The following is a 40,925-nucleotide window of genomic DNA, read 5'->3' as shown; positions in this document are numbered from 1 at the left end:
TCCGCGATGTATCCCCGAGTAACCGCCGTCCTCGTCGCGCGCAACGGCGCAGCGTATCTGGAACGCACCCTCGCGGCGCTCCGAGCACAGACCCGTCAGCCCGACGCGACCGTCTTCGTCGACGGGGGCTCGAAGGACGCGACGGGCGAGCTGCTCGCCGGGTGGGGCCCGTCCCAGCTGGTCCAGGTCTCCGAGAACCTGCCCTTCGGCCAGGCGGTCGCGCGCGCGGTGCGCGTGATGCAGCCTCCGCGGGGCGAGGACGAGTGGCTCTGGCTGCTCGCGCAGGACTCCGCTCCCGAGCCCGGGGCGCTCGCCGCGCTGCTCGGCGCCGTCGAGGTCGCCCCCTCCGTCGCGGTCGCCGGCCCGAAGGTCATGGACTGGACCCGGTCCGGCTACATCCGCAGCTACGGCGAATCGATCACGAACTACGGCACCACGGTCCACCTCGTCGAGGACGAGCTCGACCAGGGGCAGCACGACGCCACTCCCGACGTCCTCGCGGTCGCCGCGGGCGGCATGCTCGTGCGCCACTCCCTGTGGGAGGAGCTCGGCGGGTTCGACCCCGGTCTGCCCGTGGTCGACGACGCCCTCGACTTCTCGATCCGCACCCGCCTGGCCGGGCACCGCGTCAGCCGGGTGCCGGACGCGCGGGTCACGACCGCCCGCATCGGCCTGCAGCGCCCCGACGGCCGTCGCATCGACGGAGGGGAGCGCCGCCGCGCGAGGCAGCACCGCACCGCGCAGCTGCACCGCCGCCTCGCGTACGCGCCCGTGGCGCTGCTCGTCCTGCACTGGCTCTCGCTCGTGCCGCTCGCCGTCGGGCGCGCGGTCGTCCGCCTGCTCCGCAAGCAGCCGGGACTCGTCGGCGGCGAGCTGCTCGCCGCGGTCGTCGTCGCCTTCGGCGCCACGAAGGTGCTGCGGGCGCGGAAGATCCTGCGCTCCTCGAAGAACGTGGGCTGGAAGGCGATCGCGCCGCTGCGGATCCCGCTGGACACCGTCCGCCAGCTGCGCTCCGTGCGGCACGACGCCGTCCGGGTCCAGGCGAGCCGCGAGCGGCACCCCCTGCACTTCTTCCAGAGCGGAGGGATCTGGGTCGTTCTCGCGGCAGCGCTCGCGGGTCTCATCATCTACACGCCCCTGATCGCGGCACCCGCCCTGAGCGGGGGCGGCCTGCTGACCCTCTCGCCCACGGTCGCCGAGCTGTGGCGCAACGCGGCCTACGGATGGCGCGACCTCGGCTCCGGCTTCATCGGAGCGGCCGATCCCTTCGCCGCCGTGCTCGCGGTGCTGGGGTCGATCACCTTCTGGTCGCCGAGCTACGCGATGGTGCTGCTCTACCTGACGGCGCTCCCGCTCGCCGCGATGGGCGCCTGGCTGATGGTCGCGCGGATCACGCCGCGACCCCTCGCCCGGGCGTTCGGCGCCATCGCGTGGATCCTGGCCCCCGCGTTCTACGCGGCGCAGGCCGACGGGCGGCCGGGCCCGATCCTGGTGCACGTGCTGCTGCCGTGGCTGTTCTTCGCCGGCTTCGGCGCGTACCGCTCGTGGTCCGCCTCCGCCACCGCGTCGCTCCTCGCCGCCGCCGTCGTCGCCTGCGCTCCGATCCTGTCGCTGCCGCTGCTGGTGGTGTGGCTCGTCATCCTCGCGACCTCCGGACGCCGCCTCGGCCGCTTCGCCGGCCTGCCGATCCCCGCGTTCGCCCTGCTGTTCCCCCTGGTCGTCGCCCATGCGCCCCGCGGGAACTGGTTGGCCGTCCTCGCCGACCCGGGAGTGCCTCTGCCCTCCGTCCGGGCGGACTTCTTCTCGCTCCTCGCGGGCGTCCCGGCGGGGCTGCCGGGCGACTGGACCGGCTTCCTCTCGGACCGGCTCGGCATCGCCGAGGCGGCCGCTCCGCTCGCGACCCTCGTGCTCGTGCTCCCGCTGATCGTCGCCGCCCTCGGATCCCTCCTGCTGCCGAACAACCTCCCCGCCCTGGGTGGGGTGGGAGTCGCGGCCGCCGGCCTGCTCACCGCCTCCCTCGCCCAGGGGATCCAGGTCGCGACCGCCGGCTCCGAGTCGGTGGCCGTGTGGAGCGGTACCGGGCTCAGCCTCTACTGGCTCGGCCTGGTGATCGGCTTCTCGCTGTCGCTCGGTGCTCTGCCCTCGCTGCGCCTGGTGACCGCCCTCGTCGTCACGGTCACCGCCGCTCTCGCGGTCGGTCCCTTCGCGCTGGCGTTCCCCGCCTCCGACGGCTCGTCCATCGCGAGCACCTCCGATCGATCGCTCCCCGCGTACGTCGCGGCCGAGGCGCAGAACGACCCGCGCGTCGGCACGATCGTTCTGGTGCCGCAGGACGACGGCGGGATCCTCGCCCGTCTCGAGCGCGGCGCGGGAGCGACGCTGGACCAGCAGTCGACCCTCGCCGCGACCGGTGCCGAGAGGACCGACGAGATCGACGAGCTCGCCGGGAACCTCGTGTCGCGCTCCGGCTACGACGTCGAGGGGGCGCTCGACGAGCTCGGCGTCCGCTTCGTGGTGCTCACCGACGCCGACGACGCGCAGGCGGGCGACGCGGCGTCGGCCGTGCAGGCCCGTGCCGCGGTCTCGCTCGACGGCAACCCCGCGTTCTCGGCCGTCGGCGACACGAACTACGGCCTCCTCTGGAGCGCCGTCGACCCCGACGACCAGCGCGTGGAGGCCGCTCCCGAGGACGTGGTCGGCCCCTTCGGCATCGCCTACACGACCGCTCTGCTGCTCGTGTTCCTCGTCGCGGTCCTGCTGGCCGTCCCCACGGGGATGTCGCTCGAACGCGCTCGGTCGGGTGCCGCCGTCGCGGGCATGGACGACGAGCCGGGCGAGGCCACCGGCCAGTTCGACGACGGGACCGACGATGTCTGATCCCCGCGACCAGGAGAAGAAGATGCCCGCGGTCCCCCCGCCCCCGGTCGATCCGACGCGCGCCGAGCGGAGAGCCGCGCGTGCACTCTCGAAGGAGCGGAGCGCGGCGGCCGGCACGGACTCCGTCGCCACCGTCCCGCCGAAGCCTCCGCGCGACCGGCGCGCCTCCGCCGCCCGTCGCCGCCGCAACGCGATGCGGACCGCGGTCGGCGCGGTCGGTGTCGTGCTCGCCGCCACCGCTGTCGTCCTGCCCCAGCTGCTCCCGCTCCCCGCGGCGACCCGGGCCGCGGAGGGCGTCTCCGTCACCCCCGTCGCCGCCGACAGCGCTCTCGTCTGCGGGGGAGACCTCCTCGACGCGACCGATCCGGAGGAGCTCCGCGCCCTCGAGGGATCGCGCTCGGCCGTCTGGCCGGACGGCGTCGCGACCGACTCCGCCGTCCTCGACGAGCCGGACGTGGCCGCGCCTGGCAGCGGGATCGCGCGCCTGGTCGTGCCCGCCGGCGCCGACCCGACGCCGGGAGGCGCGACGACGCAGTCGATCGCGACCGAGACCGTCTCCGGTCTGAGCGCGCTGGGGTGCGCCGAGCCCTCGGCCGACAGCTGGATCGTCGGCGGCTCGACGGACGTCGGCTCGACCTCCGTCCTCGTCCTCGCCAATGCGAGCGAGGTGGCGGCCACCGTCGACCTCTCGCTCTACGGCGAGAACGGGCCGATCGCCGCCACCGGATCCACGGGCATCGTCGTGCCGCCCGGGACCGTCCGCGCACTGCCCCTCGCGGGGCTCGCGCCCGACGTCGTGCAGCCGGTCGTGCGGATGACCGCGCGCGGCGGCGAGATCGCGGCGAGCCTCCAGAGCACCGCCATCGCCGGCCTCACCCCCGTGGGCGTCGAGGCGACCGCTCCGTCGGCGGCCCCGTCGACCCTGACCGTCGTCTCCGGCTACCGGATCTCGACCCCTCCCGCCGAGACGTCCAGCGACGACGGCACGGGCGGCGCCGGCAGCCCCGTGCTGAGGATCCTGGCGCCCGGCGAGGCCGACAGCACCGTCTCGATCGAGGTCGCGAACGAGGACCCGAGCGGCGCGGGGACGTCGACGCAGGTCGTCGTGCCGGCCGGCCGGGTCGGCGAGGTCCCGCTGTCGGGACTCGCCGAGGGCTCCTACCGCATCACGCTCACCTCGGACGAGCCCGTCGTCGCGGCGGGACGCACGACGTCGACCGGCTCCGCCGGCACCGACTACGCCTGGTTCGCCTCCGGCACGTCCACCTCGACGCCCTTCGGCGTGGCCGGCACGGGCGAGCCCGGGGCCCGCCTGCACCTCGCGAACGGCAGCGACACGACCGCCTCCGTGGTGCTCGACTCCGCCTCGGGCTCGCGCACCGTGGAGATCGGCCCCTTCGCCTCCGCGACCGTCGACCCCGGGGTCGACCCGCTCGTGGTCACGAGCGATCAGCCGGTGCAGGCGTCGGTGTCGATCGCGAGCGACGGGCGCCTCGCGGCCTACCCGATCGTCCCGCCCGGTCCGCTCTCGTCGCCGATCACGGTCTACTCGCACTGAGCGGCGGCGCCCCGGGCGTCAGAGGTGGCGGAAGCGGTCCGGGGAGATGTCCCACGGGTCGCGGCCGAGGAGCTCGGCGACCGCGCGGAACACGTGGCTCTCGATGAGCATCCGCTCGTGGAACTCGTCGCGACGGTGCAGCTTGGCGAGGCGCTGGATCGGCACCCGGTAGAGCGTGATGCGGCGCTCGGCGTGGTCCACCCGCCAGCGGGCGATGCCCGTGGCCCGCAGCCGCGCAGGATCGACGTCCGGAGTCGCCGCGACGTCGACGCGGATGCCCGCCAGCTCGTCGGGCCAGGCGCCGCGGAGGTAGTCGATGGCGGATCCGACCGTCATCTCGAAGAAGTCGGTGCGGGTCTGCAGCAGGGGCAGGTGGGGCCCGGTGACGGGGCCGCGGATGCCGCGACCGTGCCTGTCCCTCGAGCCGCCCCGCACCGATGCCGCCTGACGAGCGGTGTAGCGACGAGCACGGGGCATGCCCCCAGCCTATTGCTACTGTGGGCGCGATGACCGGACGGCAGTGCTCGCGGACGGGCTGCCGGGCTCCGGCCGCCGTCACTCTGACCTACGACTACCGCGACTCGGTCGTCGCCGTCGGCCCGCTGAGCGCCGCGCCCGACCCGCACGGCTACGACCTCTGCGAGGCGCACGACGCCCGACTCTCGGTCCCGCAGGGCTGGACGACGATCCGCTACCGGGAGCCGTCCGCCGAGGAGTGACCCGAGCGGTCGGGGAAACCGCGCGGCGCGCCGGCCAGGACCGGCGCGAGCCGGTCGAGGCGGTCGGCGGCGAGCCGCAGGGCGCGCTCCTCGCGCACCCGGCGCAGCGCCGAGACGGCCAGGAGGAAGTCCTCCGCCGGCGCGGAGGGCACCGGGGACACCGAGGCCGACACCTCGTGCGCGAGCGACGCGGCCAGCTGCGAGCGGGAGGGCTCGGTCATCCCGGTCCGGTTCCGCAGGAACTGCGCGAGCCGGCGGGCCAGAGCATCGGGGAGCCGCGCGACATCGGCGGTGGCCGCCCAGCCGAGCAGCGGCTCCGGCACCTCGGCGCGGAGCTCCACGACCGACGGGACCCGCTCGAGCTGACTGTGAGTCCCGGCGAGGACGTCGCCGAGCCGTCGGGAGCGGCGGGACAGCAGCCCGACGACGGCGGCGAGCCCGCCGGCCGTCATCACGATCTCGAGGACCGCGGTCATCCCGCGCACCAGCGCGTGACGGAAGGAGATCGCTCCACCGTCGTCCCGGACGACCCGGGCTCCGACCGCGAGCTTCCCGAGCGAGCGTCCGCGCGTCGCCGTCTCGACGGCGACCGGGACGAGCACGAGGGAGGTGACGAGAGCGGCGATGCCGACGGCCGCCGCGGCGGACGGGTCGAGGCCGTCCCCTCCGGCGAGGACGGAGACCAGGTAGAACAGCGCGAGGGCCAGGAGGATCTCGGCGACGAGGTCGATGACCGCCCCGCAGGCCCGGAGGACGAAGGAGGTCACGGGGACCTCGAGGGCGATCGCCTCACCCGTGATCAGGCCGTCGTCCTCGCCCTCGTCCAGCCGATCGATGCCCATGGCTATCATCTAAACAGATGGACATCGACGCTCTCTCGGCCGCGCGCGACGCGCAGTGGCGCCGCCTGGACGAGCTCTCGCGCAAGCGCCGGCTCACCGGCGACGAGGCGGACGAGCTCGTCGAGCGCTACCAGTCGGCGTCCGCCGATCTGGCCGCGATCGCCTCGACGGCGGGATCGACCGCCGTCGGCGCCCGGCTCGCCGTCTCGCTCTCGCGGGCGCGCGGCCGGCTCACCGGCACCGGGGAGGAGCCGCTCGCGGCGATCGCGCGATTCGCGGTCGTGACGCTGCCCGCCGCGCTGCACCGCCTCCGCTGGCTCACGCTCGCCGTCGCCCTGGCCACCGCGCTCGTGGCGACGCTGTTCGCGGTGTGGATCCTGGGGGACGCCCGCCTGCTCGCCTCGCTCGGCGACGACGAGCAGCTGCGGCGTTTCGCCCAGGAGGACTTCGTCGACTACTACTCCGAGAACCCGGCCGCGTCCTTCGCCGGCCAGGTCTGGACCAACAACGCCTGGATCGCGGCGCAGTGCGTCGCCTTCGGCATCGTCGGCGTCTACGTGCCGTACATCCTTCTGCAGAACGCGCAGAACCTCGGCACCTCGATCGCCGTGATGTTCCACTACGGCGAGGGCGACACGTTCTTCCTCTACATCGCCCCGCACGGCCAGCTCGAGCTGACGGCCGTGTTCGTGGCGGCCGCGGCGGGACTGCGGATCTTCTGGGCCTGGATCGCGCCGGGAGCGCGCACCCGCGGCCAGGCGCTCGCGGAGGACGCCCGGAGTCTGTTCACCGTGGCGCTCGGGCTCGTGTTCGTGCTGTTCGTCGCCGGGATCATCGAGGGCTTCGTCACGCCGGCGCCGTGGCCGTGGTTCGTGAAGATCGGGATCGGGTCGGTGGCGCTGCTCGCGTTCCTCGCCTACATGATCGTGCTCGGCGGCCGGGCCGCCCGGGCGGGGGAGACCGGCGACCTCGACCGCTTCGCGCGCGGCTCCCGCAGCATCGCCGACGCCTGATCAGAGCCGGCCGGCCGCCTTCAGGGCGATGTAGCGGTCGGCGAGGGCCGGCGGCAGCTTCTCGGGCGTCGCGAGGACGACGTCGCCGCCGAGCCGGCGCACGGCCGCCGCCAGCCGGTCCGCGTCGCCGAGCGAGCGCTCCGCGGCTGCCGCGGTGTAGACGGCCGCGCGGTCGCTCCGGTCGGCCGCCATCTCGACGAGCTCGGGATCCAGCGAGCACGCCACGACGACCGTGTGCGTGCGGGTCAGCTGGGGGAGCACCGCCAGCAGCCCCTCCGAGGCGCCGACCGAGTCGAGGGCGGTGAGGAGGACGACCAGGGAGCGCTGCGGGACGAGGGCCCGCACCTGCGCAGGCACGGCCGACCAGTCGGTCTCGACGAGCTGCGGCTGCACCGGAGCGAGGGCGTCGACGACCCGGCCGAGGACCTCGCTCCCGGAGGCGCTGTGGACGCGGGCGCGTCGGGCGCGGTCGAAGGCGAGCACGTCGATCCGGTCGCCCGCGCTCGCCGCGAGGGCCGAGAGCAGCAGAGCCGCCTCGATCGCCGTGTCCAGCCGGGGCTCGTCCGCGATGCGGGCGGCGGAGGTGCGCCCGGTGTCGAGGACGACGACCACGCGCCGGTCCCGTTCCGGGCGCCAGGTGCGGACGACGGGCTCACGGCGCCGCGCCGTCGCCCGCCAGTCGAGCGAGCGCACGTCGTCGCCGCGGACGTACTCCCGGAGGCTGTCGAACTCGGTGCCCTGCCCTCGGATCATGACGCTCGTGCGGCCCTCCAGCTCGCGCAGCCGGGCGAGCCGGGAGGGCAGGTGCCGGCGGGAGCGGAACGGCGGGAGCACCCGCACCGTCGCGGGAGCCGACCGCGTCGCCTGCCGCCCGGCGAGCCCCAGGGGTCCGTCCGACCGGATCGTCACGTGGAGGGCGTGCCGCTCGCCGCGCCGACGCGGCTCCAGCACCGTCCTGACGGCTCGGCGCTCTCCGGAGGGGAGGTCCAGTGCCGTGCGGGTGCGCAGCGCCCCCGCCGACGGCTCCCACGCGTCGCGGACGACTCCGCGGACGCGGCGGCGCCCGGTGCTCGTGATCAGCAGTTCCGCCTCCGCGCGCTCGCCGAGACGGACGCGGTCCGGCACGACGCGCTCGAGGCGGACGGCGCGTGGCGAGCCGGCGACCGCCAGGTCGACGCCGACGAGGACGGCCCAGACGAGCAGCCAGAGCGCGAGCACGGCGAAGGCGACCTGCGCCCGCCCGCCGAGCAGGACGACGGGGACGAGGCCGACGAGGAGGACGAGGACGGAGCGTCCGGAGAGGTGCACGGATCAGACCGGGACGCGGACCTGCTGCAGGACGCCGCCGAGGACGGCCTCCGTCCGGACGCCCTCGAGCTCCGCCTCCGGCTGGAGCTGGAGGCGGTGCCGCAGGACGGGCAGGACCATGGCCTGCACGTGGTCTGGAGTGATCGAGCCGTAGCCGTTCAGCCAGGCCCACGCCCGCGAGGCGGCCAGCAGGGCCGTCGAGCCGCGGGGGCTCGCGCCGAGCTTCACGCTCGGGCTCTCGCGCGTGGCGCGGGCGATGTCGACGATGTAGCCGAGGACGTCGGCTCCGGCTCCGACCCGGCGGACGGAGTCCTGAGCGGCCCGGAGCCGCCCCGCGTCGAGCACCGGGTGCACCCCCGCCGCCTGGAGATCGCGCGGATCGAAGCCGGCCGCGTGGCGCGACAGCACCTCGACCTCGATGTCGCGCGGCGGGATCTCGAGCACGAGCTTGAGGAGGAAGCGGTCCAGCTGCGCCTCCGGGAGCGCGTAGGTGCCCTCGTACTCCACCGGGTTCTGCGTGGCGGCCACGAGGAACGGATCGGGGAGGGCGAGGGTGCGCCCGTCGACGCTGACCTGCCGCTCCTCCATCGCCTCGAGCAGCGCCGCCTGGGTCTTCGGCGGGGTGCGGTTGATCTCGTCCGCGAGCAGCAGGTTCGTGAAGACCGGGCCCTCCCGGAAGGAGAAGCCGGAGGTGGACGCGTCGTAGACGAGCGAGCCGGTGATGTCGCCGGGCATGAGGTCCGGGGTGAACTGCACGCGGCGGGTGTCGAGCCCGAGCGAGAGCGACAGGGCGCGCACGAGGAGAGTTTTCGCGACTCCGGGGACGCCCTCGAGCAGGACGTGCCCGCCGGCGAGGAGGGCGATGAGGAGGCCGGAGACCGCGCCGTCCTGCCCGACGACGGCGCGGCCGACCTCGGTGCGGACGCGGTCGAGCTCTGCGCGCAGCCCGTCCTCGGCGATCGGCGGGAGGGGGGAGTCGGTCATCGGAGCGTGCCTTCCTGTCGTCGGACGGGGTGCGGAGTCGGGGCGAGGGCGGCGCGGACGGCGCTCTCGAGGCGGAGGAGGTCGTCGGATGCGCGCACGAGCGACGCGTCGTCGGCGGGCTCGTCCTCGACGAGGAGCCGGCGCAGGGCGATCGGGTCGCCGCCGAGCAGTCCGGCCGTGCCGCTCACGATCTCGTCGACCCCGGCGGCGGTGGACAGACCGAGCATCGAGGCGAGGCGGCGGAGCGTGCCGATGCGCAGCGCGTCGAGGGCCCGGACGCGGGTGCTCCCTCGCGCGTAGAGGCGCGCGCGGCCGCGGGCGGTCTCGCTCGCGTGCACGACGACGGGCAGCGGCTCGACGGCGAGCGGACCGAAGCGGCGGCCGCGCCAGACGGCCGAGGCCACTCCGACGGCCAGCAGCAGGAGGATCGCGGGCGTGACCCAGCCGGGAGCGAGATCGGCCGGATCGACGGCGCCCTCGCCGCGCAGGTCGTCGAACCCGACGCGGTACCAGACGAGGCGCTCCTCGCCGCCGAGCAGATTCAGGGCGAGGGCGGCGCGCCCCTGCTCGTCGATCGTCCCGTTGCGGAGCACGTCGGCGTCGCCGAGGACCGCGACGTCCGCGCCTGCGGGGCTCGTGCCCGTGACGAGTGCGAAGGCGTCGTCCCCGGTGGGGAAGCAGCCCGTCGCCCCGCCCTCGACGATGCGGTAGGCCCGACCGCCCGCAGGGATCGCTCCCGCGCGTGCGGCGGCCCGGACGGCGCAGTCGGCGTCGAGCGACCCCTCCGCGAGCGGGACGCCCGCGGACGCCACCCCGGGGAGCAGGGCGTCGAGCGCGGTGGCGGTCGGGCGGACGAGCACGATCGAGCCGAAGGCGTCCTCGAGGTCGGCGTACTGCTGCTCGTCGAGCACGGCGTCGGCGTCGTCGACCAGGAGCACCGCGCCGGAGTCCGCGGCCCCGAGCGCCGTGTCGAGGTCGTCGGCGCGCTCGACGGGGACGTCCTCCTCGCGCAGGACCTGCGCGACGGCGCGGGACCCGTCCGGGGCGGCGCTGTCGACGTCGAGGTCGGGCGCGAGCGCCGGCGCCCCCGTGGCGACGGTCAGCAGCACGGTGCCCACGGCGACGAGCGCGAGGAGCGCCGCCCACACGCGCCCACGGCGCAGCAGCGCCCCGAGGGTCGGGGTGGAGACGGCATCGGTCGCCGCCGTCATCGGGAGGCCCCGGTGAGCGGATCCGCGGAGAGCGGGAGCGTCGGGTCCGCGACCGCGAGTGCGTCGTCGAGTGCGCGGACGCGGGAGTACTCCTCGGGTCCGCCCGGTCGGTCGAGGTACCGCACTGCGTCGAAGTCGTCGGCGGTGCGCCCGAGATCGGCGGCCGATCCGGGGAACACGGCCTGGGCGCGGCGGGCGAAGCCGTGCGCGGTCGTGCCCGGGGAGGCGCGGACCAGCGTCCGCTCGTCGAGGGAGCGGACCAGCGCGCGGAACCGCTCGATCACGGCCTCGCTCCAGTCCCCGCGCGCCGCGGCGGCCTCGGCGAGCGCCCGGAGGTCGGCCGACGAGCGCCCGTCGTCCGCGGCCAGCACCGACCCGCGGAGCGCGCTGCGGCGGCGCAGGCTCGGCCGACCCGCGATCAGCAGCGCGGTGACGACGAGCGCGACGACGACGAGGACCCCGATCACCGCGGCGATCGGGACGGCCGGGCCGTCCGTCGGCACGGTGAGGGACGAGAACCAGTCGCGGACGGCCTGCACCGCCCGGTCGAACCAGCTCGGCTCCGCCGCCCGGTAGCGCGGGTCGGCGAGCTCCTCGAGCAGGAGGCGCCGGGCCTCCTCGGCGTCGGGGTCCAGTGCGGTCGCGGGGGGCAGGGCGCGGATCACCGCGGCGTCCGCTCCGGCGCCGGGAACGGATCGGGGGAGTCCAGGCCCGCCGCGCGGTCCTCGACGTGCCGCAGGAGGACGAGGTCGAAGCCCTCGCGGCGCATCCGGCGGTCGAGGTAGGCGAGTCCGGTGACGGCGGCCTGCAGGACCGTGCCGACCGCGCCGATCACGAGTCCGACGGCCAGCGAGAGCAGGGTGACGACCAGCGAGGCGGCGATCTGCGCCTCCGGATCGGTCGGCGCGATCAGAGCACCGCCGATCGGCACGAGCAGGCTCAGGGGAGTGGCGACGACCTGTCCCGCGACCTGCACGATGACGAGCATCAGGGCCAGGGCGCCGAAGGTGCGCCAGAACCCGCCGGCGACCAGCGCCCACGAGCGCGCCACGGCACGGCGGAGCGTCTGGCGCTCGACGACCAGGAGGCTCGGCACGAGGGCGAGCTTCGTCCCGATCCAGGCGCCCAGCGCCGTCGCCGATGCCGCTGCGACGAGCAGCACGAGGACGCCGCCGACGATCGCGCCCGCACCCGCGTCCTGCGCGCCCACGACGAAGAGGGGGACCGCGACGGCCACGGCGACGAGGACGAGCAGGGAGAGCCCGATGCCCTGGAGGACCGTCCAGCCTACCAGCGCCCAGAAGCGACCGCGGAGCCGGGCGAGGAGCTGCCTGAGCGTCGGCCTCTCTCCGAGCACCGCCCGCGAGACCTCGAGCACCACGAGGCCCTGCACCAGGGCGCCGGTGGCGAGCGAGACGCCCAGGGGGATGAGGGCGGCGAGGATCACGATCGCGATCGAGCCCGCACCCACGGCGTCGCGGTCGGCCGCTTCCGCCTGGTCGATGCGGCCGAGGGCGAGGACGGCGACGATTCCGTAGATCACGAGGGCGAGCACCGAGCCGACCCCCTGGATCAGCAGGGCCGGTCCGAGGGTCGTCCGGGGGCTGCGGCGCAGCACCTGGAACGGAGCGCCGAGCAGCGTGCCGAAGCCGAGGGGGCGCAGCGGTACCAGACCGGGGCGCGGGGGCGGCGTCCACCCGCTCGCAGCGACCGTGGGCGCGCTGGAGTGCCAGGGGCTCGAGGGCGACCAGGCGCTCGGGGCGACGGGAGCGGGAGGGCGCGGCGCGTCGGCTCCGACGGGCGGGCGGTCCTGCGCGCCCGCCTCGTCCGAGGGCCCGGAGGGCGGCGGCCAGTGAGCTGCGTCGGTCATCGCTCCCATGCTGGCACAGGCGTGTCCGAGGCTCCTCTCCCGCGTCCCGCCGAACGTCGAGCGGACTCGGTTAGCCTGGAGCACATCCGCGCGCGCCCAGGGGGGCCGGCGCGGGAGGAACGAGGAAGACAGGCTCATGAGCGCGCGCATTCTGGTGGTCGACGACGACGCGGCCCTCGCCGAGATGATCGGCATCGTCCTGCGGGCCGAGGACTACGACGTCTCGTTCTGCGCCGACGGCTCGGGTGCTCTCGAGGCCTTCCGCAGGTCCCGCCCCGATCTCCTCCTGCTCGACCTGATGCTTCCCGGGATGGACGGCATCGAGGTGTGCCGCGAGGTGCGCGCCGAGTCGGGCGTCCCCATCATCATGCTCACGGCGAAGTCCGACACCTCCGACGTCGTGCAGGGGCTCGAGTCGGGCGCCGACGACTACATGGTGAAGCCCTTCGATCCCAAGGAGCTCGTCGCGCGGATCAAGACCCGGCTGCGCCCCGCGCAGGTCGCCGCCAACGCCGTGCTGCAGGTCGGCGACCTCAGCCTCGACGTCGCCGGGCACGAGGTGCGCCGCGGCGACACCCGCATCGGCCTCACCCCGCTCGAGTTCGACCTGCTCCTCGCGCTCGCCTCGAAGCCGCAGCAGGTGTTCACGCGGGAGATGCTGCTCGAGCAGGTCTGGGGCTACCACTACAAGGCCGACACCCGGTTGGTGAACGTCCACGTCCAGCGCTTGCGCGCCAAGGTCGAGAAGGACCCGGACGACCCCCGCATCGTGATGACCGTGCGCGGCGTGGGCTACCGCGCGGGCGCCGTCGTCCCCGGCTGACCGTGTCGTCCGCGCGCCGCTTCCCCACGGCCGGCGTCCGGCGCTGGCCCGGTCGGGTGCTCCGCGTCTGGCGGCGCTCGCTGCAGTTCCGCGCCGTCGCCATCACCGTGCTGCTCAGCGGGATCGCGATCGGATCGACCGGCGCGTACCTCTCGTACAGCATCAGCGACAACCTCTTCCAGTCGCGACTCACGCAGGTCACCGGCGACACCTCGCGGGCGACCCGCGCGGCGCAGGGCTACCTCGACGCGGCCACCGTCTCCACCCGTCAGGACATGGAGGAGGTGATGAGCTCGGTCCGCACCGCCATCCGCGACGCGTCCTCCTCCGCTCTCATCGCGATCGTCCGCTCTCCCGACCAGGAGGCGTCCTCGCTCGCCCCGCAGGACATCTACAACCGCGAGCTGCAGGACGGCATCATCAGCGACGAGCTCCGCCAGCGCGTGCAGGCGGGGTCGGAGGGGCAGTACTGGCAGTCGGTGACCCTCGACGCCGACGGCGACGAGCAGCCCGGCATCCTCGTCGGCTCGACTCTCGAGCTGCCGAGCTCCGCCGGGCGGTACGAGCTCTACATCGGCTACTCGCTGGCCGACGCCGAGCGCACGCTCCAGTTCGTCCAGCAGGTGCTGAACGTCGCCGGGCTCCTGCTGATCCTGCTCATCGGAGCCGTCAGCTGGGTCGTCGTGCGCATCGTCGTGGCCCCGGTGCGCGTCGCCGCCGAGACCAGCCAGCGCCTGGCCGCGGGGGACGTCGACGTGCGGATCCCGGAGAAGGGCGAGGACGTGATCGCGACGCTCGCCCGCTCCTTCAACGGCATGGCCGACAGCCTGCAGGAGCAGATCAGCGAGCTCGCGACCCTCAGCCGCGTGCAGCAGCGCTTCGTCTCGGACGTCTCGCACGAGCTGCGCACCCCGCTGACCACGATGAAGCTCGCGGGCGACGTCCTCTACGACCAGCGCGAGGGCTTCCCGCCCGTCGCCGAGCGCACGGTCGAGCTGCTGCACGGGCAGATCGCCCGCTTCGAGAGCCTGCTCGCCGATCTGCTCGAGATCTCCCGGCACGACGCCGGATCGGCGGAGCTCGAGCTGGAGCCGGTGAACCTGGTCCGCCTCGCCGGCGACGAGATCGACGGGATGCGCGGGATCGCGGAGGCGAACGGGTCGGTGCTCACCCTCTCCGCGCCCGGCGGCTACTTCGACGCCGACATGGACGCGCGCCGCATCCGCCGCATCGTCCGCAACCTCCTCGGCAACGCCATCGAGCACGGCGACGGCCGCGAGATCGTGGTCACCGTCGACAGCAACGCGACGGCCGTGGCGCTCGCCGTCCGCGATTACGGGCACGGCATGAGCTCGGAGGAGGTGGTGCGCGTCTTCGACCGCTTCTGGCGCGCCGATCCCTCCCGCAAGCGCACGCTCGGCGGCACCGGGCTGGGCATGTCGATCGCCCAGGAGGACACCGCCCTGCACCACGGCTGGCTGCAGGTGTGGTCGATGCCGGACCGCGGTGCGTGCTTCCGCTTGACCATCCCCCGGCGCCGGGGCGAGCGCATCGAGTCCTCGCCGCTCCCGCTGCCTCCCGTCGACGCGGGGGAGCAGGCCTTCACCGGCCCGATCGTCATGCCGCCCCTGCCCGAGGCCGTCTCGTGAGCCGGCGCGCCCTGCACGCGCTCGCAGGAACGGCGGCGGTCCTGCTCGCGCTGGTCGGCTGCGCCGGCATCCCGCGCGACGGCGACGTGGGCGTCGGGCGCGCCGACTCCGCGCCGCAGGACCTGCAGTACGACTTCCTGCCCTCCGGTCCGGCCGAGGGCGCGTCCCAGCGCGAGATCCTCACCGGCTTCATCGACGCCGCCTCCAGTCCGCAGAGCAACTACAAGATCGCGCGCGAGTTCCTGTCGGCCGGAGCCGACTGGACTCCGAGCGAGCACGTCACCGTCGACGAGGGGCAGCGCTCGCCGACGCAGCAGTCCTCCTCGACCCTCACCCTCTCGATCACTCCGGTGGCCGAGATCGACGCGACCGGCGTGTACACCGAGGTCGCCTCCACGACCGCGCTGAGTCTCGACTACGGCTTCGTGCAGGAGGACGGGGAGTGGCGGATCAGCTCGCCGCCGAGCGGTGTCGTGATCGACCGCACCACGTTCGAGCAGGTCTTCTCGACCCACGCGCTCTACTTCTTCGACCCCTCCTACACCTACCTCGTGCCCGACCTGCGCTGGTTCGCCTCGCGGGCCGACAGCTCGACCAGCACCACGATCGTCACCGAGCTGCTCCGCGGCCCCACGCCCTGGCTGAGCGATTCCGGCGCGGTCGTGTCCGCCTTCCCGACCGGCACCTCCCTCGCCGCCGAGACCGTGCCGGTCGAGGCGCAGCAGGCCGTCGTCGACCTGAACCCGGCGGCGCTCGAGGCCGACGAGCGCCAGTGGCGGCTCATGCGCCTGCAACTCAGCCGCAGCCTCGGCTCCGTCTCGAACGTCACCGGAGTGGCGCTCTCGGTCGAGCAGAACCCGATCGAGGTGCCCGCCGAGGTGAGCGGGCTGCCGATCAGCCCCCGGGTCGACACGCGCCCCCTCGTGCTCACCGACGACGCGTTCGGCTTCCTCGGATCGGCGGGCCTCACCGAGACCGCCGTCTCGGATCGGGTGCGCGCACTGTCGCCGTCGGCCGTCGCGCTGGGGGAGCAGCGGGGTGCCGACTCCGAGGCCGCCGCGGCGGTGCTCTCCGCGGCCGGGGTCTCGCTCGTGGCCCCCGAGCAGCCGGACGTCCTGCTGGACGCCCGCGCGGGGCTGACGGCGCCCGCCATCGACCCGTTCGGCTACGTGTGGTCCGTGCCCTCGGCCGCGCCGAACCAGCTGGTGGCCTACGCCCCCGACGGCGCCGGCTCCTTCCAGGTGGCGACGGCCTGGTCCGAGGTCGAGACCCTCGCCTCGCTGTCGGTGTCGCGCGACGGCAGCCGGATGCTCGCCCTCGTCCAGGACGGGCAGCAGGCCTCCATTCTCGTCGCGGGCATCACGCGGTCGGCGAACGGGGATCCCGTGGCGGTCGGCGAGCCCGTCGTCCTCTCCTCGACGCTCGGCACCGCGGTCACCGCGGGCTGGACGGACGAGCTCGACGTCGTGTCGGTGGTGCGCGCGTCCACGGGCGAGGACGCCGTCACGCTGCACCAGCTCGGCGGCGGATCGACGCCGCTGGGCACCACGACCGGTGCGCGCCAGATCGCCGCGGGCAACGCGACCACGCAGATCCGCATCCTGGCCGAGGGCGGCGAGCTGCGGCAGCAGCGCGGATCCGCCTGGCAGACGATCGCGACCGACGTCCGCCTCCTGGCGACGCAGACCGGCATGGGGTCCTGAGCGCTCCTCCCCAGGACGTTCCACGACGGAGCGGACCCGGTGGCGCGTGGCGTCCGTCGCCGAGGCGGCATCCTCGGCGGATGCTCCGCTCCCGGCTCCTCGACGCGCTGGCCGTCGTGCTCCCCGTCGACTGCCCTGCATGCGGTCGGGCGGCGACGACAGCCCCCTGCCCCGAGTGCGCCCTCGCCCTCGCCCGGCTGCCGATGCCGCCTCCGCGACTGATCGGTCCCGCGGGGCGGCCGCTCGCGGTCTTCGCGGGAGTGCCGTACGAGGGCACCGCTCGCCGCCTGGTCGTCGCGCTGAAGGAGGAGGGGCGCACCGACGCGGCGCACCCGCTCGCCGCCCGCCTGCGTCCGGCGCTCGCCCTCGCGCTGGCCGGCCGGCCGGCGCCGCTCGTCGCTCCGCCGGGATCGCACGGCCGCCGCGTGAAGCGCGGCTACGACCCGGTCGACCTGCTGGTGCGCGCCTGCGGCGGACGCGCTGCGCATCCGGTCCGCCGCGTCCGCCGGTCCGTGGACCAGGTCGGGCTCGACCGGATCGAGCGCAGAGGCAACCTCGACGGCGCGTTCCGGGCGGGGCGGTCCCTCGTCGGCGAGGAGGTGGTCCTCGTCGACGACGTGGTCACCTCCGGCGCGACGCTGCTCGAGATCCGGCGCGCGGTCGAGGCCGCGGGCGGAACCGTACGCGCCGCTGCGGCACTGGCGGCGACGCCACTGCGCTCGGGCGTCCGATCCGCAGACGACTCCCGGCGACTCCGAGGCGCGGTCCGGTGAACTTCCGGTGACACTTCGGTGACCGGGGTCTACGCTCGGGTGCACGGCGTGAACGGTCCGCCCGGAGAAAGGCGGCACGCCGTACTCGACTGGGAGGTTGTCATGGACATCGACATCACAGGACGCAACTTGGGCATCACCGATCGCTTCCGCGCGTACGCGACGGAGAAGTCGGAGAAGGTGGCGCACCTCGCCGATCGAGCGCTCGCGCTCGAGATCAGGGCGAGCCGTCACAGCGAGTCCAAGGGCGCGAGCGGTGGCGACCGCGTCGAGCTGACGTTGATCGGCAAGGGCCCGGTCGTCCGGGCCGAGGCCGACGGCGCGGACAAGTACGCGGCGTTCGACGTGGCCCTCGGTCGGCTGCTGGAACGCGTGCGACGAGCCAAGGATCGGAAGAAGGTCCATCGGGGCCAGCATCGCCCCACGTCCCTGCGGGACGCCGCTGCCGCCGACTTCAGCGGAGTCGGCATCCAGCCGGCCGACGCCGCCGTCCTCGAGGCCGTGAGCACCGGGGTGATCCCGGTGCAGACCCCGCCCGCGGAGGCGGTCGACGACGTCGAGGAGGAGCCGTACTGCCCCGTCGTCATCCGCAAGAAGGTCTTCGCCTCCGTCTCGATGAGCGTCGACGACGCCGTCGACTACATGGAGCTCGTCGGGCACGACTTCTACCTCTTCATCGACTCGGACTCGGGTCGGCCGAGCGTCGTCTACCGCCGCAAGGGCTGGGACTACGGAGTGATCTCCCTCGGCGACGAGGCGGACGAGCTCGCGCAGCAGGCCGCGGGCTGAGTCGCACCTTCCTCGGACGGGCCCCGGTGCGCGCAGCACCGGGGCCCGTCCTCGTCCGCCGGTCCGTGCGTCCGCCGAGGGCGGACGCGTCCTCCGTCCGCGTCCAGCGCTCCGCGACTAGGCTGGTCGCGGTCCGCGCTCTGGCGCCGGGCGCCTGTCTTCTACGTTTTGGAGTACCCCGTGGCCTCAGTTCTCGAAAAGGTCCTTCGCGTCGGGGAGGGGCGGATCATCCGCCGCCTCGAGAACTACGCGAAAGCCGTCAACGCCCTCGAAGAGGACTTCACGCACCTCAGCGACGAGGAGTTGAAGAACGAGACCGTCGAGCTGCGCGAGCGCTACTCGAACGGCGAGTCCCTCGACGACCTGCTGCCGGAGGCGTTCGCCGCCGTCCGCGAGGCGTCCCGGCGCACCCTGGGCCTGCGCCACTTCGACGTCCAGCTCATGGGCGGGGCGGGCCTGCACCTCGGCAACATCGCCGAGATGAAGACCGGCGAGGGCAAGACCCTCGTCGCGACCCTCCCGGCGTACCTCAACGCCATCGCCAGCCGGGGCGTCCACATCGTCACGGTCAACGACTTCCTCGCGTCGTACCAGTCGGAGCTGATGGGGCGCGTCTTCCGCGCCCTCGGCATGACGACCGGCGTCATCCTGGCGGGCCAGACCCCCGAGCAGCGCCGCGAGCAGTACGCCGCCGACATCACCTACGGCACGAACAACGAGTTCGGCTTCGACTACCTGCGCGACAACATGGCGTGGCAGGCGCAGGACATGGTCCAGCGCGGGCACTTCTACGCGATCGTCGACGAGGTCGACTCGATCCTGATCGACGAGGCGCGCACCCCGCTGATCATCTCCGGCCCCGCGTCGGGCGAGGCGAACCGCTGGTTCTCGGAGTTCGCGGGGCTCGCCAAGCGCCTCGTCGAGGGCGAGGACTACGAAGTCGACGAGAAGAAGCGCACCGTGGGCGTGCTCGAGCCCGGCATCGAGAAGGTCGAGGACTACCTCGGCATCGACAACCTCTACGAGTCGGCCAACACCCCGCTCATCTCCTTCCTCAACAACTCGATCAAGGCCCGTGCCCTGTTCAAGAAGGACAAAGACTACGTCGTGCTGAACGGCGAGGTCATGATCGTCGACGAGCACACCGGGCGCATCCTCGCCGGCCGCCGCTACAACGAGGGCATCCACCAGGCGATCGAGGCGAAGGAGGGCGTGCAGGTCAAGGCCGAGAACCAGACCCTCGCGACCGTCACGCTGCAGAACTACTTCCGCCTCTACTCCAAGCTGTCGGGGATGACCGGAACCGCCGAGACCGAGGCGTCCGAGTTCATGGCGACCTACAAGCTCGGCGTCGTCCCGATCCCGACGAACCGCAAGATGCAGCGCATCGACAACCCGGACCTCGTCTACAAGAACGAGCAGGTCAAGTTCGAGCAGGTCGTCGAGGACATCGTCGAGCGCCACGCGAAGGGCCAGCCCGTCCTCGTGGGCACCACGAGCGTCGAGAAGAGCGAGTACCTCTCGCGCCTGCTCGCGAAGAAGGGCGTGCGCCACGAGGTCCTGAACGCGAAGAACCACGCGCGGGAGGCGGCCATCGTCGCCCAGGCGGGTCGCCTCGGCGCCGTCACGGTCGCCACCAACATGGCCGGCCGCGGCACCGACGTCATGCTCGGCGGCAACGCCGAGTTCCTGGCCGTCGCCGAGATGACCGCCAAGGGCCTCAGCCCCGTCGACACCCCCGACGAGTACGAGGCGGCGTGGGACGACGTGTTCAAGGGCGTCAAGGCGAAGGTCGCCGAGGAGGCCGAGAAGGTCCAGGCCGCCGGCGGCCTCTACGTCCTCGGCACCGAGCGCCACGAGTCGCGCCGCATCGACAACCAGCTCCGCGGCCGCTCCGGCCGTCAGGGCGACCCGGGGGAGAGCCGCTTCTACCTCTCGCTCACCGACGACCTGATGCGCCTGTTCAACTCCGGTGCGGCCGAGGCGCTCATGGGCCGCGGCAACGTGCCGGACGACATCGCCATCGAGTCGAAGGTCGTCTCGCGCGCCATCCGCAGCGCGCAGTCGCAGGTCGAGGCGCGCAACGCCGAGATCCGCAAGAACGTCCTCAAGTACGACGACGTCCTCAACCGCCAGCGCGAGGCGATCTACTCCGACCGCCGCCACATCCTCGAGGGCGACGACCTGCACGAGCGCACCCAGAAGTTCCTCGTCGACGTGATCGACGAGATCCTCGAGGTGCACACGGGCCAGGGCAACGGCGACGACTGGGACTTCGACGCTCTGTGGACCGAGCTCAAGACCCTCTACCCGATCAGCCTCACGATCGACGAGGTCGTGCAGGAGGCGGGCAGCCGCGGGCGCATCAACAAGGAGTTCATGCGCCGCGAGATCCTCTCGGACGCCAAGCTCGCCTACCAGCGCCGCGAGGACCAGCTGGGCTCGCCGGCCATGCGCGAGCTCGAGCGCCGCGTCGTGCTCTCGGTCATCGACCGCCGCTGGCGCGACCACCTCTACGAGATGGACTACCTCAAGGACGGCATCGGCCTGCGCGCGATGGCGCAGCGCGACCCGCTGGTCGAGTACCAGCGCGAGGGCTTCGCCCTGTTCCAGCAGATGATGGGGCAGATCCGCGAGGAGACCGTCGGCTTCCTGTTCAACCTGGAGGTCGAGGTGACGCAGAAGCAGGGCGAGGTCGCCGGAGTCGCGGCGAAGGGGCTCGCCGAGCCCGTCGCCCCGGTCGAGAAGCTGAGCTACTCGGCCCCGAGCGACTCGGGCGGAGTCGAGGTGCGCGACCAGCGCGGCAAGGTGCAGCAGGCGGCCACCGCCAAGGCGCGCGCGGCCGAGGCCCGCGCGGCACTGCCCGAGGGCGAGGCCGAGGACGCGGCGACCACCGGCGCGTTCGGTCAGCAGACCCCGTCGGACGACGACACCCCCGCCAACCGCCAGGAGCGCCGCGCGCAGTCCAAGCGCCGCTGAGGCCCGCGCCGCAGGCCCCGTCCCCGCTCGTGCGGCGGGCGGGGCCTGCGGTGTCTTCGGCGGTCGTCCTCAGAGCACGTTGACGGCGGTCGCACGCCACCGGGCGTCCATGCCCTCGAGGCGGATGGCGACGGCGCGGGTGCGCACTCGGTTGTGCACGAGGATCACCGCTTCGACCACTCCGTCGCGCGGCTCCGACATCACCACCCTCCCGACGGTGAACGGGATGCGGTGCGCCGGACGGCCCTGGAGGCTGCGGGCGCGCGCGGCCAGGACGACGCGCTTCTGCAGGTGCCGGTAGACGTCGTCCGTCAGCCAGCGCGCGATCTGGTCGATGTCACGGGAGCCCGCGAGGATCTCGACGACCAGAAGGGTCAGCCTCGACAGGATCGGCTCCGGATCGGGGAGCTCGGCCCGCGTCGCCGGCTGCGCGGCGAAGAACACCGCCGTCGGGGTGGACGGGGTGAGGGGCTCCAGGGGGAGGGAGCGGTAGTCGAAGGCGTGCGAGGGGCGGCTCATGCGGAGTGCTCCGGAGGTGGAACGAGCGATCCATGGGTCGGGTCACCTTTCTGCTCGGGCGGTGCGGATCGCGCTCAGGGTCAGGCGCGAGGGGACGCCCCATCGAAGCAGTCGAGCGATGCTCACCTCCTGTGCCGACGCGCCACTGTGGATAACCAGGCGCGCAACGGCGCAGGTGCGGTGACCAGGAGCACCCCGTGGGCCGGATCGAGACCGCCAGCGCCCGGATGAGTCGCTCCCGTCGGCGTCCGCGCTCCTCGGCTCCGGTCGCCCGGGAGGCCGGCGGTCAGCACCCGGCCTCGATGGACCCGCTCGCGCATCCGCCGGGAGCGCCGCGCGCAGCACCCGGAGTCAGGCCGCGGCACCCCGCACGAGCGCCGACACGAATCCGCCGGCGAAGGAGTCGCCGAGCCCGATCGTGGTGGGCCTGTCCGTCTCGAGGACGAGGGCCGGGAGGCAGCAGGCGTCGAGTCGGGTCTCCACGAGCGCGCAGACCCGCTCACCGCCCGGTTGGACGGGGAGGCGCGAGACCCGGTCGTAGTCCTCCACCGTGATCGCGTCGCCGAGGAGGTAGCGCGTGCTCGCCATCCGCACGCCACCCGCGAGGGCCCCTCGATAGCGCTCGGCGCCGGCCCCGACGGCGGCCGACCAGTGCCGGGTGTGCACGACGAGCACGGGACCCTCCCGGTCACGGGAGCCGAGTGCGGAGGAGGCGACGGAGAGTGCGGAGACCACCGCCTCCGGGTCGAGGAGGTCGAGGGGCCGCCCGAGCAGTGCCTGCAGCTCGTCCTCGTTCATGCTCACCACGTCCACGCGGCGCAGCAGGGCCGCTCGCGCCCGTTGCTGGAGCGCGGGCAGGTGGAACCCGGCGTCCTCGTAGATCACCACGGCGTCGCGCGGGAGCGCCTCGAGATGGCGGTCGATCGTGCGCAGGCGCTCGTCGAGAACGTCCATGTCCTGGATGCTGTTGAATCCCGAGAGCAGGAGCACCTGCGCATCCGTCAGGACCTCGCCGAGCCCCTCGGCGATCCGCAGCTCCCGGTTCGGCGGGTCGTTCGAGACGATCACCCGGTTCGGATGCGGTGCCTCGAGGACGTCCGTCCCCAGCCGCACCGTCGCTCCGCGCGGGAACTGCACGATGAGGTGCGGATCCGTGCTGTCCTCGACGGCGCTCGAGACGGAGTCGTTGCCCGCCGGCAGGAGTCGGCGCACCTCGTCGTCGATGCTGACCAGGTGCTGGGTCGCCACGAGCCCGTGCACCGCGAGGGCGTAGCCGGCGCGGATCCCCGTGCCGCCGAGAGTGGTCCGGAAGGGGAACCGACGTGCGAACTCCTCGACGATGCGGGAGGAGGAGGCGAATCTCTCCCCTCCCGCACCGTCGGCGAGGAACGCGAGGATCGTGACGACCAGGTCCCGCTCGGAGGCGATCTCCGCGGTCCTGGTCAGCTCGTCCCGACGGATCCCGTAGTCGTCCACGAGCGCCTGGACGACGGCGTCGTCCCAGTCGATCTCGTAGTCGACGGTCCCGCCGAGGCCGAGCACGATCCTCTCGTTCACGCTGTCCCCTCCGGCCTAGTAGAGCGAGGCCTTGCCGGCGGAGCCGAACAGGTCGATCTTCTCGGCCGCGGTCTCCTTCATGGCGGCGATGGACGGCGGCTGGATGGTGTTGGGCTCGCGGACCGACGGGTCGGCCAGGACCTCGCGCATCCGCTTGTGGTACGCGGCCTTGATGTCACTCGAGATGTTGATCTTGTTCACCCCGCGCTTCACCGACTCGGCGATCTCGGCGTCCGGATTGTTCGACCCGCCGTGCAGGACGAGCGGCACGGCGACGCGCTTCTTGATCTCGGCGAGGAGATCGAGCTTGAGCGCCGGCTTCATCGAGGCCGGGTACAGCCCGTGGCTCGTGCCGATGGCGATGGCCAGGCTGTCGACCCCGGTCGACGCCACGAAGTCGACCGCTTCGTCCGGCTCGGTGTAGATGATGTTCGCGGCGCCGTCCTCCGCCTCGTTGTCGGTCTTGCCGATCGTGCCGAGCTCGCCCTCGACCGACACTCCCACCGCGTGCGCGGCGTCGACGACGCGCTTGGTGATCGCCACGTTCTCGTCGTACGGCAGCATCGAGCCGTCGATCATGACGGAGGTGAAGCCCGACTTGATCGCGAGCAGCACCTGCTCGTAGGTCGCACCGTGGTCGAGGTGGATCGTGACGGGGACGCTGGAGCGGTGCGCGCGGGCGATGATCGAGTGCAGGATGTCCACTCCGGTGTGGCTGAGCTCATCGGGGTGGATCGCGATGAGCAGGGGCGACTCCTTCTCCTCGCTGATCTCGAAGAGCCCGGTCATCATGGCGTAGTCGCTGACGTTGAACGCCGGGACGGCGAATCCGTTCGCGTTCGCGACGTCCAGCAGATCTTTTCCGGATACAAGCATTCTCTGACAGTCCTTCTCGTGAGGGTGGTGATGGGTTCCGGACGCGCGGTCGCGCGACTCAGCTCTTGACGGCCCCGGCGGTCATGCCGCCGATGAAGTACCGCTGGAAGAAGAGGAAGAGGAGGAGGACGGGAACGCATCCGAGGATGCTCATCGCCATCATCTCGTTCCACTCGTAGGAGTTCTGGCCCATGAGCAGCTGGATGCCGATGGGCACCGTGCGCATGTCGTCGGTCCTGGTGAGGGTGAGCGCGAAGAGGTACTCGTTCCACGCGATCATGAAGGTGTAGATGCCGACCGAGACGATCCCGGGGATCGCGATCGGCACCAGGATCCGCCAGAGCACGGTCATGGGGCCCGCCCCGTCCATGCGCGCCGCCTCGTCGAGGTCGCGCGGGAGGGTGTTGAAGTAGCCGGTCAGCATGATGATCGCGTAGGGCAGGGTGAAGACCAGGTAGGTGAGGATCAGCCCCTGGTAGGTGTTGTAGAGGCGCAGCGTCACCATGAGCCCGAAGAACGGGATCAAAAGCGTGATCGGCGGCACCGCCTGGATGCTGACGATGACGACGTTGATCGGCCGCTTGAAGCGGAACTCGTACCGGCTGAACGCATAGGAGGCCAGGATCGCGACGACGAGCGTCACGACGACGACCGCGAGCGCGACGACGTAGCTGTTGACGAAGAAGCGCACCTTGGTCGGATCGCCGAGGATCCCCGCGTAGGCCGAGAAGGAGAACGTGTCGGTGATGAGCCGGGGCGGGTACTCGAAGATCTCGGTGTTCGATTTGAACGAGCTCGCGGCCATCCAGAGGATGGGCAGCCCGGCGAAGGCGGCGCCGATCAGGAGGAGGATCCAGACTCCGGCCTGGGCGGCGATCAGCTTCGGCGTGCGCACGGGCGGTCGCGGTGCGGTGGCGGTCACGTCAGTCCCTGGCTTTCTGGTTCCGCACGTAGAAGACGGCGAGCACCATGGTGAGGAGGAGGATCAGGACGGCGCTGGCCGAGGCCACCGAGAACTCGTACCGGCTGAACGCGAGCTTGTAGGTGTAGGTGCTGAGCATCTCGGTCGCGTCGATCGGTCCGCCGCCCGTGGTCATCCAGATCAGGGCGAACTGCTGAGAGGTCCAGATGATGTCCAGGACCGACATGCTGATGATGATCGGCTTGAGCTGAGGGATGGTGACGTTCCAGAAGCGCTGCCAGGAGCTCGCTCCGTCGACCTTCGCCGCCTCGTAGAGGTCGTGCGGGATGCCCTGCAGTCCCGCCAGGAGCGTGATCATGTAGAAGGAGTAGCCCGCCCAGATGTTGATGAATGTCACCGAGAGCAGCGCGGTCGCGGGGGAGGCGAGCCATTCGACGCCCGTGTCGGTCAGCCCGAGTGAGATGAGCGCGTAGTTGAGGACGCCGTTGGGGTTGAGCAGGAGCCGCCAGAGCACCGCGATGATCGCGACGGTGAAGAGCCACGGCAGCACGTAGACGACCCGGAACAGCGACTTCGCCAGGGTCGGGACGAGCGGCGAGTTCAGCAGCATCGCGAACCCGAGTCCGAGGACGAGGTGGGCGGCGACGCTCACGCCGACGAAGACGATGGTGTTGCCGGTGGCCGTGCGGAACTTCGGATCGCCGAGCACCTCGACGTAGTTCGCGATGCCGACGAAGACGGGCTTGGGATTCGTGATCACGTTGTCGAAGAACGAGTAGCCGATCACCAGCAGCACCGGCACGAGCATGAGGACCAGCATCACGATCGCCGTGGGCGAGAGGTACAGGTAGGGCGCGAGGCCGCGCAGGGACCGGCGGCCGGCCGGAGTGGGGGCGGGCGTGCCCGCGGCGGGACGCGGGGGAGTGCTCAGCAGGGAGACCACGGCGCTCCTCCTTCTGTCTGCGGCGGGGTGAGGGGCGGTCGTGCCGCGGGGTGGGACCCCCGCGGCACGACCGGTGTCGGATGCGGCACGGCTCAGAACTCGCCGAGCCAGGCTTCCTGGGACTTCTCCAGCGCTTCGTCGACGCTCTGATCGCCGTTGAGGGCCGCTTGCAGCTGCTCGTCGAACTCACGCATCAGCTGCTCGGCGACGGGCAGTCCGACGAACTCGTTCGCCGGGTAGCCGGCCGAGTAGATGTCGAACGCCTGCTGGTACAGCGGGTCGCTGTCCGAGAAGTCGGGCGTGGAGGCGGTGTTGCCGGGGAAGGCGTTCGCCAGCGTCGACAGCTCGGAGTTGGTGTCGGCGCTCATCAGGAACGACACGAGTTTCGCGGCCTCGGCCGGGTGCTCGCTGCTGGCCGAGACCCCGATGCCCCAGGAGGCGTAGGGGATTCCGCGCTCGCCGCTGAAGCCGTCCTCCGCCGGGATGGCGGAGATGCTGAAGTTCAGATCGGGGTTGGACTCCCGGATGGTGGCGATGTGCGAGAGGGAGTCGATCATCATGCCGACGCGTCCGTTCGTGAACTCCTCGACCTTGTCCTGCTCCTTCATCGTGGCGGCTCCCGGAGCGATCACGCCCGCCTCGTCGAGGCCGGCGATGTACTCGATCGCGCTGGTGACGTCTGCGTTGGTCAGATCGGGCTTCCCGTCGGCCAGCATGCTCCCGCCGGAGGCCCAGACCCACGACATGACGTCGTTCTGGATGCCGTTGGGCGCATCGCTCGAGAGCGGCAGCACCCAGCCGCTCGTGGTGCCGCCGAGGGCGGTGATCGCCTTCGCCGCCGCCTCGAACTCGCTCCGGGTCGACGGGGGATCGGTGACGCCCGCCTCGGCGAGGAGAGCGTCGTTGGTGAAGAGCGGGTAGACGAAGTTGACGACCGGGACCATGGCGGTCTTCCCGTCGACGACGACCGTCGAGGAGAGCTCGCTCTCGTCGAAGCCCGCGTCGGAGAGGAGCGGGCTGAGATCCGCGAGAGCGCCCTGCTTGGCGAAGTCGCTGATCCACGCACCGTCCAGCCCCACGACGTCCGACATGGTGCCGGCGGCGGCTCCGGCGAAGAGCTGCTCCTTCGTCGAGGCGTAGGGGCCGCTGAGCAGGTCGACCGTGATGCCGGGGTTCGCCGCCTCGAACTCGTCCATGAGTCCACGGAGGGCGCCGTCCGACAGCTCGGGCTCCCACCACTGCGCGAATTCGAGGGTCACGTCGCCTCCCGACTCGGAGGCACCGCCGCCCTGGCTGCAGCCGGTGATCATCGTCGCGGCGAACGCCGCGCTGACGGTGAAGACGACGGCTCTTCTGATGCGAGCACCTTTGCTCATGTCACTCCCCTGCAACTCTGCAGTTGTCTGCTGTTGTGTGCGCATTCATGCGCTTGTATTCTGCGAAGGTAGCCAGTGCCGCGGAGTAACGCAAGAAAATGCAGGAAAGTGCTCGAATGCGCCACAGTTGCCGAGCAAAGGCGGGAGAGCGCGGCCTCGGGCGCCCGAAGTTGCGTGTTCCTGCGCCCGGTGTTAGACAACCCCCATGCCCGACACCGACGACTCGTCCTTGGTCACCGACCAGCCCCTCCGGCTCCCCGCCGGGAGGAAGGCCGATCTGGCGGCGTACGTGGCAGAGGCGGGAGAGGTGACCGTGGCCGCGCTCGCCCGCCGGTTCTCGGTCTCGGCCGACACGGTGCGCCGCGATCTCGACCAGCTCGACGCCGACGGCTACCTCGTCCGCACCCACGGCGGCGCCGTGAGCCTGTCGGTGATGCCGGCGACGGAGAAGCGCCTCGATGTGCGCCTGAGTCTGCAGCGCGGGGCCAAGGAGCGGATCGGGTCCCTGGCCGCCGGACTGGTGGACAACGGTTCCGTCGTCATGATCAACGCCGGCACGACGTCGCTCGCGGTCGTCCGGCACCTCCACGACCACCGCGAGCTGACGATCGCGACCAACAACCTGCGCGTCCCCGCCGAGATCGGGTCGAAGGTCTGCCGCGATCTGTTCGTGTTCGGAGGGGCCGTCCGACTCGGAGGGCAGTCCACCGTCGGCCCCGTCGGCTTCGCGCACTCCGACTCCGGCAGCTCGGTCGACCTCCACTGCGACATCGGCCTCATCTCGGTCGGCGCCGTCTCGGCCGAGAGCGGCTACTCGACGAGCAACCTGGCCGAGGGCGTGATGATGAGCGAGATGATCGCGCGGTGCGAGCGCGTCGCGATCCTGGCCGATCAGACCAAGTTCGGTCGCACCCTCTTCGCGCAGGTGGCCGCGCTGGAGCGGGCGGACTACCTCGTCACGGACGCGGCTCCGCCGCCCGAGCTCGCGGAGGCGCTCAGGGAGAAGGGCGTCCGCGTCGTCCTCCCCGCGGCTCCCGCCGGCCGAGGGGTCTGACTCCGCTCGGATTCCGCGGAGCGTCGTCGCCACGGCTCGGATCCGCGGGCGGCGCGCGGGTGGCGGCGGCCGCTCCGGCCCGCCCGGACGCCCGACGCCGAGCGCTTAGGCTGGTCGTCGTGTCGACCCTCAGTGATCTCGTCCTCGCCCACGGCCGCTCCACGGACGCGGACGTCGAATGGCTCCACCTCCTGGTCGGCGACGCCCAGCTGCTCGCCGACCTGGCCTTCGCCGACATCGTGCTGTGGGTGCCCACCGCGGACGACAGCTTCGTCGCGGTCGCGCATGCGCGCCCCTCCAGCGCGGCGACGCTCTTCTACCGGGACTTCGTCGGCCAGCGGATCAAGTCGGAGTGGCGCGCGCAGGTCGTCGAGGCGTTCGAGACCGCGCGCATCGTCGACACCTCCGCTCCCGACTGGTTCGAGGAGACCCCGACCCGCGTGCGGGCCGTTCCGGTCATCCGCCGTCTGGGCGCGTCGAACCCCGAGACCACCGACCGGCCGATCGCCGTCGTCACCCGCCACACGAACCTCAGCGAGACGCGCACCCCCAGCCGTCAGGAGCTGACGTTCAACGACTGCGCGAACGACCTGTTCTCGATGATCGCGTCGGGCGACTTCCCCGATCTGGGCGCCCCGACCGGCCCCCGACGAGGCGCGCCGCGCGCCTCCGACGGGCTCATCCGCCTCGACGTCGACGGCATCACGACGTTCGCCAGCCCCAACGCCCTCTCGGCGTTCAACCGCATCGGCTTCGCCGACGAGCTCGAGGGGGAGTCCCTCGCCGAGGTGACGACCGGCCTCATCCAGGGGAAGCTCGTCATCGACGAGTCCCTGCCCCTCGTCGTCACCGGGCGCGCGCCGTGGCGCACCGACATCGAGGCCCGCGGAGTGACGGTGTCGCTGCGCGCCATTCCCATCCGCGATCGCGGTGAGCGGGTCGGTGCCGTCGTCCTCTGCCGCGACGTCACCGAGCTGCGCCACCAGGAGCGCGAGCTCATCACCAAGGACGCGACGATCCGCGAGATCCACCACCGGGTCAAGAACAACCTGCAGACCGTCGCGTCGCTGCTGCGGATCCAGGCGCGCCGGACCCACTCCGACCTCGCACGCGAGGCGCTCACGCAGGCCATGCGCCGTGTCGCCGCCATCGCCGTCGTGCACGACACCCTGTCGGAGGGCCTCAACCAGGACGTCGACTTCGACGCGGTCTTCGACCGCGTCCTGATGCTCATCGCGGAGGTCGCCTCGACGCACAACACGACCGTGCACCCCAAGCTCAGCGGGAGCTTCGGCAACCTGCCGAGCGAGTACGCGACTCCGCTCGCCCTGGCGCTGACCGAGCTCGTCACGAACGCGGTCGAGCACGGCCTTGCCGGACGCGAGGGCGACGTCGAGATCGTCGCGACGCGCAACGACGACGTGCTCACGGTCAAGGTCCGCGACACGGGGGTGGGCCTGCCCGAGGGGAAGGTGGGCTCGGGCCTCGGCACGCAGATCGTGCGCACCCTCATCCAGGGCGAGCTCGGCGGCACGATCGACTGGCACACGCTGGTCGGTCGCGGCACCGAGGTCACGATCGAGGTGCCGCTGCGCTGGCTGGCCCGCTCCCGCGACTGACATCTCGGCCCGGGAAGCAGAGCGACCCCCGTCGCCAGGGGCGAGCGGGGGTCGGGAGCTGCGGGCCGCCGAGCGGCCGGGGCGCCTAGGAGGCGCGGCGGGCGCGGGCGGCGCGGCGCTTGAGGGCGCGGCGCTCGTCCTCGCTGAGGCCGCCCCACACGCCCGAGTCCTGTCCGGTCTCGAGGGCGTACTGCAGGCAGACCTCGGTGACGGTGCACCGGGCGCACACCGACTTCGCCTTCTCGATCTGGTCGACCGCGGGTCCGGTGTTCCCGACGGGGAAGAAAAGCTCGGGGTCAGCGGTGAGGCAAGCGGCCTTGTCGCGCCAGTCCATGCAGGTGCTCCTTGTGTGAAGGCGTGCGTGGAGGAACCACGCAGTGTTCGGGTGAGATGATCGAGTCACGCCGATGATCGACCTCGGAGGCGGACGGCACGAGCGCACTCACCGGCGCACGCCACGAGGCCTCACGCGGCTGCGCAAGGCGGTTCGGGGTGGTGGACGGGGTGGCGCTCGATTCATCCGGACGAGCTCACCCGTGTCGCGATCGGGCCTCGCGGCTCGACAGGATCGGGTTGTTCACATCTGCGGAAACCCACGACCCTGTGAGCGGTGAAACGAACTCAAGTAGCCTCTCATGGTGGCTCACCCGAATCAAGAGTCCTGGATGGGATGTGGCTGTGATCACTGATGGGAACGGCACTCCGACCGGCTCGAAGAGCGCGGGGCGCCCTCTCGGGCTCCTGGTGCTCATCGCGATCCTCGGCCTCGAGACGCTCGCGGTCGCGCTGCTCTCGGGGTGGCTCCTGCTCGAGCTGCTCACCACCCGTCCGGACACGCCGGGCGGCGGCATCGCCATCGTGGTGCTCGGTCTGATCGCCCTGGGCTGGGCCGCGACGACCACCCTCGGTGCGATCCGCCGACGGAGCTGGATGCGCGGCTCCGCCCTGACGATGCAGCTCGTGCAGATGGCCGTCGCGCTCGGCGCCTTCCAGGGGCAGTACGCCGCACCCGACATCGGCTGGGCGCTGCTGGCTCCCTCCCTCGCCGCCACCGCGATGATCTTCCTGCCCAGCGTCGTGGCCGCGACCCGCCGCGACCCCGCCTAGCGCCGGGCGCCCGGCGGTGTCAGGCTGAGGAGTCCCGTCCCCGACACGAAGGCTCCTCCATGCAGCACGCCCGACTCGGCTCCAGCGGTCTCCAGGTCTCCTCCGTCATCCTCGGCTGCATGAGCTACGGCGTCTCGGACCGCGGGGCGCACGCCTGGAGCATGGGCGAGGAGGAGTCGCGGCCTTTCCTGCGCCGTGCGCTCGAGCTCGGCATCACGACCTTCGACACGGCGGACATCTACTCCGACGGCACGAGTGAGGAGATCGTCGGGCGCGCGCTCGCCGACTTCGCGGTCCGCGAGGAGGTCGTCATCGCCACGAAGGTCCACGGACGGATGCGCCCGGGGCCCAACGGCGGAGGACTCTCGCGTCGCCACATCCTCAGCGCGATCGACGACAGCCTGCGCCGGCTCGGCACCGACTACGTCGACCTCTACCAGATCCACCGCTGGGACCCGGAGACGCCCATCGAGGAGACGATGGAGACGCTGCACGACATCGTGCGCTCGGGGAAGGCCCGCTACATCGGCGCCTCGAGCATGTGGGCGTGGCAGTTCGCGAAGGCCCAGTACACGGCCGATCTCGGCGGCTGGACGCGCTTCGTCTCGATGCAGGACCAGTACAACCTGATCCAGCGCGAGGACGAGCGCGAGCTGCACCCGTTCTGCGTCGACCAGGGCGTCGGTGTGATCCCGTGGTCGCCGCTCGCCCGCGGTCGTCTGACCCGCGACTGGGACGAGACGACCGGACGCACCGAGACGGACCTGTACGGCAAGACGCTGTACCACCAGCAGGAGGACGCGGACCGGGCGACGGCCGCCACCGTCGCCCGGATCGCCGAGGAGCGCGGAGTGCCCCGCGCGCAGGTAGCCCTGGCCTGGGTCCGGCAGCAGGAGGCCGTCACGGCGCCCATCGTCGGAGCGACGAAGATGCACCACCTCGAGGACGCGGTGGCCTCGGTCGAGCTCGAGCTGACCGCCGAGGAGCTGACGGCGCTCGGCGCCGACTACGCCCCGCGCTTCAACGAGGGCTTCTGACGGCCGACCGCCCGACGGTCAGACGAGCTTGAGCTTCTTGCGCAGCGCCTGCACGTGGCCCGTGGCGCGCACGTTGTACTGCGCGAACTCGAGCTCGCCCTCGGGGCCCACCACGAAGGTCGAGCGCAGCACGCCGACGACCGTCTTGCCGTAGGAGTTCTTCTCGCCCCAGACGCCGTAGGCGCGGTGGACGGCCATGTCGGGATCGCTCAGCAGCGGGTAGTCCAGGTGCTGCTCGTCCGCCCAGCGGCGCAGCGCCTCCGGGGTGTCCCGCGAGATCCCGAGGACCTCGTAGCCGTGCGAGCGGAGCGACGACACGCTGTCGCGGAAGTCGCACGCCTCGGTGGTGCAGCCGGGGGTGTCCGCCTGCGGGTAGAAGAAGAGGATCACGCGCTTCCCGCGGAGGTCGGCCAGGGCGACGGGCTTCCCGTCCTGGTCGGGGAGGGTGACGTCGGGAGCGGTGTCGCCGACGGCGAGCCTCTCGTCGGCGGGGATCGGGGGGAGGGTCGTACCGGTCATCGTCTGCTTCCGTCGGAGGGGGCGAAGGTGGTCAGGAGCCGCTGCAGCGAGTCGAGGCGCTCGGGACCGCTCGCGCCGAGCAGGCCCTTCTCGACGGCCTCGACGATCGCGCAGTCGGGGGAGTCCGGGAGGTGCGTGCAGCCGCGGGGGCAGTCCTCGGCCAGGACGGCGAGGGTGGTGAAGGCCCCGAGGATGTTGTCGGTGTTCACGTGGCCGAGTCCGAACGAGCGGACACCGGGGGTGTCGATCACCCAGCCGTGCCGGTCGCCGCGCTCCACGCGGAGCGAGACGGTGGAGGAGGAGGTGTGGCGGCCCCGTCCGGTCACCGTGTTCACGTGGCCGGTGGCGCGGTGCGCATCCGGGACCAGCTTGTTCACGAGCGTGGACTTGCCGACGCCGGAGTGGCCCACGACGACCGTCTCGTGGCCGAGCAGCGCCTCGGCGATCTCGTCGACCGGGGGCTCGTCCTGGCTCGAGAGGAACACGCGCAGGTCCAGGCCCTCGAAGTTCTTCAGGAACGGGGCCGGGTCGGCCAGGTCGGTCTTGGTGATGCAGAGCATCGGCGTGATGCCGGCGTCGAACGCGGCGACCAGGTAGCGGTCGACGAGCCGGGTGCGCGGCTCGGGGTCGGCGGCGGCGACGACGCAGAGCATCTGGTCGGCGTTCGCGACGATGACGCGCTCGATCGCGTCGGTGTCGTCGGCACTGCGGCGCAGCAGCGTCGAGCGCTCGCGGATCCGCACGATCCGGGCGAGGGTGCCCTCGTCGCCCGTGGTGTCGCCGACGACGTCCACCCGGTCGCCCGCGACGATCGCCTGGCGGCGGAGCTCCCGGGCCCTGGCGGCGGTGAACTCGTGCTCCTCCGGCGTGCCGTCGCCGATCATCACCGTGTAGCGGCCGCGGTCGACTCCGAGGACCATCGCGATCTCGGCGTCCTCGTAGCTGGGCCGGTTCTTGGTCCGCGGCTTCGTGCCCTTGGGGTTCGGCCGGACCCTCGCATCCGATTCGTCGTAGCCGTCGAAGTCGTCGAGCACTCCGTCGGCGTCCAGGCCGCTGTCGGTCCACCAGGACACGGCTAGACCGATCCCGCCAGTGCGCGCCACAGCTCGGGGAACTGCGGGAGGGTCTTGGACGTCGTCGCGATGTCCTCGATCGCCACTCCGGGCACGACCAGTCCGATGATCGCTCCGGCGTGGGCCATGCGGTGGTCGGAGTAGGTGCGCCAGCGACCGCCGTGGAGCGGGGCGGGCTCGAGCCGCAGGCCGTCCTCGAGCTCGGTGACGGAGCCGCCGAGGCCGGTGATCTCGGCCGCGAGGGCGGCGAGGCGGTCGGTCTCGTGGTGCCGGATGTGGCCGATGCCGGTGAGCGTGCTCGGAGTCGAGGCGAGTGCGGCCAGTGCGGCCAGGGCCGGAGCGAGCTCGCCCCCCTCCGACAGGTCGAGGTCGACTCCGAGGATCTCGGCGCCGCCGGTGACGACGAGGTCGCCGCCGTCGCGCTCGACCGTCGCGCCGAAGAGGGGGAGGAAGCGCTCGAGGTGGGCGCCGACCTGCGTCGTGGTCGCGGGCCAGTTGCGCAGGCGCACCCGGCCGCCCGTCACGAGCGCCGCGGCCAGGAAGGGCGCGGCGTTCGAGAGGTCGGGCTCGAGCAGCACGTCGGCCCCCGAGATCTCCTGGGGCTCGACCGTCCACTCGCCGGGAGCCGGCGTGCCGACGACGACACCGCGCGCCGCGAGGGACGCGATCGTCATGTCGATGTGCGGCTGGCTGGGGAGGCGGTCGCCGACGTGGCGCAGGTGCAGGCCCTCGTCGAAGCGGGCGCCCGCGAGCAGCAGCGCCGAGACGAACTGGCTCGAGCGGGAGGCGTCGACGGTGACATCGCCGCCGCGCACCGAGCCGGAGCCGTGCACCGTGAAGGGGAGGGAGCCGCGGCCGTCGTCGGCCACATCGACGCCCAGGGAGCGGAGGGACGCGATCGTCGCGCCCATCGGCCGCTTGTAGGCGTACGCGTCGCCGTCGAAGGTGGTCGGACCCAGCGCCAGTCCCGCCAGCGGCGGGACGAAGCGCATGACCGTGCCCGCGAGTCCGCAGTCGATCGTCGTGGAGCCCAGCAGCTCGTCGGCGGGATCGACGACGAGGTCGGCGCCGAACGCGCCGGTCGCGCCCGACTCGCTCACCCCGGTGCCGAGCGACCGGAGCGCCTCGATCATCAGTGCGCTGTCGCGGGAGTGCAGCGGTGCGCGGAGCGTCGACGGAGCCGAGGCGAGCGCCGACAGCACGAGCTCGCGGTTCGTCAGCGACTTGGAGCCGGGGAGCTCGACGACCGCGTCGAGCGCACCGGGTGCCGTGGGCGCCGACCAGTCGTCCTCTCCGGGGAGCGCGCGGGCGTCGCCGTACGGATCGAACTCGGGAGCGGAATAACGCGAGAAGACCATCGGTTATCAGGATAGTCGGCAGGGGAGGAACGGAGGCGGAGCATGGCGTCAGCATCAGCGGAAGCGGTCCTCGAGCGTCCCCCGCGGCTCCCGAGCGCAGTGGCAACCCCGGTGCTCGCGAGCCCCCGCGGCTTAGGATCGCTTGTGATGACACGCGACGACACCACACGCCCCCGCACCGCCGCCGAGGCGCCGGCGCCCGACGAGGCGGAGCAGACGATCGAGGAGACCGTCGAGGAGTCCCTCGACGACGCCGCGACCGTCGAGCCCGACGCCCCCGTCGACCTCCGCGCGCTCTTCGAGCAGCAGGCTCTCCCCTTCATCGACCAGCTCTACGCGGCCGGTCTGCGGATGACGAAGAACCCCTCGGACGCCCAGGACCTCGTCCAGGAGACGTTCGCCAAGGCTTTCGGAGCGTTCCGCCAGTTCGAGCAGGGCACGAACCTCAAGGCGTGGCTCTACCGGATCCTCACCAACACCTTCATCAACTCGTACCGCAAGAAGCAGCGCGAGCCGTACCAGAGCGCCATCGACGAGCTCGAGGACTGGCAGCTGGGCGGTGCCGAGTCGACGACGGCCACCTCGAGCCGCTCGGCGGAGGCCGAGGCGATCGACCACCTCCCCGACACCGCCGTCAAGGAGGCCCTGCAGGCGATCCCGGAGGACTTCCGGCTCGCCGTGTATTTCGCCGATGTCGAGGGATTCTCCTACCAGGAGATCGCGGACATCATGAAGACCCCCGTCGGGACCGTCATGAGCCGGCTGCACCGCGGCCGCCGCATGCTGCGCGAACGACTCACCGACTACGCACGCGAGCGCGGGTTCCGCGCCGCTTTCACTTCCGGGAGCACGAAATGACCGACTGCGGTTGCACCAAGGCGAAGGCAGAACTCGAGGAGTACCTGCACAACGAGCTGTGCAAGGAGGACGCCGCCGACATCCGCGAGCACATGGCGAACTGCCCGGACTGCTCCGGCGAGGCGAAGGTCGGCGTCGTGCTGACCGTCGCGGTCCAGCGCGCGTGCAAGGAGACGGCGCCGGAGGACCTCCGCGCCCAGGTGCTCGGCATGCTGCGCGACGCGCAGGCGACGCACTCGACGGCGTCCGTCAGCGCGTAGCCGGCACCCTCCAGGCCGGCGCGCTCGCGCGTCCGGCACGGGAAGGCGACTCCGCTGGGCTCGCCGCCCCTCGGCGCTCGGCCCTCGGCGCGCACACTCCGGCTCGCAGGAACACGTTCGGCTCGTCAGAACTTGAGGTTCTGACGAGCCGAACGTCGTTTCACGAGCCGGAGCTCAGCGGGTGAGGGCCCTCGACAGCAGGTCGGCCTGCTCCGAGGCGTGGCGCTTGGCCGATCCGGCGGCGGGGGACGCCGCCGACGGACGGGACACGACCCGGATCGGGCGGCCGAGCTGCGGAGCGACCTCGAGCGCGATGAACGGCCAGGCGCCCTGGTTCTCGGGCTCGTCCTGCACCCACACCAGCTCCGCGTCGGGGTAGCGCTCCGCGATCGCGCGCAGCCCCTCGATCGGAGCCGGGTAGTACTGCTCGAGGCGCACGAGGGCGATGCCGTCGTCCGGCTTCTTCTCGAGCTCCGCCTTGAGGTCGTAGTGCACCTTGCCGGCGTGCAGCAGCACGCGCTTGACGGCGGAGGCGTCCTGCACCCGCGCGTCGTCCAGCACCGGCTCGAAGCGGCCCGAGGTGAAGTCCTCGACGGCGCTCGACGCTCCGCGCAGTCGCAGCATCGCCTTCGGAGTGAAGACGATCAGGGGCCGGCGCGGGCGCGAGTAGGCCTGACGGCGCAGCAGGTGGAAGTACGACGCCGGGGTCGAGGGGCGGGCGACCGTCATGTTGTTCTCGGCGCACATCTGCAGGTAGCGCTCGATGCGGGCGGAGGAGTGGTCGGGGCCCTGACCCTCGTAGCCGTGCGGCAGCAGCAGGACGAGCGACGAGCGCTGGCCCCACTTCTGCTCGGCCGACGAGATGAACTCGTCGATCACGATCTGGGCGCCGTTGGCGAAGTCGCCGAACTGCGCCTCCCACAGAACGAGGGAGTCGGGGCGCTCGACCGAGTAGCCGTACTCGAACGCCATCGCCGCGTACTCCGACAGCAGCGAGTCGTAGATCCACAGGCGGGCCTGCTGCTCGGACAGGTTCATCAGCGGCAGCCACTCCTGGCCGTTGCCGCGGTCGTGCAGCACCGCGTGGCGCTGCACGAAGGTGCCGCGGCGGGTGTCCTGGCCGACGAGGCGCACCGGAGTGTCCTCGATCAGGAGCGAGCCGAGCGCGAGCAGCTCGCCGAACGCCCAGTCGATGGAGCCGGAACGGCTCATCTCCTGGCGCTTGGCCAGCAGCTGCTGGAGCTTGGGGTGCACGGTGAAGCCCTCGGGCGGGTTGTTGAAGGCGTCGCCGATCAGGCGGACGACCTCCTCCTTCACGCCCGTGCTCTCGGGCTCGCCCGGGTAGTCCTCGCCCTGCTGCGCGTCCGGCAGCTCGAGGTCCGCCACGGAGTCGCCATCGGGCGAGATCACCGGGATCGCCCCGGTCTGCGCCGCGTGGGTCTCGGCGAAGGCGCGCTCCAGGCGGTCCTGGAAGTCCTGGTGCGAGCGGTCGTACTCCTCCTGGCTGATGTCGCCGCGCCCGATGAGAGCCTCGGTGTAGAGCTTGCGCACCGAGCGCTTGGCCTCGATCAGGCTGTACATCAGCGGCTGCGTCATCGAGGGGTCGTCGCCCTCGTTGTGACCGCGGCGGCGGTAGCAGATGAGGTCGATGACCACGTCGCGGTGGAACCGCTGGCGGTACTCGAAGGCGAGCTGGCCGACGTGGACCACGGCCTCGGGGTCGTCCCCGTTCACGTGGAAGATCGGCGCCTGGATCGTCTTCGCGCCGTCGGTGGAGTAGATCGAGGTGCGCGCCTCGTGGGGAGGCGTGGTGAAGCCGACCTGGTTGTTGATGTTGATGTGGATCGTGCCGCCGGTGCGGTAGGCCCGCAGCTGCGACATCTGCAGGGTCTCGACGACCACGCCCTGGCCCGCCATCGCCGCGTCGCCGTGGACGAGGATCGGCAGGGTGGTGAAGGTGCCGATGGGCTTGCGGTCCTGCTTGGCGCGGACCACGCCCTCGAGCACGCCGTTGACGGCCTCGAGGTGGGAGGGGTTCGCCGCCAGGTAGACGGGGATCTCCTCGCCGCCGGCGCCGCGGAACGTGCCCTCGGTGCCGAGGTGGTACTTCACGTCTCCGGAGCCCTGGACCGTCTTGGGGTCCTGGGTCCCCTCGAACTCGCGGAAGATCTGGCCGTAGGTCTTGCCGGCGATGTTGGTCAGCACGTTCAGGCGACCGCGGTGCGCCATGCCGATCGCGACCTCGTCCAGCTTCTCGTCGGCGGCGCCCTGGAGGACGGCGTCCAAAAGGGCGATGAGCGACTCGCCGCCCTCGAGCGAGAAGCGCTTCTGGCCGACGTACTTCGTCTGCAGGAAGGTCTCGAAGGCCTCGGCCTCGTTGAGGCGGCCGAGGATGCGCAGCTGCTCGTCGTGGCCTGGCTTCTCGTAGCCGCGCTCGAGCTTCTGCTGCATCCAGGCCCGCTGCTCCGGATCCTGGATGTGCATGTACTCGACGCCGACGGTGCGGCAGTAGGAGTCGCGCAGGATGCCGAGGATGTCGCGCAGCTTGAGCTGGCGCTTGCCGCCGAAGCCGTCGGTCACGAACTCGCGGTCGAGGTCCCAGAAGGTGAGCCCGTGGCTCTCGATGGCGAGGTCGGGGTGCGATCGCTGCACGTACTCGAGGGGGTCGACGTCGGCCATGAGGTGGCCGCGGACGCGGAACGAGTTGATGAGCTCCTGCACGCGCGAGGTCTTCGAGACGCGCTCGGCGAGGTCGACGGCGATGTCGGTCGACCAGTGGATCGGGTCGTAGGGGATGCGCAGCGCCGCGAAGATGTCCTCGTAGAAGCCGCGGCCGCCGAGCAGCAGCTCGTGCACGATCTTGAGGAACTCGCCCGATCCCGCACCCTGGATGACGCGGTGGTCGTAGGTCGAGGTGAGCGTGATCGTCTTGCCGATGCCCAGCTCGATGAGCGTCTTCTCGGACGAGCCCTGGAACTCGGCCGGGTACTCCAGCGCGCCGGCGCCGATGATGCAGCCCTGGCCCTTCATCAGGCGGGGCACGGAGTGGACCGTGCCGATGCCGCCCGGGTTGGTCAGCGACAGGGTGGTCCCGGCGAAGTCGCCGGCGACGAGCTTGTTGCCGCGGGCGCGCTTGACGAGGTCCTCGTAGGCCGACAGGTAGGCGGTGAAGCTCAGGGTGTCGGCGCGCTTGATGCTCGGGACGAGCAGCGCGCGGGTGCCGTCGGGCTTGGGCATGTCGATCGCGATGCCGAGGTTGACGTGCGCCGGCGCGACGACCGAGGGCTTGCCGCCGGGCTCGTCGTAGTAGACGTTCTGGCTCGGGAAGTCCTTGAGCGCGCGGATGAGCGCCCAGCCGATCAGGTGGGTGAACGAGACCTTGCCGCCGCGCGTGCGGCGCAGGTGGTTGTTGATCACGATGCGGTTGTCGATCATCAGCTTCGCCGGGATCGTGCGCACGCTCGTGGCGGTGGGGATGGTGAGGCTCGCGTCCATGTTGGTCGCGAGGCTCTTCGCCATGCCGCGCAGGGGAGTGACGACGTCCTCCTCCTGCGCCTCCGCCTCGGCCGCGGCGGGCGTGCCCACGGGTGCATCGGCGGGGATCGGGGCCTTCTTGGGCTCCTGGGACGTGGTGCGCGACACGGGGGCGGCGCCCGGCTGCTGCGAGGTGACGGGATGGGTCACCGCACCGCCTGCGCTCGTCGACGGGCCGGCCGCGGCGGGCTTCTCGGCGGGGGGCGGAGCGGCCGGGGCCGCAGGCGCTGCCGCGGCGGGCGACTTCGCCGCCAGCTGCTGACCGTAGCGCTCCAGGATCGGCCACCAGGACTCGTCCACGGAGGCCTTGTCGGCGCTGTACTGCTCGTACAGCTCCTCCACGAGCCACTCGTTGGCCCCGAAGTCCTCCGCGCCCTGGTCTGTTCCCACTCCGGTCAATTGGCTCGACACAGCCGATCGCCCACTCTCTCCGTTGATTCGTCCTCGATCATCCGGACGGGCCCGCGCATCCCTCGATGCCTGCACCTCACCTGCGAGAACGTCGTCCTCGCCCGTGAGGACCGGCCTCGTCGCCTGGTCCCGTCCCGGTCGTCAAGCCTATCCCGGATCTCGGTCGGCAGCCCCGCGGGCGGGTCGGAGTACCGTTCGAGGCATGCGTTTCTCCGGCGGAACCCCCACAGGCGATCTCACCTACTCCGACGTCTTCCTCGTGCCGGGCCGCTCCTCGGTCACGAGCCGGCTCGACGTCTCGCTCGCACCGGGCGACGGCACGGGTGCGACGATCCCCCTCGTCTCCTCGAACATGAACTCCGTGACCGGGCCGCGGCTGGCGGCGGCCCTGGCCCGTCGCGGGGGTCTCGGCGTCCTCCCGCAGGACATGCCCCTCCAGTCGCTCGACGCCGCGATCCGCTGGGTGAAGGACCAGCCGGTGGCCTTCTCGGGCGCCCTGACCGCCGATCCGGCCACCACGGTCGAGCAGGCCCTCGCGATCCTGCCCGCGGTCGAGGGGCACGGCTTCGTCGTGCAGGAGGAGGACGGGACGGTCAGGGGCTGCGTCCCCGCTTCGCGCCTCGCGACGGCCCTGTCCGACGCCAGGCTCGGCGATCTCGTGCACCACGCCGCCCCCTCCCTCGACGCGGACGACGTGACCACCGGCCGGGCGGCGTTCGACCTGATGGTCGCGGCCGATCTCGACTTCGCCCCGGTGCTGCACCACGGCGCCCTCGTCGGGACCCTCTCGCGCACCGGCGCGCT

35 protein-coding genes are annotated in these 40,925 nt (G+C 72.1%); 17 read left to right on the top strand and 18 right to left on the bottom strand.

The features are described 5' to 3' along the window. Together IOC53_RS13545 and IOC53_RS13540 are read left to right on the top strand one after the other, a co-directional pair. A partial coding sequence (locus IOC53_RS13545) for a glycosyltransferase family 2 protein (protein ID WP_207406482.1) occupies window positions 1-2,877 on the top strand: 2,877 nt, incomplete at its 5' end. Beyond that, window positions 2,870-4,435, top strand: coding sequence for a DUF5719 family protein (locus tag IOC53_RS13540; RefSeq protein ID WP_207406481.1), 1,566 nt, complete (start codon window positions 2,870-2,872; stop codon window positions 4,433-4,435). The genes IOC53_RS13545 and IOC53_RS13540, both read left to right, overlap by 8 nt. 18 nt (window positions 4,436-4,453) lie before the next feature. Here IOC53_RS13540 and IOC53_RS13535 read toward each other — a convergent pair whose 3' ends face one another. Further along, a complete protein-coding gene (locus tag IOC53_RS13535) occupies window positions 4,454-4,912 on the bottom strand; it encodes a metallopeptidase family protein (protein ID WP_207406480.1) in 459 nt (152 codons plus the stop codon). Window positions 4,913-4,941: 29 nt separating this feature from the next. Here IOC53_RS13535 and IOC53_RS13530 point away from each other — a divergent pair, with 29 nt between their 5' ends. Then, window positions 4,942-5,154: a DUF3499 family protein gene (locus tag IOC53_RS13530; protein WP_207406479.1), complete on the top strand. Its 213-nt coding sequence runs from the start codon at window positions 4,942-4,944 to the stop codon at window positions 5,152-5,154. On the opposite strand, the gene IOC53_RS13525 is transcribed toward IOC53_RS13530, so the two are convergent. Then, window positions 5,127-5,996 (bottom strand): RDD family protein, encoded by an 870-nt coding sequence (locus IOC53_RS13525; RefSeq protein ID WP_307786199.1) that lies wholly within the window; start codon window positions 5,994-5,996, stop codon window positions 5,127-5,129. The genes IOC53_RS13530 and IOC53_RS13525 overlap by 28 nt on opposite strands. A gap of 17 nt (window positions 5,997-6,013) precedes the next feature. Between IOC53_RS13525 and IOC53_RS13520 the strand changes: the two genes are divergently transcribed. Continuing rightward, a complete protein-coding gene (locus IOC53_RS13520; RefSeq protein WP_207406476.1) occupies window positions 6,014-7,009 on the top strand; it encodes a stage II sporulation protein M in 996 nt (331 codons plus the stop codon). Here IOC53_RS13520 and IOC53_RS13515 read toward each other — a convergent pair whose 3' ends face one another. Genes IOC53_RS13515 through IOC53_RS13495 form a run of 5 tightly spaced genes read right to left on the bottom strand, consistent with a single transcriptional unit; the run spans window position 7,010 to window position 12,382 of the window. Then, complete coding sequence (locus IOC53_RS13515; protein ID WP_207406474.1) at window positions 7,010-8,317, bottom strand: DUF58 domain-containing protein; 1,308 nt, start codon at window positions 8,315-8,317, stop codon at window positions 7,010-7,012. Window positions 8,318-8,320: 3 nt separating this feature from the next. Further along, window positions 8,321-9,301, bottom strand: coding sequence for a MoxR family ATPase (locus IOC53_RS13510; protein ID WP_207406472.1), 981 nt, complete (start codon window positions 9,299-9,301; stop codon window positions 8,321-8,323). Beyond that, the gene (locus tag IOC53_RS13505) at window positions 9,298-10,512 is read right to left on the bottom strand and encodes a DUF4350 domain-containing protein (RefSeq protein WP_207406470.1); all 1,215 of its coding nucleotides are present in this window, start codon (window positions 10,510-10,512) and stop codon (window positions 9,298-9,300) included. The genes IOC53_RS13510 and IOC53_RS13505 overlap by 4 nt, the downstream gene beginning before the upstream one ends. Then, window positions 10,509-11,177, bottom strand: a complete 669-nt coding sequence (locus tag IOC53_RS13500) for a DUF4129 domain-containing protein (RefSeq protein WP_207406469.1) — start codon at window positions 11,175-11,177, stop codon at window positions 10,509-10,511. Before IOC53_RS13500 ends, IOC53_RS13505 begins: the two co-directional genes overlap by 4 nt. After that, a complete protein-coding gene (locus IOC53_RS13495) occupies window positions 11,174-12,382 on the bottom strand; it encodes a hypothetical protein (protein ID WP_207406467.1) in 1,209 nt (402 codons plus the stop codon). The genes IOC53_RS13500 and IOC53_RS13495 overlap by 4 nt, the downstream gene beginning before the upstream one ends. Before the next feature lie 136 nt (window positions 12,383-12,518). On the opposite strand from IOC53_RS13495, the gene mtrA reads away from it, so the two are divergent. The 6 genes from mtrA (at window position 12,519) to secA (ending at window position 21,098) form a co-directional block, all read left to right on the top strand. Next, entirely contained in the window at window positions 12,519-13,205 is a 687-nt protein-coding gene (gene mtrA, locus IOC53_RS13490; protein WP_207406464.1) for an MtrAB system response regulator MtrA, read from the top strand. Window positions 13,206-13,207: 2 nt separating this feature from the next. Then, a complete protein-coding gene (gene mtrB / locus IOC53_RS13485; protein WP_207406462.1) occupies window positions 13,208-14,854 on the top strand; it encodes an MtrAB system histidine kinase MtrB in 1,647 nt (548 codons plus the stop codon). Then, window positions 14,851-16,557: a GerMN domain-containing protein gene (locus tag IOC53_RS13480; protein WP_207406460.1), complete on the top strand. Its 1,707-nt coding sequence runs from the start codon at window positions 14,851-14,853 to the stop codon at window positions 16,555-16,557. Before mtrB ends, IOC53_RS13480 begins: the two co-directional genes overlap by 4 nt. 80 nt (window positions 16,558-16,637) lie before the next feature. Continuing rightward, a complete protein-coding gene (locus tag IOC53_RS13475; RefSeq protein WP_207406458.1) occupies window positions 16,638-17,330 on the top strand; it encodes a ComF family protein in 693 nt (230 codons plus the stop codon). A 102-nt stretch (window positions 17,331-17,432) separates the two neighbouring features. Continuing rightward, window positions 17,433-18,119: a ribosome hibernation-promoting factor, HPF/YfiA family gene (gene hpf / locus IOC53_RS13470; RefSeq protein WP_207406456.1), complete on the top strand. Its 687-nt coding sequence runs from the start codon at window positions 17,433-17,435 to the stop codon at window positions 18,117-18,119. 180 nt (window positions 18,120-18,299) lie between these two features. Continuing rightward, entirely contained in the window at window positions 18,300-21,098 is a 2,799-nt protein-coding gene (gene secA, locus IOC53_RS13465; RefSeq protein ID WP_207406455.1) for a preprotein translocase subunit SecA, read from the top strand. A 69-nt stretch (window positions 21,099-21,167) separates the two neighbouring features. On the opposite strand, the gene IOC53_RS13460 is transcribed toward secA, so the two are convergent. The 6 genes from IOC53_RS13460 to IOC53_RS13435 form a co-directional block, all read right to left on the bottom strand. After that, window positions 21,168-21,617 carry an Rv3235 family protein gene (locus IOC53_RS13460; protein ID WP_242683322.1) on the bottom strand — a complete coding sequence of 150 codons (450 nt, stop codon included), beginning with the start codon at window positions 21,615-21,617 and terminating at the stop codon, window positions 21,168-21,170. A 351-nt stretch (window positions 21,618-21,968) separates the two neighbouring features. Then, a complete protein-coding gene (locus IOC53_RS13455; RefSeq protein WP_207406454.1) occupies window positions 21,969-23,174 on the bottom strand; it encodes an ADP-dependent glucokinase/phosphofructokinase in 1,206 nt (401 codons plus the stop codon). 15 nt (window positions 23,175-23,189) lie between these two features. Next, a complete protein-coding gene (locus IOC53_RS13450) occupies window positions 23,190-24,050 on the bottom strand; it encodes a ketose-bisphosphate aldolase (protein WP_207406453.1) in 861 nt (286 codons plus the stop codon). A gap of 58 nt (window positions 24,051-24,108) precedes the next feature. Next, the gene (locus IOC53_RS13445) at window positions 24,109-24,972 is read right to left on the bottom strand and encodes a carbohydrate ABC transporter permease (RefSeq protein WP_307786198.1); all 864 of its coding nucleotides are present in this window, start codon (window positions 24,970-24,972) and stop codon (window positions 24,109-24,111) included. Window position 24,973: 1 nt separating this feature from the next. Continuing rightward, window positions 24,974-25,915: a sugar ABC transporter permease gene (locus IOC53_RS13440; RefSeq protein WP_307786197.1), complete on the bottom strand. Its 942-nt coding sequence runs from the start codon at window positions 25,913-25,915 to the stop codon at window positions 24,974-24,976. A 92-nt stretch (window positions 25,916-26,007) separates the two neighbouring features. After that, entirely contained in the window at window positions 26,008-27,291 is a 1,284-nt protein-coding gene (locus IOC53_RS13435) for a sugar ABC transporter substrate-binding protein (RefSeq protein ID WP_207406452.1), read from the bottom strand. A gap of 205 nt (window positions 27,292-27,496) precedes the next feature. Between IOC53_RS13435 and IOC53_RS13430 the strand changes: the two genes are divergently transcribed. Next, window positions 27,497-28,345 (top strand): DeoR/GlpR family DNA-binding transcription regulator, encoded by an 849-nt coding sequence (locus IOC53_RS13430; protein ID WP_207406451.1) that lies wholly within the window; start codon window positions 27,497-27,499, stop codon window positions 28,343-28,345. 119 nt (window positions 28,346-28,464) lie between these two features. Next, the gene (locus IOC53_RS13425; protein ID WP_207406450.1) at window positions 28,465-29,964 is read left to right on the top strand and encodes a sensor histidine kinase; all 1,500 of its coding nucleotides are present in this window, start codon (window positions 28,465-28,467) and stop codon (window positions 29,962-29,964) included. An 85-nt stretch (window positions 29,965-30,049) separates the two neighbouring features. Here IOC53_RS13425 and IOC53_RS13420 read toward each other — a convergent pair whose 3' ends face one another. Continuing rightward, window positions 30,050-30,298, bottom strand: a complete 249-nt coding sequence (locus IOC53_RS13420; protein ID WP_055788231.1) for a WhiB family transcriptional regulator — start codon at window positions 30,296-30,298, stop codon at window positions 30,050-30,052. Window positions 30,299-30,642: 344 nt separating this feature from the next. Between IOC53_RS13420 and IOC53_RS13415 the strand changes: the two genes are divergently transcribed. Both IOC53_RS13415 and IOC53_RS13410 read left to right on the top strand, forming a co-directional pair. Continuing rightward, window positions 30,643-31,071: a hypothetical protein gene (locus tag IOC53_RS13415; RefSeq protein WP_207406449.1), complete on the top strand. Its 429-nt coding sequence runs from the start codon at window positions 30,643-30,645 to the stop codon at window positions 31,069-31,071. Between the two features lie 59 nt (window positions 31,072-31,130). Then, window positions 31,131-32,108 carry an aldo/keto reductase gene (locus tag IOC53_RS13410; RefSeq protein WP_207406447.1) on the top strand — a complete coding sequence of 326 codons (978 nt, stop codon included), beginning with the start codon at window positions 31,131-31,133 and terminating at the stop codon, window positions 32,106-32,108. 18 nt (window positions 32,109-32,126) lie between these two features. On the opposite strand, the gene bcp is transcribed toward IOC53_RS13410, so the two are convergent. The 3 genes from bcp to aroA are packed head-to-tail and all read right to left on the bottom strand — an operon-like array spanning window position 32,127 to window position 35,058. Then, complete coding sequence (bcp, locus tag IOC53_RS13405; protein WP_207406445.1) at window positions 32,127-32,627, bottom strand: thioredoxin-dependent thiol peroxidase; 501 nt, start codon at window positions 32,625-32,627, stop codon at window positions 32,127-32,129. Then, complete coding sequence (rsgA, locus tag IOC53_RS13400; RefSeq protein ID WP_307786196.1) at window positions 32,624-33,700, bottom strand: ribosome small subunit-dependent GTPase A; 1,077 nt, start codon at window positions 33,698-33,700, stop codon at window positions 32,624-32,626. Before rsgA ends, bcp begins: the two co-directional genes overlap by 4 nt. Window positions 33,701-33,702: 2 nt before the next feature. After that, a complete protein-coding gene (aroA, locus tag IOC53_RS13395; protein WP_207406443.1) occupies window positions 33,703-35,058 on the bottom strand; it encodes a 3-phosphoshikimate 1-carboxyvinyltransferase in 1,356 nt (451 codons plus the stop codon). A 147-nt stretch (window positions 35,059-35,205) separates the two neighbouring features. Between aroA and IOC53_RS13390 the strand changes: the two genes are divergently transcribed. Both IOC53_RS13390 and IOC53_RS13385 read left to right on the top strand, forming a co-directional pair. Further along, window positions 35,206-35,916, top strand: a complete 711-nt coding sequence (locus IOC53_RS13390) for a sigma-70 family RNA polymerase sigma factor (protein WP_207406441.1) — start codon at window positions 35,206-35,208, stop codon at window positions 35,914-35,916. After that, window positions 35,913-36,176, top strand: a complete 264-nt coding sequence (locus tag IOC53_RS13385) for a zf-HC2 domain-containing protein (protein ID WP_207406439.1) — start codon at window positions 35,913-35,915, stop codon at window positions 36,174-36,176. The genes IOC53_RS13390 and IOC53_RS13385 overlap by 4 nt, the downstream gene beginning before the upstream one ends. A 174-nt stretch (window positions 36,177-36,350) precedes the next feature. On the opposite strand, the gene IOC53_RS13380 is transcribed toward IOC53_RS13385, so the two are convergent. After that, on the bottom strand, window positions 36,351-40,121 hold the full coding sequence (locus tag IOC53_RS13380; protein WP_207406437.1) for a multifunctional oxoglutarate decarboxylase/oxoglutarate dehydrogenase thiamine pyrophosphate-binding subunit/dihydrolipoyllysine-residue succinyltransferase subunit: 3,771 nt from the start codon (window positions 40,119-40,121) through the stop codon (window positions 36,351-36,353). 202 nt (window positions 40,122-40,323) lie between these two features. Here IOC53_RS13380 and IOC53_RS13375 point away from each other — a divergent pair. Beyond that, window positions 40,324-40,925: IMP dehydrogenase (locus IOC53_RS13375; protein WP_207406436.1), on the top strand; the 602-nt coding region annotated here is incomplete at its 3' end.

It is taken from the genome of Rathayibacter sp. SD072, from assembly GCF_017355185.1.
Classification (GTDB): domain Bacteria; phylum Actinomycetota; class Actinomycetes; order Actinomycetales; family Microbacteriaceae; genus Rathayibacter.
Note: the sequence above shows the minus strand (reverse complement) of the source record. Positions and strands in the feature narration are given on the sequence as shown.

Coding starts and splice junctions, on each gene's coding strand:
- IOC53_RS13420 (WP_055788231.1), bottom strand. CDS start 30,298: ATGGACTGGCGCGACAAGGCCGCTTGCCTCACCGCTGACCCCGAGCTT.
- IOC53_RS13390 (WP_207406441.1), top strand. CDS start 35,206: ATGACACGCGACGACACCACACGCCCCCGCACCGCCGCCGAGGCGCCG.
- IOC53_RS13530 (WP_207406479.1), top strand. CDS start 4,942: ATGACCGGACGGCAGTGCTCGCGGACGGGCTGCCGGGCTCCGGCCGCC.
- IOC53_RS13510 (WP_207406472.1), bottom strand. CDS start 9,301: ATGACCGACTCCCCCCTCCCGCCGATCGCCGAGGACGGGCTGCGCGCA.
- bcp (WP_207406445.1), bottom strand. CDS start 32,627: ATGACCGGTACGACCCTCCCCCCGATCCCCGCCGACGAGAGGCTCGCC.
- IOC53_RS13535 (WP_207406480.1), bottom strand. CDS start 4,912: ATGCCCCGTGCTCGTCGCTACACCGCTCGTCAGGCGGCATCGGTGCGG.
- IOC53_RS13410 (WP_207406447.1), top strand. CDS start 31,131: ATGCAGCACGCCCGACTCGGCTCCAGCGGTCTCCAGGTCTCCTCCGTC.
- IOC53_RS13475 (WP_207406458.1), top strand. CDS start 16,638: ATGCTCCGCTCCCGGCTCCTCGACGCGCTGGCCGTCGTGCTCCCCGTC.
- IOC53_RS13385 (WP_207406439.1), top strand. CDS start 35,913: ATGACCGACTGCGGTTGCACCAAGGCGAAGGCAGAACTCGAGGAGTAC.
- IOC53_RS13540 (WP_207406481.1), top strand. CDS start 2,870: ATGTCTGATCCCCGCGACCAGGAGAAGAAGATGCCCGCGGTCCCCCCG.
- mtrA (WP_207406464.1), top strand. CDS start 12,519: ATGAGCGCGCGCATTCTGGTGGTCGACGACGACGCGGCCCTCGCCGAG.
- IOC53_RS13435 (WP_207406452.1), bottom strand. CDS start 27,291: ATGAGCAAAGGTGCTCGCATCAGAAGAGCCGTCGTCTTCACCGTCAGC.
- IOC53_RS13525 (WP_307786199.1), bottom strand. CDS start 5,996: ATGGGCATCGATCGGCTGGACGAGGGCGAGGACGACGGCCTGATCACG.
- IOC53_RS13460 (WP_242683322.1), bottom strand. CDS start 21,617: ATGAGCCGCCCCTCGCACGCCTTCGACTACCGCTCCCTCCCCCTGGAG.
- IOC53_RS13520 (WP_207406476.1), top strand. CDS start 6,014: ATGGACATCGACGCTCTCTCGGCCGCGCGCGACGCGCAGTGGCGCCGC.
- hpf (WP_207406456.1), top strand. CDS start 17,433: ATGGACATCGACATCACAGGACGCAACTTGGGCATCACCGATCGCTTC.
- aroA (WP_207406443.1), bottom strand. CDS start 35,058: ATGGTCTTCTCGCGTTATTCCGCTCCCGAGTTCGATCCGTACGGCGAC.
- IOC53_RS13505 (WP_207406470.1), bottom strand. CDS start 10,512: ATGACGGCGGCGACCGATGCCGTCTCCACCCCGACCCTCGGGGCGCTG.
- IOC53_RS13495 (WP_207406467.1), bottom strand. CDS start 12,382: ATGACCGACGCAGCTCACTGGCCGCCGCCCTCCGGGCCCTCGGACGAG.
- IOC53_RS13430 (WP_207406451.1), top strand. CDS start 27,497: ATGCCCGACACCGACGACTCGTCCTTGGTCACCGACCAGCCCCTCCGG.
- IOC53_RS13450 (WP_207406453.1), bottom strand. CDS start 24,050: ATGCTTGTATCCGGAAAAGATCTGCTGGACGTCGCGAACGCGAACGGA.